Origin of the sequence: Rhodococcus pseudokoreensis (genome assembly GCF_017068395.1) — a bacterium.
In the GTDB taxonomy this organism is placed as follows: Bacteria; Actinomycetota; Actinomycetes; order Mycobacteriales; family Mycobacteriaceae; genus Rhodococcus_F; species Rhodococcus_F pseudokoreensis.
Genome location: NZ_CP070619.1, coordinates 3,211,736 through 3,268,397, shown reverse-complemented (window position 1 = coordinate 3,268,397; position 56,662 = coordinate 3,211,736). Strand labels below are relative to the sequence as shown.

The following is a 56,662-nucleotide window of genomic DNA, read 5'->3' as shown; positions in this document are numbered from 1 at the left end:
GACGCCGCAGAACGACGCGGGGATCCGCACACTGCCGCCGCCGTCGGTGCCGACGGAGCAGGGGCCGAGACCCGCCGCAACCGCCGCGGCACTGCCGCCCGAAGAACCACCGGCCGTCTTCGTCGGGTCGGCCGGGTTGCGGGTGATCCCGCACAGGGCGCTGTCGGTGACGGCCTTCCAGGCGATCTCGGGGGTCGTGGTCTTGCCGAGGAACACCATCCCGTCCTCGCGCAGGCGGGCGGCCACGGGACTGTCGACGTCCCACGGCTGGTCCTCGTCGACGGCCTGCGATCCGCGGAGCGTCGGCCAGCCGTCGGTGAGGAAGATGTCCTTGATGGAGATCGGGACGCCGTCGAGCAGCCCCTTGGAGTAGCCGGTGTTCCAGCGCTCCTCGGAATTCCGGGCCTGCGCGAGCGCCCGCTCCTCGTCGACGAGGCAATAGGAATTGATGGCACGGTCGCGCTCGGTGATGGCGTCGAGCATCGCCTGCGTGGCTTCCACCGGCGAAAGTTCTCCGGACGAGTAGGCCGTGACCAGTTCGACGGCGGTCATGTCGGTGGGATTCATGAGAACTCCTTCAGCCTGGACGTTCGGGCCCTGTCATCATCGGCTCGGTACGTACCCGAGATGCTTGTCAACTACGTTCTCGAGCGGGTACCCCGTCACCCAGCGTTCGAAATTGTCGGTGAACACGGTGACGAGGTCGTCGCGCCAGCCGGCGAAGTCGCCCGAATTGTGGGGTGTGATCGACACGTTCGGCATGTCCCAGAGCGGATGGTCCGCGGGGAGCGGTTCCGTGTCGAACACGTCGAGCGCGGCGCCCGCGATCGTTCCCGCCCGCAGCGCGGTGACGAGGTCGTCGGTGCGCACGAGCTCACCCCGTCCCACATTGATGAACCGGGCGCCCGGCTTCATCGCGGCGAACGTCGTATCGCGGAACAGGTGGCGGGTCTGCTCGGTGAGCGGGGCCACCGCGATCACGTAATCGGCGACGGCGAGTTGCTCCGGGAGATTTTCGGTGGCGGTGACCGTCCCGAAGTCGGGATCGGCGTCGCGGGCGGTGCGCCCCGATCCGCTGACCTTCATCCCCGCGGCGCGGAGAAGCCGGGCGATCGCGCGGCCGATGGGACCGGTGCCGACGATCAGGGCGGTGCGGCCCGCGATCCGCTCGGATTCGCGGTGCTGCCATGTGTGGGACTGCTGCAGTCGCAGCGAACCCGGCAGATCCTTCGCGAACGAGAGGATCTGGGCGAGCACGTACTCGGCGATCGCGCCGTCGAACACGCCCCGGGAGTTGGTGATCGTGACGTCGCTGTCGCGGGCCTCGGGGAACATGACGGGATCGACGCCGGCCGCGGCGATGTGCAGCCACTGCAGGGAACCGGCGGCGTGCCACGCTCCGGGCACCGCGTCGGTGAGGAAGTCGTAGAGAAACAGCACGTCCGCGCCGTCGAGGGCGTCGCTCAGCCCCGCCTTGCCGGTGTAGCGAACTTCGGCACGGGACGCGACCGGTGCCATGAGTTCGTCGCTCGGCAGAACGTGGGCATGTAGCACCGCGACGATCGGGTTCCGACTCACGTTGACACCGTAAGAGTAACTCGTATGATTGTCAACAATCTGATAATGCTCGGGCGCGGCCGAATCGAAGGTGAGGCCTGGTGTTGGAACTGAACATTCCCGAATTCGAAGGGCCGATCGCGCAACGGGGAATAGGCATCATCGCCCCGTTCGACCTGGCGCTCGAACGTGAACTGTGGCGTTGGGCTCCCCTCGAGGTGAGCCTGCATCTGGCGCGCACGCCGTACGAACCCGTGCCCGTCAGCCTGGAGATGGCCGAACTCGTGTCCGAGCGAAGACACCTCATGGCGGCGACGCGCGACGTCCTGCACGTCGAGCCGGAGGTCGTGGCGTATCTGTGCACGTCAGGAAGTTTCATCAAGGGCCTCGAATACGAGCGAACCCTGTGCGACGCGATCTGCGAGGCCGGCGCCCTGCACGCGGTCACCACGTCCGGGGCTTTGGTCGAGGCGATCGAACACCTCGAGCTGAGCAGGCTGTCGGTGATCACGCCGTACGACGCCCCGCTGACCGAACGGTTGCACGCGTTCCTGAACGAGGCCGGCACCGAGGTGGTGCGCTCCGATCATCTCGGGCTCGGCGGCGGCATCTGGAAGGTCAACTACCGCACGATCGCCGAACGGATCATCGCGGCGGACGACCCGCGGTCGGAGGCGATCTTCGTCAGCTGTACCAACCTGCCGACCTACGACATCATCGCCCCGATCGAGCAGGAACTCGGCAAACCGGTGCTCACCGCCAACCAGCTCACGATCTGGGCCTGTCTGGGCCGGATGAAACTCCCCATGACAGGGCCCGGCAAGTGGCTCCGCAACGTCTTCTGACACACCCCCTCACGACACGAAAAGAGGAGAACGCATGACGAGCACGCCGACCCCCACTGTGGGATTCATCTACCCGGACCACGCCGCCGAAGACGACTACCCCTTCGCCGCGGAGATGCTCGGAGTGGATCTGCCGGTCGTGCACATCTACGGCACCGACCTGCACGCCGTGCCCGAACTGCTCGACCTCGGCAGTCCCGAGAAGCTGGCCGGTGGGGCCGCGCTGCTCGCCGACGAGAAGCCGGACGCTGTCGTGTGGGCGTGCACGTCGGGCAGCTTCGTCTACGGCCCCGACGGCGCGAAGCAGCAGGCCGAGACGCTCTCCGCCGCCACCGGTGTGCCCACGTCCAGCACCAGTTTCGCCTTCGTCAACGCCCTGCACGCCCTGGGGATCACCCGGGTCGCGGTGGCCGCGAGCTACCCGGAGGACGTCGCGAAGCTGTTCGTCGAATTCCTCGCCGCCGCCGGCATCGAGGTGCTGTCGATGTCGAGCGCGGGGATCGACACCGCAGCCGAGGTCGGTCAGCTCAGCCCCGAATCCGTGGTGGAACTCGCGGTGGAAAACGACCACCCGGACGCCGAAGCCCTGCTCATCCCCGACACGGCCATGAGGACGCTGGGTGCGCTGAGTACTCTCGAGCAGCGCCTCGGCAAGCCGGTCCTCACGGCAAACCAGGTGACCATCTGGGAAGGCCTGCGTCTTGCGGGCCACACGGCGGTACAACCGTCGTTAGGAACCTTGTTCGAGAAAGGCCACAGTCATGGCTCTGACTGACCTGGAACCCGTCAGTCGTCAATCGACTGCCGAATTCATCGCGGACCGCCTGCGGGTCGCCATCATGAAGGGTGCCCTCGAACCGGGTGCACAGCTGGGCGAGGCGGAACTGGCCGCGCACTTCCAGGTCTCGCGCGGACCCCTGCGCGAAGCCATGCAGAGGCTCGTGTCCGAGGGCATACTGCACAGCATCCGTCACCGCGGGATCTTCGTGACGGAACTGACCCTCGACGACGTCGTCGACGTGTACCGCAGCCGGTCGGTCATCGAGCGCGGGGCCCTCGAGATGATTCTCGCCGACGGTCGCCGGGAAGCCACCTACCTGGCGCTCGAACCCACCGTCCTCGTGATGCAGGCCGCGGCCGAGCGTGGCGACGCCGCCGCCGTCTCGGACGCCGATCAGCAGTTCCACCAGATCCTGGTTGAGAGCGCGCAGAGCCCGCGGCTCATCCGCGCGGCGCGGACGCTGCTGATCGAGACCCGGATGTGCCTGGGTGCGTTGCAGACCACGTACGACGACATCCGCGAGCAGGCGCAGGAACACGCGACCCTGCGCGAGGCGATCCGGTCGGGTACGGCCGGCGAGGTGCAGAAACTGCTCGCCGAACACCTGGACGACGCCGTCCAGCGGCTCCGCGCCGATCAAAAGACTCTGTCGTCATAGCGACAGTGAAGTAGAGGTAACGGCCGAGGAGGGGCAATGACTCAGGTAGCTGAGGTTCAGGGATTCACCAACAGTCACGATCGCTACCCCACTCGGATCGCCTCCGGTCCGTCGATGCTCCAACGGAACGAACCCGCAGTCTGGGGAAAACCCGCGGACGGACCCTTCGACGCGGCCGCCCTCGCCGGACACGAGGCACGCGGCTTCACCATCGTCGACGACGTCCTGGGCGCCGGCGAAGTGACGTCGTGCCGGGAGGAGCTCGACCGGCTGGCCCGGGATCCGTCGATGCGCGACAGCGGGCGCGTCATCACCGAACGCGGCACCGACGAGGTCCGGTCCGTCTTCGACGTCCACCGGCGCAGCGACATGGTGGCCGCGCTGATCCGCGACGGCCGGATTCTCGACCGCGCACGGCAACTCCTCGGCTCCGACGTCTACATCCACCAGAGCCGGATCAACTCCATGCCCGGTTTCAAGGGCACCGGTTTCTACTGGCACTCGGACTTCGAGACCTGGCACGCGGAGGACGGTCTCCCCGTGCCGCGGGCCGTCAGCTGTTCGATCACCCTCACCGAGAACTACCCGTTCAACGGGTCGCTGATGGTGATGCCCGGTTCGCACAAGCGGTTCGTCCAATGTGTCGGCGCCACCCCCGAAAACAACTACACGTCCTCCCTCGTCGAGCAGGAGGTCGGGGTTCCGCGCCGGGAGGACGTGACCCGGATGGCCGCGGAATTCGGGATCGACCAGTTCACCGGTGCGGCCGGCACCGCGCTGTGGTTCGACTCCAACGTCATGCACGGGTCGGGCAACAACATCACGCCCTACCCGCGGTCGAATCTGTTTCTCGTGTTCAACAGTGTCGAGAACACGCTCGTCGCGCCGTTCGCCGCACCGCGGCCGCGGCCGGAGTACATCGCGTCGCGCGACTTCACGCCGTTGTCCTGACGTGAGTGGGAAAGTGTGCTGCCGCGCACTTTCCCACTCACCTACGCGGGGAGCTCGTGCAGGGCGCGGGCGAGGTGGGCGAGTTCGGGAACCTCGGCGGCCCGGTCCAGAGCCGACTCCAGGGTGGCGTCGTGGGTGGGACGCGCCTCGTCCAGCGCCGCCCGGCCCGCGGGCGTGAGTTCGGTGTAGATGCCGCGACGGTCGTCGTCGCACAGGATCCGCGTAAGCAGCCCGCGGTTCTCCAGCCGGTTCACCAGCCGGGTGGTGGCGCTGCTGCTCAGCGCGGCCGCGCGGGCGAGCTGAGCCATCCGCATGTGCCAGCCGTCCTGGCGGCTCAGTGCGTCGAGCACCGTGTACTCGACCACGGAGAGGTCGTGGCCCCGCTGCAGGGCGCGTTCGAGTTCCGCCTCGAGTAGGCCGTGCAGGGCCGCGAGCGTGCGCCAACCCTGCGACCGGATCTCGACGGCGTCGTCAGCGACTGCCATGGCCACCTCCTGTGGATACGAGTGCCCGGTCAGAATACCAGCTTGCGCACATATCAGGCGTGTGCAACTATTTATACCGCGCCTGCAACTAATGCAGACGCGGTATTCGAGCTAGCGCTCTTATCTCCCAGATCTGTATGAAAGGAGTGGCTGCGATGCCACTGGGTCTACTCGCTCTCGCAATGGGCGGCTTCGGGATCGGTCTCACCGAATTCGTCATCATGGGACTGCTGCCGGAGGTGTCGGCCGACTTCCAGGTGAGCGAATCGGTGGCCGGCTACCTCATCTCCGGCTACGCCCTTTCCGTCGCCATCGGAGCGATCGTCATCACCGCGGCGGTCACCCGATTCGACCGCAAGCGCGTCCTCCAGTCGCTGATGGTGCTGTTCATCGGCGGCAACCTCCTCTCGGCGATTGCCCCGACCTACGAGGTCATGATGGGTGGACGCGTCCTCGCGGCCCTGTGCCACGGCGCGTTCTTCGGCATCGGGTCGGTCCTCGCCGCCGACCTCGTGCCCGCGAGCAAGCGGGCCGGCGCCATCGCGACGATGTTCGCCGGACTGACCATCGCCAACGTTCTCGGCGTCCCGTTCGGCACGTTCCTCGGCCAGCAGTTCGGGTGGCGCTCCACGTTCTGGGCCATCACCGTCATCGGAGTCGTGGCGCTGATCGGCATCACCGCGCTGGTGCCGTCCGTGTCCCGTGCGGCGGACGCACCGGAACCTGCGGGTCTGCGCAGCGAACTGCGGGCCTTCCGGAACCCGCAGGTGTGGTTCTCGATCGCCGTCACCATCCTCGGTTTCGGCGGGATGTTCGGTGCGTTCACCTACATCGCATTCACCCTCACCGAGGTCGGCGGATTCGCGTCGACGAGCGTCCCGTGGCTCCTCATGCTCTTCGGTGGCGGCCTGTTCGTCGGCAACGTCCTCGGCGGCCGCGCCGCCGACAAGGCGCTCACCCGCACCCTGACCACCGTCCTCGCCGTGCTCGCCGTCGTCCTCGTCGTGTTCGCCCTCACCGCAGGCAGCAAGCCGATGACGATCGTCGCTCTCTTCCTCATGGGACTCTTCGGATTCGCGACCGTCCCCGGACTGCAGATGCGCATCATGAACTACGCGGCGCAGGCGCCGACCATGGCATCCGGCGCCAACATCGCCGCCTTCAACGTCGGCAACGCACTCGGAGCCTGGCTCGGCGGCATCACCATCGCCGCAGGGCTCGGCTTCACCTCGCCGATCTGGATGGGAGCGGCACTCACCGTGGCCGCGCTCGCCGTCCTCCTCGTCGCCACTGCAGTCGACCGTCGGTCGAAAGTTGATTCGGTGGAAGACGATTCGGCGGTCGTGCCGGTCTAGCGGTCGAGCCGTCCGGGGCGGATGCGGAGTACGCAGCCGGACCCCGCCCCTTAAGGCATTCACTTTTCGGTCGCAGTGTTCAATAATGAACACCGATCGGGGTTCGGGCTGAGTGTCTGTGGATGATGGGACGTGCGAGCCCTCGCGTGCGTAGTCGCAGCGCCCGCCGTCCATCCTCACGCGTCAGGAAGTCATGCTTCGCGAACGACCCTTGCAGCTGCCCCGGCCGTTGATCTCGGAATGGGACTGGCAACGGACCGCCCGCTGCCGGTCGGTTGATGTCGACGTGTTCTACGACGGCGAGACGCTGTCGGAGGTGGCCGCCAAAGCTATCTGCGCCGACTGCCCGGTGATCGAGGAATGTCGCGACTACGCGGTCGCCGCGAATGAGCCGCACGGTATCTGGGGTGGGCTTTCTCCGTCGGAACGCGTGCAGTACCGCTGGCGGCAGGGTGTGGTCCTCCGCGTCGGGCTGACTCGCCAGCGCACCCTCTGAGGGGTCACCTCCAGGAAGACGCTCGCGCGCCGATTGGGTCTCGTGTGCCCAGTCGGCGCGCCTTCGTGTGCGCGGCGAGTCCCCTCTCGACGACGATGCCGCCCTCGGCTCGGTGGGGGAGTCGACCCCTGCTGTCTGCCCACGGGATCGGAGGCGCCGGACCCGGCGTGCATCCCGGGCGGGAACCCGAAATGCGGTATTGACGCCCGCACATTCCACCTCTTACAGTGGTGTTCACCACATGAACTAAGTGTTCAAAAAGTGAACGGAGATAGACAATGGCGTCTCGACGCATGCGGCTGTTCGCCTTCGATTACCAGGGCCCGGCACACCTGTCGGCCGGTCTCTGGCGGCATCCGGACGATCAAGGCGCGAACTACAAGAACCTCGCCTACTGGACCGACTACGCGAAAATGCTCGAAGAGGCCCGGTTCGACGGCATCTTCTTCGCCGACAACGTCGGCTACCACGACATCTACGAGGGCAGCGCCGACGCCGCGCTTGCCGACGCCGCGCAGATCCCCGCGCAGGATCCGTTCATGGTCGTCTCCGCGATGGCCGCAGTGACGAAGAACCTCGGATTCGGGCTGACCGGGTCGACGTCCTACGAGCACCCGTACGCACTCGTGCGCAAGTTCAGCACCCTCGACCACCTCACCGACGGCCGCGTCGGCTGGAATCTGGTGACCTCCTACTCCGACAGCGCCGCCCGCAATCTCGGTACCGGACAGCAGGTTCCGCACGACGAGCGGTACGACATGGCCGCCGAGTACCTCGAGGTCTGCTACAAGCTGTGGGAGGGGTCCTGGCAGGACGACGCCGTCGTCCGCGACGCCGAGCGCGGCATGTACATCGACCCGAGCCGGGTGCACAACATCGAACACAAGGGCAAGTACTTCGACGTGCCCGGCTTCGCCCTGTGTGAGTCGTCCCCGCAGCGCACCCCGGTGATCTTCCAGGCCGGCGGATCCTCGAAGGGCCGCGCCCTCGCCGCCGCGAGCGCCGAAGCGGTGTTCGTCAACGCCGTGTCCATTCCAGCGCTGAAGAAGCAGGTCGACGCCCTGCGCACCCTCGCCGCCGAGGCCGGCCGCGACCCGCAGAACGTCAACGTCCTGCAGATGCTCAACGTCGTCGTCGCACCGACCGACGAAGAGGCCCACGCCAAGTACGAGTCCTACCGCAAGCTGGTCAGCTACACCGGCGCCATGGCCCGCTACAGCGGCTGGACCGGGCTGGACATGTCCCAGTTCGACCCCGACGTGCCGCTCAAGCACGTCAAGACCAACGCCGGGCAGACCATGGTCGACCTGTTCTCGAAGATGGACCCCGACAAGGAGTGGACCCCGCGCGACATCGCCGAATTCATCGGCATCGGCGGCACCGGCCCCACCATCGTCGGCTCACCCACCACCGTCGCCGACGAGCTGACCCGGTGGATGGACGAAACCGGTATCGCCGGCTACAACCTCGGACACGCCGTCAAGTACCAGGACATGGCGGACTTCATCGAACTCGTCGTCCCCGAACTGCAGCGCCGCGGCACCATGTGGACCGAATACGAAGGCTCGACGTTGCGCGAAAAGCTGTACGGCAAGGGAGCGGTCCGGCTCCGCGACGACCACCCCGGACACCGATTCGGTGCGCGCACACCGGTCGCGGCCGCTGTCTGACCCCTCCACGAAGCGTCGGGACGGGGCGTCGGTCAACTCGCGTCCCGTCCCGGCGACCGACAATGCAAGGAGCACCATGCTGACCACCGAACTCCACGATGTCGCGGCCACTCTGCGCACCGCCCGTGTGAACGGTGCACCGATCACCGCACCCACCAAGACCTGGCCCGGCCTCGACGCGGACTCCGCCTTCGCCGTGCAACGCATCAACGTCGAACACGCTGTCGCAGAGGGTGACCGCCTGGTCGGATACAAACTCGGCAACATCGCAAAGGTCATGCAGGAAGCCTTCGGCCTCGGCCAACCCGACTACGGATTCCTGCTCGCCGGCATCTTCGCCTACGAAGGCGCCACCCTCGATCGCAGCGACTACATCGAACCGTTCGTCGAACTCGAACCCGCCTTCGTGCTGAAAAGCAGTTTGCGCGGACCCAACGTCACCGTCGCCGACGTCATCAACGCCATCGACTACGCACTGCCCGCCATCGAGATCATCGATTCCCGTGTCCAGAACTGGGCCATCGACCTTCCGGATACGCTGGCCGACAACGGTTCCACCGGTGCGGTCATCCTCGGTGGCACTCCCCGCCGTGTCACCGACCTGACCCTCCGGGACATGCGCGGCACCCTGCACTTCAACGGCCACGAGGTCATCACCGGAAACACGCGCAACATCCTCGGCAATCCCCTCGCCGCGGTCGCCTGGCTCGTCAACCGCCTGGCCGCCTACGACGTCGAGTTCGAAGCCGGCCAGGTCATCCTCCCCGGTAGTTGCCTGCAGGCAGTCCCCATGAACCAGGCCGGACGCTGGGTCGGCGAGTTCGAAGGCTTCGGCTCCATCGAGTTCGACGTTTCCATCGCCACCAACTGACCGTCTGCCGGGTCACGAGAAAGCCTCGCGGGGTGAAGATTCCCCCGCGGCAGCACGTTTGTTCAGGAACCGAGAGCGCCTTTCTTGACTGAACGAACTACGCGGGTGCCTGACTTGCTGTGTCGGCGTCAGGCACCCGCCCTCCACGTGCACGCGAACCGCCGCTCCGGCCACACCTGATCGTCGGGCAGCGGTGGTTTCGTCGTATGAGCATCGATGCAGAGTTACGTCGACCACGAGAAACCGAATGACCATCACCGAGCAACCATCCGACCGTCCGCCAGGCTGGGACTGGCGACATGAGGGATCGTGCCGCGGCACCGAATTCCGTGACGGGTGCCCGATCAGTTCGGAAGCAAGTTCACTACTTTGAGATCCTCTTGAATTCATCTGTCAGCATGGATGCAACCCGTTGAAGGTGAGGAACGATCTCCTTGGCGGACTGAATTGTGACGCGCGCTGCTGGACCAGAGATTGAGATTGCCGTAGGTATGGGTGCGTCGATGACAGGGACGGAGAAGCATCGAACTCCCAGTTCCTGCTCACCATCATCTGTGGCATAGCCGCGCTGTCGGCTCATGTGTAATTCGCCGATAAGCATCTCCGCATCGGTCACGGAGTTTTCTGTATAGGGTTGCAAGCCGGATCGGTGGAGCATGGCTCGGATCGATGTGTCGGGAAGTTGAAGTAAGAGGGCCTTACCGACACCGGTGCAATGCGGAAAGACTCGACCGCCGACTTCAGTGAACATGCGCATCGAGTGGGGGGAGGGTACTTGCGCCACATAAACAGCCATGCTGTCGTCCAAAATTGCCATATTGGCGGTTTCTCCGGTGCATTCCACGAGTTCCAAAAGGTGAGGAAGTGACCAGGCTCCAAAGAGCTGAGTTGCGCTCTCCCCAAGCCTGATTAGCTGGGGACCCAGCGCGTAGTGCCGGGAAGGTAGTTGGCGAACGTATCCGCGACCAACCAAAGTACGAATCAAGCGGTGGATCGTCGGGATCGGTAGCTCAGTCTTGTCGGCGAGTGCAGTCACGCTGATGGAACCGCCCACGGTCGACATAACTTCGAGTATGTCGAATGCACGCCCGACGGACTGAACTCCACTGGTGCCTTGCCCTATTGGCATCTTTACCCCTAATTCATTCCTCACTCTGGGAAGCGTTACCTTCATGCGTGAGAGCCCATGGACCGGAAAGGCGTGAGCCGTTGATGACAGATCATTTGGAGCTGAGACAATTCCTGGTGTGAGATCTTGACACCGTGACTGCATCTAATCTCGAGGATTCGTAGAAGTCGGCAGAAGTATTCGTCAGGCATCAGCCCGAACTCAACGAAGATGTCAGCGTCCGCGCCGCCGCCCCAATGGCGCCACGTCAGAGCGAACTGCAGCATCTCCGTGTTGGTGTCGATCACGTCTCCTCCAGATGAGTCTCGCTCGCTCGTTGGTGCTTCGATCTGCGGTCTCGGGAATAGTCCACCGATAGGCTCGCGGCCGCAGTTGTATGGCCACTGCAGCGTTGGTGAGGGAGTGCGGGAGCCGGCCCCAGTGAGTGGCCGGCTCCCGTAGAGTGCTCGGACGTGCCCAGTCTGCTAGTCCAGCTGAGCGTATGCGGCCCGATCCTGGTCGGAGTTCGCGGCAAGAGCGTCAAACTCGTTCACATTGTCGATTTCAGTTCCCATGGCGATGTTCGTGATCCGTTCGAGGAAGATCTCGACGACAACGGGAACTTTGTGCTCGCCGGCCCAGGCTTTGGCTTGCTCGAGAGCGTCGGCAATCTCGTTTGGATCGGTGACTCGGATCGCTTTACATCCCAGACCTTCCGCAACCCGGAGGTGGTCGACTCCGTAGCCCTTCGGCACTGGGGTGGTTTCCGTGGAGCTGGACTCCTCGGAATTGATGTTGTCGAAACCGAGTGACACACAGTAGTTCATGTCGAACTGGCGCTGGGCCTGCCGGATCAGGCCGAGATAGGAGTTGTTCACGACGACGTGCACATACGGGAGGTTGAATTGTGCACCTACCGCCAATTCTTCGATCATGAATTGGAAGTCGTAGTCTCCGGAGAGGCCGACGACGGTAGCAGTAGGGTCAGCTGTGACCACTCCGAGTGCCGCTGGCAGCGTCCAGCCCAGTGGTCCTGCCTGTCCGCAGTTGATCCAGTTCCTCTCTTTGTATACGTGGAGAAACTGCCCGCCCGCGATCTGAGACAAGCCGATCGCGGTCACGTATCGAGTATCTCGTCCGAAGACGTTGTTCATCTCCTCATAGACTCGCTGGGGTTTGACTGGGATGTCATCGAAGTGGGACTTGCGGCGCATTGTGCGCTTCCGATCCAGGCACTCCTCGACCCAACTCGACCGGTCGGGCAACCGGTTGGTTTGTCTGCGCTCCTTGGCGATCGTGACAAGCTGCTCGAGAGCAGCCTTCGCGTCGGAGACGATTCCATAGTCGGGGGGGAAGACCCGCCCGATCTGAGTGGGCTCGATGTCGATGTGAATGAACGTTCGGCCCTTACGGTAGGTCTCGAGTCCGCCGGTATGTCGGTTGGCCCAGCGGTTTCCAATGCCGAGTACGAAGTCCGAGGCCAACATCGTGGCGTTTCCATATCGGTGTGCGGTCTGCAGGCCGGCCATGCCTGCGGCCAGTCGGTGATCGTCGGGAATCGTCCCCCATCCCATCAGGGTGGGAATCACTGGAACATCGAGCAGCTCGGCAAGTTCGACCAGCAGTTCGGCGGCGTCTGCATTGACGATTCCGCCTCCTGCGACAATGAGCGGGCGCTCCGATTCGGCGAGCATGTCGAGTGCCTTCTCGGCCTGCGCTCGGGTTGCAGCGGGTTTGTAGGTCGGCAGAGGATGGTAGGTGTCGGGGTCGAACTCGATTTCGGCGAGCTGAACGTCGATCGGCAGGTCGATCAACACCGGTCCCGGGCGCCCGGAGCGCATCAGATGGAAGGCTTGTGCGAATGCGCCAGGAACTTGGGCGGGCTCGAGCACCGTCATGGCCATCTTGGTGACTGGGGCTGCGATCGAGGCGATGTCGACAGCCTGGAAGTCTTCTTTGTGTAGCCGGGCGACGGGGGCCTGGCCGGTGATGGCGAGGATCGGGATCGAATCGGCCATGGCCGAGTACAGACCGGTGATCATGTCTGTGCCGGCCGGTCCGGATGTTCCGATGCAGATGCCGATGTTCCCTGCTCCGGCACGTGTGAAACCCTCGGCCATGTGGCTTGCGGCTTCGACGTGGCGGGCGAGGACGTGTTTGATTCCTCCGTGGTCGCGCATTGCTGCGTAGAAGGGGTTGATCGCGGCGCCCGGGAGACCAAATGCCTGTGTGGCACCTTCGAGCTCGAGGATCTTCACGGCGGCATCAACGGCGCGCATGCGTGGCATGTCATTTCTCCCTTGATGAATCGGTTATGTGGACGGGGCTATTTGGAGGTAGGGCTAGTACTGCCAGAGAGACGTTCGACGCCGCGGAGCAGACCGGAATGGTCGAGTCCGCCGTCGCCGTTCGCACGTGCGGAAGCCATGAGCTGGGCGACCACGGCGCCGAGAGGGACGACGACGCCCGCCTCGCGCGCGGCGGCGGTGAGGATCCCCATGTCTTTGTGGTGGAGATCGATGCGGAAGCCTGGTTCGAAATTGCGGTCGAGCATCTTCTGGGCCTTCTGGTTGAGTACGGCAGACCCCGCCAGTCCGCCGCCGAGCACCTCGACCGCGGCTGCCGTATCGACTCCGTAGGCTTCGAGGAAGATGATCGCTTCGGCGAGGAGTTGTATGTTGCCGGCTACGATGAGCTGGTTCGCGGCTTTGACCGTCTGACCTGCTCCGTTGGGGCCTACATGGGCAATGGTCTTGCCGACGACGTCCAGAATGGGCTTTGCGGCCGCGAAGTCTTCTGCGCTGGCGCCGACCATGATCGACAAGGCCGCGTTGATGGCGCCGGCTTCTCCTCCGGAGACGGGCGCGTCGATCAGCCGGAATCCGCGTGCCGAGGCCCGGGCGGCGAGCTCGGTGGTGACATCGGGGCGGATGCTCGAGAAGTCGATGATCAGTGTTCCGGGTTGGGCGTTCTCGAACACGCCGTTCTCGCCGGCTAGCACGTCCTCGACGTCGGGGGAGTCCGGAACCATGACTGCGACGACATCTGCCCCGGCAACGGCCTTGGCAATGGAGTCAGCGGCAGTGCCTCCGGCTTCGGTAAGTGGGCCGGTGCGGTTGGGGGTGAGGTTGTATCCGACGACCTGGTGGCCTGCCTTGGCGAGGTGAACCGCCATGGGGCTGCCCATGATGCCGAGCCCGATGAATGCGATGGTGCTCATGAGTTAGTCCTTGATTCGAGGTGTGTGGGTGGAGTGAACGTTGAGCGCCCGTGTCAGATGCCGACGCGACGGGACGGGCGAAGGTCTCGATCGAGCCATTCGAAGGTGTTCGGGTGAGTCGACTTGTATTCGAGTCCGACGAAGCCGGAGTACCCGTTGCCGTGAAGTTGGTCCAGGTAGCGCTGTAGGTCGAGCGTTCCGGTACCCGGTTCCCCGCGCCCGGGATCATCGGCGATCTGCACATGACCGATCAGGTCGGCGTAGGCGTCGAGCGCCGCCGCGATGTCGTCGCCGTTGGCCTGGAGGTGGTAGAGGTCGGCGAGGAGCCGCAGATTGTCGGTTCCGAAGGACTCTCGTACTCGATTAATCACCGCCACGGCATCGGCGGCATGTTTGAGTGGGTATCCGATGGCACCGCTGACCGGTTCGACAAGAACAACTGCGCCGATAGCGTGCGCGGCCTCGCCCGCAAAGGCGAGGTTTTCGGCTGCTACCGCATCCTGTTGTTCGGAGCTGAAGGCATCGGACCGGTTTCCGTACAGTGCGTTGAAAGCCTTGGTGCCCAGCGCTTGAGCGATTGAGGTGGCGACAGCGACGTTATCGCGGAACTCCGTCGTGCGAGTGGGGTTCGACAGGATTCCGCGGTCGCCTGCCGGCATATCACCAGCGGCGAAGTTCAACCCGGTGAGCTGTACGCCGGCATCGGTAATTGCGCGGATGAATGAAGTGACTTCACTGTCGGTAGGCACGGCGTGAGCGAATGGCCACCAGAATTCGACAGCATCGAATCCAGCCTGACGGGCCGCTTCTGGGCGTTCGAGGAGTGGCACATCGGTCAACAGGATTGAGCAGTTGACGGTGAAGGACGGAACGGGTGCCATCGGAATGGCTCCTTTCTGCGCGTCTCGGCAAGAGACGTTGCCGATGGTGGAGATACTGGACTGGTCGCGAACGGCATTGGCCGAAAGCAACGTGGAATTGGTGAAGCGGGAGCGGTCCAAAGGCCGGGCTCGAGGGGTTCGGATTTCGCGAACACGTGCGGGCTCATCTAGGGCGCCGGCGGGGTTCAAGCAATTTCCGTATTATGGAAGAATATTTCCGATTAGTGGTAGCCACAGTTAACTCCTCGCTTGCCTCGGGTGTCAAGTGCGGATACGCCGGTTGGTCGGCCGCGCGTGCGAACCATGGGTTTCGTTCGCATACGCGCCGCTCTTTTGCACCTCGGCTAGCGTGCGTTTTCGAATTCGATGCCTGCGGTTGACTGCTCCAGGCCAGCATCCAGATCACGCACCTCTGCACGCGCACGTTCTGCGTCCTGGTCATTGGTGGTGGACTCGCCGAGCAACCGGCAAGACCGTGCCTACCTCGCGTGCGGCTAGACGTCGCGGGATTGTCGGCGGGCCGTGCGATCGGTGTCTGAAATGGTCACACGGGACGCATCGGTATGTGTGCCGATCGGGGCGCAGAGAATGCGAGAGTCAGTTCATTTCGCCATCAACGTGTTCGGGCGATTGAACGATCCGCATCGCACTCACCGCAACGGACAGCGCGGTCCGATCGCGCGGATTGTCAAGGTCGTATTCGAGCAGGGAACTGAGTTGATTGAGTCTGTAGTACAGAGACTGCCGTCGTAGGTGGAGTCGTTGGGCAGCTAGCGCCTTCGATCCGCCGCACTCGAGAAGGACCGTCAGGGTGGGCATCAGCTTGGTCTGACGATCTTGGTCGTACGCGATCAGCTGACCGAGCATCTCTTCGACTGAAAGCCGCAACTCCGCTCTGTCGGCGTTCTTGTACAACAGTCGTTCGACAGCCATGTCCTTCGCTGCGACCACAGCCACGGATGCTGGGTTGACATCCTGGCAGATCGTCAAGGACAGGTGTGCTTCGGTCATGCTGCGCGGAAGATCGGTGAATCGAATAATGCATGGCCCCACAGCGGCGACCGCCTTGCCGCGGAAAGTGATGCGACTGGTCAGGTCGTCACGCAGAGTGGTGGAAAATCCTCTCGTGGTTTCGTCCGAATGTGCTGCGATCACTGCACAGGCAAGCCCCTCGTACACACCGACCAGTCCGTATCCGTGGGTCTCGATGAGCTGATTGAGGACATCGACTGAATTAGGGACCTGCAATCGGTCGATGACAACACACGCGTAGGGGCGGACGGACGTGGGCAGCCCGGCGGCGCGTAGCCGATCCTGCAATACGTGATCCTCGATATATCGCCCCTGTAAGAGCTGCTCGATCAGCATGTGCTTCAGCCGCAAAGATCTAGTGACATTGGGTTCATTGCGAATGAGCGCCAGTGCGATGACAGCGGGTGCGCGGTCGAGAAGCGCGTCGAGCAGGACGGACGGCACGTCGGTCGAGCCGACGGTGAGTTGACCCCAGACGATGCCGTCGACGAAGACCGCTGCTGTTGCGGCGGAAGTGTCCATCAGGCCAGGTGGTAGCGAGCCCGCATGGGCGATGATCTGTTTGCTGTCGTCCTGCAGGGACACCCATGTTCCGCAGATGTCACGTATTCCGTCAACGATTGCGGCGAGTGTCCCACCCCGGGCGAGTAGTTCCGATAGCGAGCGCGATATCTCGTCTGCGTGACGCAGCTTGGTGATCGATCTATCGATAATCATGCTGTTTATCGCCTCGGCAACCTCGGTGAATCGCAGTGCCGGCTGTAGAACGATCAACGGCAACCCGAGGGTTTCGGCTTCGTCAGCCATCTCCGGAGGGAGCGCATCAAAGGTGCGTCCGACCTCGATCATCAGACCGGCAATGCCCTTCTGGGCGAGCTGTCGGACGTAATTGCGAAGCGCCTCTTCGTCCACTCCGACCAAACCGACACCGTTGGTGAGCAACACTTCCTCCCCCCGCAGAAGCGGAGCGATGTCGTAGAGATCGGCGCAGTGAATCCACCGCACATCGGTACCGAGCCGGTCGGCGCCGCTAACCAGGACTGGGTGGCCGGCTGCGACCAATGGATGTTCCAGAACATCGTTGAGACGCATCGCCATGAGGCACAGTGTCGCATGTCACACCAAATTTGTTTGGCACTGTGACCGTTGTTCATTGTTCCCCGTGCACGGAGAGTTAAGGAGTCAAGAATTTCCCCGCGCACAGAGGGTGGCACATGACCACATCGACCAAGTCCAACTCGACCACACCGAACACGAGTTGGCGCGGCGACTCCGCCGCGATCGCATGCCTGACGTTTGCGGTAGATGCCGAGACCCCGGTCTTGGCGGCCGGCCGCCGGTACTCCTCTAACGCAATGGCGATGTCGCACCAGTCCTACGACATGCGTAGGGGCCTTCCGCGGCTGCTCGGCATCCTCGACGAATTCTCAATTCGTTCAACGTTTTTCGTTCCAGGATTCGTTGCTGAGATGCATCCTGACGCGGTCTCGTCCATTGCAGAAAAAGGCCACGAAATCGCCCACCACAGCTACAGCCACCGTCCTAGCACCGGCCTCACCCCCTCACAGGAGCGTGAGGAGTTCGAGCGCGGAATGGAGGCGCTGAGCGCACTCGATATACATCCGGTCGGCTATCGCGCGCCGATGTGGGCTGCTACGTGGGATACCGCTGAACTCGCCACCGAGTTCGGGCTGAAGTACGACACGAGCCTGATGGACGACGATAGGCCGTACGTGATCTCGACCGGGAACGGTCCGCTCGTCGAGCTGCCCCCGCATTGGTCACTGGACGACTGGGAGCAGTACGCCTACCTGCCGGAACCGCACCTCGGCAACGTCATCGAACCCCCGGAGAAGGCTCTGTCCGTGTGGACCGCGGAGTTGGACGGTATGCGTGAATGGGGTGGACTCTTCCAATTGACTGCACATTCATTTCTCAGCGGCCGCCCTGGCCGCGCGCAAAACCTGCGCAAGCTCATCGAAACGGTACTCGACCGCGGAGACGTCGAGTTCCGGACCGGCGAAGAGCTCTGCGCCGCAGCCCTGCGCGACCACAGCCTCGATTGGCGCAAGCAGGAACCACTCGAGGTTTCCGCATCCGCCTACCCCATCTGGTAACCGAACTTCAGGGAGCACAGAATGACTACATTAGTTACTGGCGGTAAAGGGTTCGTCGGACGGCATCTCGTCAATCGGCTCGTCGAGCACGGCGAGACCGTCGTGAGCTACAACCGAGATTTCGCCGTCGACACCCGACCCAGCGTCACCACTGTCCAAGGCGAGCTCTTCGACATTCCGGTTCTCGTCAAGGCCCTGACCGAAAACCACGTCGACAAGATCATCCATACGGCAGGGATGAGTCACCCCGGGGTGTCGGTCGATCTGCCCTTGACTACCATCGCCGCCAACATCGACGGCACCGCGGCGGTCTTCGAGGCCGCGCGGATGGCCGGCGTCCGACGGATCGTGAACTTCTCGTCGGAATGCGCGTACGGAAACCTCGATGACGCACTCGTGCACGAGGATCAAAAGCCGACTCCCACAACCCCATACGGTGTGACAAAGGTTGCCGGCGAACTGCTGGGGAACGTATACAACAACCTGTACGGCATGGAAATCGTCTCGCTCCGGGTCACCGAGGTCTACGGGCCAGGTCTGTGGATGCCCAGTCTGCTGGGCGACCTTCTGAACGCGGCGCTGTCCGGAACGCCCTATATCCTCGCTGTCGGCGGCGACCACAAGTTCCAGTTCGTCTACGTCGAGGATGTCGCCGCCGCCGCCTACCTGGCCTCCGTTGCGCCAGAGCTGCGTCAACCCGTTTACCACGTCTCCGGTGACACCCAGATCACCGTTGCCGAAGCCGCGAACACCGTCCGCGCAATATTCCCCGAGGCGAAGTTCGAGATTGGTCCCGGGTACATCGAGAAGTGGGACCGGCAAGGCAAGTTTGACCTCAGCGCATCCGAACGTGACCTCGGATATCGGCCCGGCTGGTCGCTGACCGACGGCTTAGCCGCATCTGTGCAGTGGATTCAGTCGCAGGGAAGCTGACCGAGACCATGTCAACCGGTAGCGCGAACGGCAGGTCCTGGCTTCGGGGCGCAGCCGCAGCGATGGTACTGACCTTCGATGTCGACGCCGAGTCGTGTGTCCTGGCCGAGGACGCCAAGTATGCGGATCACCCCGGCGTCATGAGTCATCAAGCGTACGGCCCGCAGGTCGGAGTACCTCGAATCCTCGCATTGCTAGCCGAATTCAACATCAAGGCAACGTTCTTCGTCCCCGGGAGAACCGCGGACACCTGGCCGCACGTGGTGGAAGCGATCGCCGCCGAAGGCCACGAGATCGCTCACCATTCGTACGCCCACAGGCGTCTTGTGGATATGTCCGCCGACGAGGAACGTCGCGACTTCGACGATGCAATGGCCGCCCTGGGACGGCTCGGCATCGTCCCGGTCGGGCATCGCAGTCCGCTGTCGTCACCAAGCGTCCGGACTGCAAACATGCTCGCTCAACACGGGTTTCGTTACCAGTCAACACTTATGGACGATGACCGCCCCTACTTGTTGGACACAACCGACGGAGTACTCGCTGAACTGCCACCCCATTGGATCCTCGATGATTTCCCGCAGTATGCATTTCTGCCCGATCCCGTGATCGGCAACGCCGTCGAGTCTCCACGTAAGGCTCTCGAGGTCTGGTCGTTGGAAATGGCCGCGATGCGTGACCTTGGATGCCTGTTCGTACTGTGCAACCATCCGTTCCTTTCGGGGCGGCCGTCCCGCGTGCAGGCTCTGCGTGAACTGATCGGAACGACGCTCGACTACGGGGACGTTCCGATCCTGACTGCCGCTGAAGTAGCCGAACGCGTGCACGCCGACCCCGAATCCAGGCACAAGCGTCTCCACACGACGGGCACGCCTGCCGATCAGCGGATCGGTTCCGAACACTCAACCTCAAACATCAGTTAGCAGACGCCAACCACCGCCCACGGGTGCAACGAATTTAGGAGCACGGAACAATGACCACCACAATCAGCTCAAATCAGCGAGTCGCTTTGATCACCGGAGCCGGCTCGGGCATCGGCCGAGCCACCGCAGAAGTACTCGCAAGTCAGGGTGTTGATCTTGCCCTGGTATCGCGCCCCGGACCCGATCTCGACTCCGCGGCAGCGGCTTGCCAGAGCCACGGCGTCCGTGTGTTGAAGATCGCCGCAGACATCTCCGATTCGGGCGAAGTTCGCGCGGCGTTCGCCAAGACCGAAGCCGAACTGGGACCGATCACCGATGTCCACAACAACGCGGGGATCTCGGTTGTTGCTCCGTTGGTCGATACCAGCGACGACGTCTGGTCCACTCAATTGGCGACCAATCTCTCCGGCAGCTTCTACGTTCTGCGCGAGGCCGCGCGAGTCATGGTGCCGCGCAAACGCGGCGCAATCGTCAACACCGCATCGGAACTCGCACTACAGGGCCAGGCTGGCTACGTTGCGTATACCGCCACCAAGGGCGGCATTCTGTCGATGACCCGTAGCGCCGCGGCGGAACTCGCATCGTGGGGAATTCGAGTCAATGCGGTGTGCCCTGGGACGACCCGCACCCCGATGTTCCTCGCCGAGTTCGATGGAGCGGCAGACCCCTCCGCAGAGTTCGCCGAGAACGAAGCCAGTGTGGCGCTCGGCAGGATCGCCACACCCACCGAAATCGCCAAGGCCGTGGCCTTCCTGCTCTCCGACGACGCCAGCTATGTCACGGGAACGCAGCTCATCGCTGACGGTGGGCGTAGCGGATGCTTCCCCGTCGGCAGCATCGGAGTCGACGCTACAACGTCGGTCTAACCGAGCCCGACGACCTCCCACTCGTCAATGGTCCCGAAGGAAATCGAAATGCAAGAAACAAGCACAGAGCCGACGAGCAAGCCTAAGTCGCGGCTCGAAGAACTCGGTTACGAGCAGCAACTCGACAGACGACTGAGTGTCTGGGAGGTCGTCGGACTCGCCATGGCGGACGTCTCCCCAACAATGGGCGTCCTCTTCCTCTCGGCGGGGATCTTCGCCGTTGGAGGAACATTCGCAATCGGAGCGAGCCTCATCCTCTCGGTTGTCGTCATCCTGATCGCGATCTGTCTCGCCGAGCTTGCCAGTATGTTTCCCATCGCCGGTGGAATGTACTCCCTCGTCAGGAGGGTGCTACCCGGTCCCATCTCATGGATCACCACCTTCAACTACCTGATCCAAGGTGTAGTCATCCCGGCGAGTATCTCACTCGGCATGGTTGCCTTCATCAAAGACCTGTTTCCAGGGATCTCCCTGCCCGATCAGGCCATTGCCTTGGTACTGCTGGGTCTCGCAATGGCGATCGCCCTGACGAAGGTCGAAGTCGGGGCATGGGCGACCGCAGTCATGGTCATCGTGGAGGTCATCGTTCTCTCGATCATCACCTTCGCAGCCTTGAAAGACCCGAGCCAATCACTGACCGACGTAACCATCCACCCGACAATGCTGACCAACGGGCAGCTCGGCGCGGTCGGATTCGTCGTAATGCTGGCAACGCTGGCGCCCGCCTTCAATGTGATCAACGGATATGACGCCGCATTGGGGTTCTCCGAAGAACTCAAGGGCGGAGAACGCGCGATCGGACGCGCCGTCATCATCTCCGCGATCATGGCGTGCGTGCTGATCGTCGTGCCACTGACCGCCGCCGTGATCGCCGCACCCGACCTGACCGAGTTCTTCAACGCGCCGGCACCGGTTGTGTACTCCGTCGAGCAGTCCCTGGGACCGTACGCACGGTACATCGTCGACGTGGGTGGAATCGTTGCACTCTTCAACGCCATGCTGTCGCTGCTCATGTACTTCGGGCGGGGCGTGTACACCACAGGTCGAGACAAGATCTGGCCGGATGCGGTGAACAACAAGCTTGGCAAGTTGAACAGGTTCCAGGCGCCGGCGGCTGGTGTTGTCGTCCTGGTTGTTCCGGCTGCAATCCTGATCTTCAGCTCAGCATTGAACTTCCTGATCATCTTCGCGGGAACTGTGATCGCAGCGGTATACCTTTGCGTCGGTCTTGCTGCGTTCTGGAGCCGATTCAATATGCGCGATGAAGAGCGCCCCTACAAGATGAAGTTGTGGCCGCTTCCGCCGATCGCAGTCATCGGATTCACTGCGCTTGCCTTGGCAAGTCAGGACCCCGAATACCTGATCGCCGAGGGTGTGCTCATCGTAGTGGCTCTGGCCTGTTGGGCAGGATCAAAGGTTTGGTCTCGGAAATCGAGCGAATCGGTCACGCGCTAGCAGCCAACACCAATCCCTGCCGACCCGTGACGACCATCTGATCTCACGGGTCGGCAGCTACCACTCTCGCGTGCTCGCCTATCGAACGTGTGCTTCGGGCTAGCAGTTCATGAGCACCTATTGCGAGAAGTGCTGATCCGGTGAGAACTTCACCAGCGACGATGCCCACCGGCGTATCGCCGATACTCCCGAACTAGAGGGTACTGATGACGACTGACCCACATGTTTTGGTGCATCGAGGGCTTGGATGTACCGCAGTCTTCGACCCGATCGAACGGACAGTCACCCTCTTTCACTTCGGGATCCTTACCCACCGTTGCAAGAAGCGCATATCGCCCCGCGTGATTCCCCTGGCCGACGTCACAGCGATCACCCATTCCAAAGAATCCTGCTTCAAACGGGGAAGCATACGATTAGAACGCCGCAGTGGAGCCGGCTACCACTCGAACATCCTCAAGGACGTCAACGGCTACTTCGACGTTGACGGGGATACCGAAGGGGAGATGTTCGCGCAGGCCATCTCGTTATTCATCGAACAGCAGTCTCCGCCGTGACGATCTGCAGTTCGCGCGGCACGTATCAGGGTGGTCACTGATGGTGCATGCAACCAGGGGACGGACATGGATGGTCTCCGGTACGCCTGCCAGGGGAGTAGGTATTCGCCAGGTTCTGATATCGCGACTTACCAGCATCGTCGGCGGCGATGGCTCGGGAGACCTGCGCGACACCCGGGGGATAGGCGATGGACAGATCCGTTGGGAATCGAGGGGAGCGGTCAGCTCGACGGACAGCTTGCCGCCGAGGTGCCCGGCGAAGACTCCCCGTCGATCAGTTCAGGCTGCCTGCGGTGTGGTGGGTTCGGAAGTCAATGTCACGATGGGTTACTCCTGCAGTTCGTCGGTGTGTCCGCGGATGTGGTGTGTGTTCTGCACTCAGGACGTTCTTCCTTGTCGTTGCGAAAGCTTTTCCCGCCGAGTCGTTCCCGCTGCCCGAGGTAGCGGGACCGACTCGGGGCTCTAGATGGCTGCGGCAGCTTTCAGGCCGTCGAGTACGGCCTCTTCCACGGTGCGTGGGGCCAGGCAGTCGCCGACTCCGGTGTACGAGATGCCGGTGGATTCGAGTTCGGCGAGTAGGGAGTCGTTCTGCTGGTGCCCGAGGGCGAGGACGAGGCCGTCGATGCCGTCGAGGATGATCGGTTCGCCGGTCAGGGTGTTGACCAGATACACGGTGTCGTCGTCCGCCCCGAACAGGCGTGCGTGCGGAACGATGCGGACCTTCGCCTCGGTGGCTGCCCGCAGCATGGAGACGCGGGTGAACTGCTGCAGGTTTTCGCCGGCCGCGTAGCCGTTGACGCACAGTGTCACCTTGCGCCCCTCGCGGGCAAGCATTTCCGCGACCCCGAGTCCGGTCCAGTCGCCACGCCAGTCGGCGACCACGATCTCACCCTTCGGCGTGTTCCCGCCGTTCGAGGTGATCACGTCCCAGGCGTCGAGGACGGGCATGTCCCCGTCCAGTTCGAGGTGCGGCCGGTACGGGGTGGCGCCGGTCGCGATGATGACGTGGTCCGGGCGTTCCCCGGTGATCATCGCCGCATCGACCTCGACGCGTGTCTTCACGATGACCCCGTAGCGGTCGAGTTCGGACTGCAGATTGGTTGCTGCGCCGCCGAACTCGGACCGGCCGGGCAGCCGCTCGGCGAGCAGTACCTGTCCGCCGACCCGGCCGCTCGCCTCGTACAGGGTGACCCGGTGACCGCGCTGGGCGGCGACCGAGGCGGCCTTCATCCCGGCGGGCCCGCCGCCGACGACCATGACGTCCTTCGGTTTCGGGGTGAGCACCAGGGTGCCGAACTCGCGTTCACGTCCGGTCTCCGGTCGCTGGATGCAGGAGATCGGGTAGCCGGCCTGGAAGTGACCGATGCACGCCTGGTTGCAGCCGATGCAGGCCCGGATGTCGTCCGGTCGCTCGGCCTGCGCCTTCGCCGGCATTTCCGGGTCGCAGATCAGGGCCCGGGTCATCGCGCAGGCGTCGGCCTGCCCCTTGGCGACGACGATCTCGGCTTCCTGCGGTTGGTTGATCCGCCCGGCCACGAGCACCGGAACCGACACCGCTGCCTTGACTTTCGCGGCGGCGGGTGCGGTGTAGGCGGCTTCCTCGCTCATCGGCGGGACGATGTGCAGGGACCCGGACCGGCTGGCGGACGTGCCCTCGGTGACGTTCAGGAAGTCCAGTAGACCGTCGGCGTCGAGCCTGCGGCACACCTCCACGATGTCGGTGGGCTCGTCCTCCACGGAGGCATGCTCGATGCCGGACACCCGGACGCCGACCGCGAACCCGGGTCCGACGGCCTCGCGGACGGCCGCGACGATCTCACGCAGGAACCGCATCCGGTTGTCGAGGTCGCCGCCGTACCGGTCGGTGCGCACGTTCAGTTCCGGGTTGAGGAACTGGGCGGGCAGGTAGCCGTGGCTGGCGACGATCTCGACACCGTCGAGTCCGGCCTGCTGGAGGCGTCGAGCTCCGGCCGCGTACCCGGCGACGACCTCGGCGATCATCGCCTGGGACATCGGCCGGGGCATCACCCGGAATCGTTCGTTCGGCACGGCCGACGGGGCGTACGCGACCGGGAGCGCACCGTCCTGGGATTCCATGATCTCCCGTCCCGGGTGGAACACCTGCCCGAACAGGGCGCACCCGTGCTCGTGCACGGCCTCGGCGACGCGCCGGTATCCCTCGATGCAGCTGTCGTCGGTGGCCATGAGCACGTGGTAGGTGTACCGCGCGGTCTCGTGGATACCGGCGACCTGCATGATGATCAGCCCGGCACCGCCGACTGCCCGGGCGCGGTGGTATTCGACGAGTTGGTCGGTGACCGCGCCGTCGTGCACCATCACGGTGTCGTGCCCGGAGGAGAAGATGCGGTTCTTCAGGGTGACGTCACCGACCTGGAGCGGGGAGAACAGGTTCGGAAAGAGGGTGGCAGACATGGAATCCCAGTTCTGTACTGGTGGTGGAAAGGGTCGGAGGCTCGGTGAGGAGCTAGCTGGCGTCGGTGTCGGCGAGGACTCGCTGGGCACCGGCGACGGCGACGGCGTCCGCTTCGAAGAGCATGCCCTCGACGAGGAACGAGTTCTGCACCGCGGTCACCGCGGGATACGGGGCGGAGAAGAACTCGGCGCGCACCTTCTTGAACGTGTCGAAGTCGTCGCGGTTGCCCAGGTAGGCGGTCAGCTTGACCACCGACGACATCGAGGCGCCGTGCTGGGTCAGGATCTTGTCGATGTTGCGGAACACCTGGCGTGCCTGGGCTTCGAAGCCGCCCTCGACGAGGTTGCCGGCGTCGTCGTAGCCGGCCTGACCGGAGGTGAACACCAGCTCGCCGGCCTTGGCGCCCTGGCTGTACTGCGCGGACTGTGCCCAGGTGAAGGGTGCCGGGCGGGTTTCGACGATGTTCTCGGTGGTCGTCATGGTGATCCTTTCGGGTCGGGCCCCGGTGGGGGCCGTCGGTGATGCCACGCGGATGACGCGGCAGGAGTGCCGTTCCCGGGTGCTCAGCCGAGTCGCTGCAGCGTGTGGCCGAGGCGGTCGCGCTTGGCCACCAGGTACGGCAGGTTGTGGCGGGTGGGAAGGGATTCGTGGGCGAGTTGTTCGGTCACGGTGATGCCGTGATCCCTGAGGGCCGCGACCTTGTCCGGGTTGTTGGTCATCAGCCGCACCCGGCGGACGCCGAGATCGTCGAGGATCTCGCAGGCGGCGCGGTAGTCGCGGCTGTCGACGGGCAGTCCGAGGCTGAGGTTGGCGTCGACGGTGTCGAGACCTTCGTGCTGCTGCAGCTCGTAGGCGCGGAGTTTGTGACCGAGTCCGATGCCGCGGCCCTCGTGTCCGCGCAGGTAGATCAGGACACCGGAGCCGGCGTCGGCGATCGCGCTGAGCGCGGACCGGAACTGGGTTCCGCAGTCGCAGCGCAGGGAACCGGCGAGGTCGCCGGTCAGGCACTCGCTGTGCAGGCGCACCAGCGGCGCCGCGTCGGCGGCGGGATCTCCCATCACCAGGGCCATGTGCTCGATGCCGTCGCCCGCCGATTCGAAGGCGAGGGCGTCGAACGTGCCGACCTCGGTGGGCAGTGTGCTCCGGCCGGTGCGGACCACGGTGCGGGCGGGCGGTGCGATGCGGTGTACGACCTGCTCGCTGCGGGCCGTGCGCCGGCGCCACGCCTGCAGGTCGGCGATGGACACCATCGGAATGCCGTGGGCGACAGCGAACTCCTCGAGGTCTTTGCCGCGCATCATCTCTCGCCGGTCGGGGGTGACGATTTCGCAGAGCAGCGCCTCCCCGCTCAGCCCGGCCATGCGGCACAAGTCGACTCCCGCCTCGGTGTGGCCGGGACGTTCGAGTACGCCACCGGGCTTGGCGAGCAGCGGCATCACGTGGCCGGGCCGGGCGAGGTCGGCGGGCGCGAGGCCCGGATCGGCGAGTGCCCGGACGGTCGCGGCCCGGTCGCCTGCGCTGATGCCGGTGGTCGTGCCGCGGGTGTAGTCGACGCTGACCAGGAATGCGGTGTGGTGGCGCTCGGTGTTGTCGGGCACCATCAGGTCGAGGCCGAGTGTGTCGGCGCGGGATTCGTCGATGGCGACGCACAGGAAGCCGGACGTGTGTTCGAGGAAGAAGGCCACCGTGTCGGTGGTGGCGTGTTCGGCGGCCATGATCAGGTCGCCCTCGTTCTCCCGGTCTTCGTCGTCGACGACGAGAACGATGCCTTTGTTCGCCAGTGCGGTGACGGCGTCGGTGATGGTCGACATGATCGCTGGTTCCTTTCGTTGCACGGCCGCACTGTGGTGGCGAGTCGCTCGGGTGGGGTGCGGAGCGCCCGGGGTGACCGCGTTGTCGTTCCGGGCGCTCCGCTGCTGGGGGTTACGAACGGGGAGCTGAGGTTTCGCTGAGGTTGCGGCCCATGGTCTCCGGCGCGAGGACCTGGGAGACCGCCGCGCCGACGACGCAGATTCCTGCGGCGATCAGCATGGTGACACCGGCGCCGAGGTTGTGCATCGACCAGGGCAGCAGGAAGGTGCCCAGGCCGGCCCCGATCCGGCTGAACGCGGTGGCGAATCCGGTTCCGAGACCGCGGATCTCGGTGGGGAAGATCTCGCCGGGGTAGACGCCGGTCAGGGCGGTGCACATGGCGTTGGCGAACGCGAAGACCAGGAAACAGATCAGTACCAACGCCGGTGGCGCCGAGGTCCACAAGCCGATGATGAGCAGGACCACCGCACACACCCACTGCTGTGGGATGGTCAGCTTGCGGCGGCCGATGCGTTCGATCAGCAGAACCGACACCACGACTCCGACCAGGGCGAGTCCGTTGACGCCGATGGCGCCGATGAGCCCGTCACCGAGACCATAGTCGGACAGAACGCTCGCGGCAAACGTGGCGATTGCGAAGTACGGTGCCACGCAGCAGAACCAGAAGACGGAGACGAAGATGGTGGCGCGCCGGTAGGCGGGGGAGAACAACATCGCGAACGTGCCCTTGCGGGTCTCCTCGTTCGTGATGTCGAGGACGTCGGTCGGGTCCTCGAGATAGGCGTGGGCGATCTCGGTCGCCTCCTCGGTACGTCCCTTGTTCATCAACCAGCGCGGCGACTCCGGCATCCCGAGTCGTGCGAGGAACAAGATAACCGCAGGGATAGTGCTGGTGCCGAGGATGATTCGCCAATCCACGGAGAGGGCGGTGGTCATGACGTAACCGACCACGAAGGCGAACATGAAGCCGACATACCAGGCGACCTCGCAGAAGGCCAGCAACTTGCCGCGCAGCCGCCGAGGGGAGAACTCGGAGAGCAGCGGCCAGCCGACGGAGTAGTCGGCGCCGATCGCGATGCCCATCAGCAGGCGGACGATGAACAGTTGCCACGCCGAGTCGACGAAGAACTGCAGTACCGAACCGAAGATGAAGATCGCCAGGTCGATCGCGAAGAGCGGCTTGCGACCGAGTCTGTCGGCGAGCCAGCCGCCGAGGGGGCCGCCGATGAAGATGCCGACGAGCGCGGATGCTCCGATCAGCCCTTCCCAGAACAACGACATGTCGAGATCGACGGTGATCGCTGCGATGACGGTGCCGACGACGCCGAGGATGTAGCCGTCGATGAACATGCCGCCGGCGATCACGCCGGTCAGTTTGGTGGTGAATCGCTGCTTGTCGATCGAACCCTGTTTGTTCCGACTGACGGATTCCTGATTGGTTGTCGTCACCAGGTCACTCCTTGCTGGCGGGCGCCGAGGTACCGGACGGCACGGTCGGCGGACGCGGGATGGCAGTAGTCGGTCGGGTGGGCGAATGAGCGAGAGGGGGATGTTCGCACAGATGTCACGACCTTCGTGGGAGCTGCGTAGTGACGAGTTCACTACTCGCCGGCAGCTTGGCAAACCGGAGGATGGGCGTTTACGGGATACGCGAACAGTCCGTGATGTGTTCATAAACTGAACGCTGCGATCAAAAGTGTGACATGGACCTCAGCGTGCGTCAAGGCTGGATTCGAACTCGGGGTGTGGACGCCGGTGACGGTAGGCATGGGCGGAGCGTGGAGATCGGGAAGCCCTGCCGCCCATGCGACCTCGAAGCATGTGGTGTGCGAGGGATTGAATCGTCGCCTCTCCTGCATTGGTCGTGCGGGTGAAATCGCGTCCTGACGCCCCGGTGACCCGCCTCGCGTCTTGACAGATTGTGACGTGGAACGCATGATCGGTGTCACCAAAAGTGAACGAGACGTTCACATAATGAACGTCAACCTATCGAACGGAGGGGCCATGGGGTCCGAAGTCAGCGAGACCGCCGACGTCGTGGTCGTCGGTGCCGGTATCTCCGGGCTCGTCGCCGCCCGGGAACTCTCCCGGGCAGGTCTGCGGGTGATCGTGCTGGAGGCACGTCCCCGACTCGGCGGCCGAGTATGGACGGACCGTCGGCTCGGCCGCGACCTGGAGATCGGCGGGACCTGGGTGCACTGGCTGCAGCCGCACGTGTGGGCCGAGATCACCCGATACGGACTGCCCATCACCCGCGGTCCCCGCCCCGAGCAGGTCTACTGGCTTGCCGGCGACCGGGTCCGCACCGGCAGCATCGACGACTATCTCCAGCTGATCGAACCGGGAATGCGCCGGCTGACCGCCGCGACGATGACCTGGCTTCCCCGGCCCGCCGAAAATCCGAACGACCGGACAGATCTTTCGGAGATCGACGGCTTCAGCATTCAGGACAAGCTCGACGAACTCCGCCTCGGTGACGACGAGTACCACGCCAACGAGGCCGCCTGGATCGGCCATTTCAACGGACCGCTCGCCGACGGTGCCTTCACCAGCGCCCTGCGATGGACCGCGGCCACGGCCGGATCGTGGCAGTTGATGCACGAGGCCTCGGCGGTGTTCCGGCTCAGCGGGGGAACGGAGGCACTGGTCGCGGCGCTCGCCGCGGACAGCCGCGCCGAGATCCGAACCCAGGCCGAGGTCTGCCGCATCGACCACCATCCCGAGGGCGCCGACGTGCAGACCAGCGACGGGCGCCGGATCTCGGCGCGACGTGTCGTGCTGACGCTGCCGCAGAACCTCCTCGGCGACCTCGACGTGCAACCACCGCTGAACGAGGACAAACGCGCCGCAGCCCGCGAGAAGGTCGCGTCGCGCGGTGTGAAGGTCTGGATCCGGGTGCGCGGGCCGATCGCCCCGTTCGCCGCGTATTCGTCGGCCGACCATCCGCTCGCGGTGGTGCGCACCGAGTACGTCGGTGACAGCGACGCCGTGCTGGTGGGCTTCGGCGCGGACGCCACCCGCCTCCACCCCGAAGACATCGACGCGGTCACCCGGGCACTCACCGTCTGGCGCGACGACCTCGAGGTACTGGAGGTCACCGGACACGACTGGATGGCCGATCCCCACTCTCGGGAAACCTGGCTCATGCACCGCCCGAACCAGCTCACTCGCTACCTGGACGGACAGCAGCGCACCGAGGGTGTACTGCACTTCGCCGGCAGCGACACCGCCAACCTGTGGCCCGGTTTCATCGACGGAGCCATCGAACGCGCCCTGCACACCTCCCGTGACATCACCGACACCCTGACCCCCCATCTCACCGGCAGCCCAGCCGGCGCATGACCCGACAAGGAGCCACCATGCTCAGCACCATCGACCAGACGCACTACCGCAGCGTGATGGGACACCTCCCGACCGGAGTAGTGGCCCTGTCTGGGATCACCCCCACCGCCGAATACCCCTGCGGCCTGGTGGTCGGCACCTTCCAGTCCCTGTCACTCGAGCCGCCGCTCGTCAGCTTCAGCGTGGCCCACACCTCCACCAGCTGGCCGAAGGTCCGCGCCGCCGGCCGACTGTGTGCGAGCGTCCTCGCCGACGGACAGGAGTCGGTCTGCCGCGCCCTCTCGGGCAAACAGCCCAACAAGTTCGCCGACATCGACTGGTCGCTGTCCGAGGCCGGATCACCCCGGATCGCCGGAGCGCACGCCTGGATCGACTGCGAGGTCACTCACGAACTCGACGGCGGCGACCACGTCATCGTGATCGCCAGGGTCCTGCAGATGGACGCCGCGGGCGACAGCGAACCGCTGGTCTTCCACAAGGGCCGCCTCGGCGGATACCGCGAACCCGCCGTCGCCTGACCGCACGCCCACCACCTCCGCGATCTCCGACAGAAGGACGTCATGACCGACACCACGCACCTTGCCGACACCACCGACGAACAACTCGAAACCGTCCTCGCCGCCGCCACGAGCGCGGCCACGTACTGGGCGGACCGCGCACCGCACGAGCGGGCCACCGTCCTCACCGCCGTCGCCGACGCCCTCGAAGGGCAGGCCTCGGCACTGGTCGGCGTGGCAATGGAGGAGACCGGACTGCCCGAGGGCCGGCTGACCGGCGAAGTGAACCGCACCTGCGTCCAACTGCGCATGTTCGCCGAGGAACTGATCGACGGCACCTTCCTGGACGTGATCATCGACCGCGCCGACCCGGACTTCGTCCTCGGCCCCCGCCCGGATCTGCGCCGGTACCAGATCCCCGTGGGTCCGGTTCTGGTCTTTTCCGCCAGCAACTTCCCGTTCGCGTTCTCCGTCGCGGGCACCGACACCGCCTCGGCACTGGCCGCCGGCTGCCCGGTAGTCCTGAAGGCACACCCCGGTCACCCCCGCACCTCCGCCGCCACCGCCGCGATCGTCCGCGACGCCCTGGCCACCGCCGGTGCCCCTGAGGGTGTCTTCGCGCTGATCAGTGGATTCGACGCCGGAGTCCGCGCACTGAAGGACCCGCGGATCACCGCGGCAGGGTTCACTGGATCCGTCGCCGGCGGCCGGGCCCTGTTCGACATCGCCGCCGCACGCCCCATCCCGATCCCCTTCTTCGGTGAGCTCGGCAGCGTGAACCCGGCCGTCGTCACCGCCGGCGCCCTCGACGAGCGAGCCGAAGACATCGCCACCGGCTTCGTCGGTTCGTTCACCCTCGGTGCGGGACAGTTCTGCACCAAGCCCGGCATCCTGCTGGTCCCCGCCGGCTCGCCGATCACCGACCGCATCACCGCCCTCACCCAGCAGGTTCCCGCGGCCCGGATGCTCACCGCCAAGATCGCCGAGGGCTACCACCACCGGATCGAGGAAACCGCTGCCGTCCCCGGTGTCGAGGTCCTGGTGAAGGGCACCGCGTCGACCGGCGAGAGCGGCGTCCCCGCGGTCAGCCCCACTCTGCTGCGCACCACCGCCGAACACCTGGGAGCCCACGCGGACACCCTTCTCGAAGAGAGCTTCGGACCCGCCGCGATCATCGCCGAATACGGCAGCGAGGACGAAGTCCACCGCGTCCTCGGCAGCGTCGACGGCACCCTCACCGTGACCGTCCACACCCGAACCGAGCCGACACCCGAGGAGCAGGACGAACTCCGCAGGCTCACCCGGATCGCCGCGACCCGCGCCGGCCGACTCGTCTTCAACGGCTGGCCCACCGGCGTCGCGGTCACCCCCGCCCAACATCACGGTGGCCCGTACCCCGCGACCACCGCGGTCGCGCATACCTCGGTGGGCACCACCGCTATTCGACGCTTCCTCCGTCCGGTCACGTATCAGGACGCCCCCGAAAGCCTGCTTCCGGCACCCGTCCAGGACCGGAATCCCCTCCAGGTTCCGCAGGCGGTCAACGCCGCCGGCGAATCGGTCGGCTGGGGGCGCTCGCACTCCTGATCTCCCGCCTCCGCCTCGACGTGATCGGGTCCACCGCACACCATGAGCGTTCACTTACTGAACACTTAGCATGTATGGTGGACGTGAGAACGCGTCACGTCGAGTCGGGGCGCACCGGAGAGCAAGGGGGTGCCATGACCGAGCCCGAGGCTACCGAGTACGGCGACGGAGAAGCCGCCGAGCCCGCGGAGATCGCCAACAAGTCGGTGACGAAAGCCGTCCGGCTGCTCCGCGAAATCGCGGCCCAGCCGAAAACCGGTGCGACGGTGACGACTTTGGCGAAAGCGGTCAAGATCTCCAGGCCCACCGCGTTCCGTCTGCTCTACAGCCTCGAGCGCACCGGCCTCGTGGACCGGGTCGACAACAACTACATCCTCGGATGGGAGATGGCCCGGCTCGGCCGGCACGCCGACCCGTACGCGGGTCTGGCTGCCCGCGCGCAGCCGCTGCTGCAGGAGCTGGCCGACAAGGTCAACGAATCGGTGACCATGTCGGTGCCCAATTCCAACGACGGTCTCGATCTGATCGCCGAGGCCTCCGGATCGCACGTCGTCGGCATCATGTCCCGGATGGCGAACGACATGGTCGGACGCCAATACCCGCTCCACGCCAGCTCCACCGGCAAGGTTCTGCTCGCGGAGTGGCCGCTGGAGAAGCTCGTCGCACTGCTGCCGGAGAAGCTCGAGGCCTTCACCGAACACACCATCACCGACCGGAAGGTTCTGCTGAGGGAACTCGACCAGGTCCGTGAACAAGGTTTCGGTGTCATCGACAACGAGCTCGAAGAAGAACTGCTGTCCCTCTCGCGCCCGATTCGCGACCCCGCCGGAAACCTGGTCGCGATCTTGACCCTCAACGGTCCGCGGTACCGGTTCGGCCGCGACCGGATCCCCGAAGCTCTGCAGCAGATGCAGCAGATCGTCGACCGCCTCATCGACGTCTTCTGGCGAGACGCCGCCGACTAGACCCACGAACACCCCGCACCGGATGTTCGGTGCGGGGTGTTCGGGTCAGGGCGGGGGGCTACCGGTGGGTGAACTCCGGCGACCGCTTTTCGACGAATGCGGCCATGCCTTCCTTCTGGTCCTCGGTGGCGAAGGTCGAGTGGAATACGCGTCGTTCGAAGCGAATTCCCTCGCTGAGGGTGGTCTCGAAGGACCGGTTGACTGCTTCCTTCGCCATCATCGCGACGGGCAGCGACATCTCGGCGACGGTGGTGGCCGTCTGCAGTGCCTCGTCGAACAGGTCGGCGGCCGGGACGATGCGGGCGACGAGTCCGGCGCGTTCGGCCTCCTCGGCGTCCATGTTCCGGCCGGTGAGACACAGTTCCATCGCCTTGGCCTTGCCGACGGCACGCGTGAGGCGTTGTGAGCCACCGATTCCGGGAATGACGCCGAGTTTGATCTCGGGCTGACCGAACTTGGCGGTGTCGGCGGCGAGCAGGATGTCGCACATCATCGCCAGTTCGCACCCGCCGCCGAGGGCGTATCCCGCGACCGCGGCAACGATGGGTTTACGGGCGGCGGCGATGCGGTCGCCGATGGAGAAGAAGTCGTCGAGGTACACGTCCATGTACGACTTGGTCTGCATCTCCTTGATGTCGGCGCCGGCGGCGAACGCCCGGTCCGACCCGGTGACGAGGATCGCGCCGATGTCGCTGTCGCTGTCGAGTTCCTCGACTGCCGTGACGAGTTCGCGCAGCAGTTGGGAGTTCAACGCGTTCAGCGCTTTCGGGCGGTTGAGGGTGATGATCCCGACCCGGCCCTTGCGGTCGAGGAGGATGGTGTCGTAGTCGGTCACTGCTGATCTCCGGTTGTCGTAGGGGCCGTGAGGCCGAGTTCGAGGTCGCCGAGGGGTGCGAAGAACGTGGCGACGGTGGCGTCGGTCACCTCGTCGATCGTCGCGGGTGACCAGTGCGGGTTGCGGTCCTTGTCGACGACCTGCGCCCGGATCCCCTCGACCAGATCGGCCGAACCCAAACAGGCGACGGACACCCGGAACTCCTCGTTCAGGACCTCCTCGAGGCTGCCCGCGACCCGGGCCCGGCGCAGCGACGCCAACGTGACCGCGCACGCGGTCGGTGACTTCGCCAGCACCTGCTCGGCCGCCTTCGCCGCTTCCGGCACCCCGCTGGCCTGCAGCCGGGCCACGATCTCGGCGACGCTGTCCGCGGAGTACGCGGCGTCGATCCAGTCCTGCTGCGCCAGCAGGTCCGATTCGGGGGCCGGTTCGGTGCACGCGGCCAACGCCTCCTCCACCGACGAAGTCGCCAGGGCCTCGACGAACGCGTCGATTTTCCCGGAGGGGATGTAGTGGTCGGCGAACCCGCACGCGATCGCATCCCCCGCACTGAGCCGTGCCGTGGTGAGCGCGATGTGGGTGCCCAGCTCCCCCGGGGTACGGGCCAGCAGGTAGGTGCCGCCGACGTCGGGGACGAACCCGATCCCGGTCTCGGGCATCCCGATCATCGACCGCTCGGTCACGACCCGCACACTGCCGTGTGCCGACACCCCGACCCCGCCGCCCATCACGATGCCGTCCATGATCGCCACATACGGCTTCGGGTAGTTCGCGATCGCGGCGTTGAGGAGGTACTCGTCGCGCCAGAACTCCCGCGACCCGGTACCCCCTTCCTTGGCGTCGTGGTAGATCGAGACGATGTCCCCGCCGGCGCACAGGCCGCGTTCCCCGGCGCCGGTGATCAGCACCGCCCGCACCTCGTCGTCCCCGGCCCACTCCGCCAGCGCCGGGGCGATCCGCGCCACCATGGTGTGGTTGAGGGCGTTGATCGCCTTCGGCCGGTTCAGCACGATCCGGCCCACACCACCGTGCTTGCCGATCAGAACTTCCGGCTCTGCTGTTGCCGCGTCTGTCATGCCGCTCCCTGCTTCCCGTGTCCCGCCACGATGCTGCGGGCGATGACCACCCGCATGATCTCGTTGCTGCCCTCGAGGATCTGATGCACCCGCAGGTCGCGGACGATCTTCTCGATCCCGTACTCGGCAAGATAGCCGTACCCGCCGTGCAACTGCAGCGCCTTGTTCGCGACCTCGAACCCGGTGTCGGTGGCGAACCGCTTCGCCATCGCACACAACTCCACCACGTCCGGGGCGCCCTCCTCCAGCGCGGCCGCGGCCCGCCACAGCAGGGTGCGGGCGGCCTCGAGTTCGGTGCGCATGTCCGCGAGCTGGAACTGCAACGCCTGCGACTCGAGCAACGAGGACCCGAACGCCTTGCGGTCCGCCAGATACGCGACGGCCTTGTCCAGGGCGGTCTGCGCGCCGCCGACCGAGCAGGCGGCGATGTTCAACCGGCCCCCGTTCAGGCCGGCCATCGCGATCCGGAACCCGCCGCCCTCCGCACCGAGGAGGTTGCCCGCCGGCACCCGCACGTCCTCGAAGATCACCTGCCGGGTCGGCTGGGCATTCCAGCCCATCTTCACCTCGTTCGGCCCGAACGACAGCCCCGCCGAATCCTTCGGCACGATGAACGCCGAAATGCCGCGCGGCCCGCTCTCGCCGGTGCGGGCCATCACCACATACACCTCCGACGTGCCGGCCCCGGAGATGAACTGCTTGACCCCGTTCAAAACGTAGTCGTCGCCGTCGCGGACCGCCCTGGTGCTCAACGCCGCCGCATCCGAGCCGGCACCGGGTTCGGTCAGGCAGTAGCTGCCCAGCTGATCCATCGCACACAAACCCGGCACCCAGGTGTGCCGCTGCTCGTCGGTGCCGAACTTGTCGATCATCCAGGTCACCATGTTGTGGATGGAAATGTAGGCGGCGATCGACGGGCAGCCCTTCGCCAACTGCTCGAAGATCCGGGCCGCATCCACCCGGGTCAGCTCGGAGCCGCCCACATCCTCGCGGATGTAGATCCCGCCCATCCCCAGCGAGGCCGCCTTCCGCAGCACATCCACCGGGAAATGCTTGGTCTGATCCCACTCCACAGCATGCGGCGCCAGATGTTCGGCCGCGAAATCACGGGCCGTGTCACTGATCGCCCGCTCGTCATCGGTCAAGGTGAACATACAAATCGACCCTTTCAGGTTCGGGTAGTTGGAAGTACTATAGTTGGATATCCATGTAAATTGCCAGTGGGATGTGACCCGAAAGTGGTCGTTCATTGGATGCCCGAGTACGAACCACGAGGAGGCTACCGGTGGCCACTACGCAACCACCCCACCCGGCGCCGGCCACGGCGCTGATCGCCGCCGTCCTGCAGACGCAGAAGCTGATCACCAACCACCTCAACTCCGCGTTGCGCCCACTCGGCCTGTCGTTCGCCCGGTACGAGGTTCTGGCCATGATGGTCGCCGAGAACGGCCCACTGCCCATGGTGCGGATCGTCCGTGCCCTGGACCGGCACCCGACCACCATCGGAACGCTCGTCGACGGCCTCGAAGACGCAGGGCTGTGTGTGCGGGCGATCAATCGCTCCGACCGTCGCTCGACCCTGGTCACGGTCACCGACAAGGGCCTCGAGGTCGGGGCGTCGGCGAGCCGAGCCCTCGACGGCGTCGCGCTCGCGGACCCGCAGGACATGCACCGCCTGCACGAGGGTCTGCAACTGTTACTCGCCGCAACCCGGCGGGCATCGACCGCGGCCGCCGAACTGTCGGAGGGCCGGCCGTGATCGACGTACGCAATATTCGCTCGGACGATCTGCGGTACCTGCTCGCCGTGGCGCGCACCGGTCGCCGCCAATCCGCGGCGTTGGACCTGGGTGTCGATCACACCACCGTCTCGAGGCGCGTGCGCGCGCTCGAGAAGGCCCTCGGTGTCCGCCTGCTGCAACGCAGTGCCGACGGTTGGGAGTTGACCGATGTCGGCCGATCGATCGCGGAAAAGGCGCAACGAATCGAGGAAGCCGTTCAGGAAGCGGCCGACGTGGTCCTCGGCATCAGCGAGAATCCGCTGCGGGGAACGGTCCGGATCACCGCCCCGGACGGGTTCGGCTCGTTGTTCGTTGCTCCGGCGCTGGCCAAGCTGAGAATGAATCATCCGCATCTCGTCGTCGAATTAGTCACCGATACACGGCAACTCAATCTCTATCAATCAGGGTTCGACCTGGCCGTCGCGGTGGGGACGCCGATCACCAGTCGGCTGGTCTCCGAACGCGTGTGCCAGTACTCGCTCGGGTTGTACGGCAGCGAACAGTACTTCCGCGACCACGGTGAACCCGGCAGCATCGAGGAGCTGACGACGCACCCGCTGGTCTTCTTCGTCGACTCCCTGCTGCAGGTCGGGGACCTCGACTTGAACCGTCATCTGCCCGGAGTCGCGGCAAAATTCATGTCCACCAACATCTTCGCTCACGTCGCGGCCACCCGGTGCGGCGGCGGCATCGGACTGCTGCCGGCGTTCATGGCCGACCAGCACGCCGATCTGCGCCGGATCCTGCCCGACACCGTCGACGTCCGACTCGCCTTCTCCCTGGCCGCTCGCCGCGAAAGCCTGACCAATCCTGCGGTACAGGCTGTGCGGCAAGCGATCCAGGAAGAGGCTCTCAGTCGTCGAGAAGAACTGGTCCCCACCAGGTAGTTCCGCCGGTCGGCGTCACGCCTGCGCGGGCACCCTGGTGTCGAGCGGATCGGCGGCGTCCACCGCGTCGAGCCAGTCGAGGATCTGTTCGGTGTGCTGTCCGAGCACCGGTGGTGCGGCATGCTCGGTGCGCACCAGCGAGTCGCCGCCTGCCGTTTCCATCCGCAGGGACGGGCCGGGCAACTGCACAGGTCCCACCACCGGGTGCTCGACCTCGAGCAGCAGTCCCTGGCTGCGGGTCTGCTCCCACTCGTAGACCTCGTCGATCGTCCGGATCGATCCCGCGGGAACACCCGCGGCCTCGAGCGCGGCGAGCACATCGACCCGAGTGCGGCCGGCGAAGTCGGCCTCGATGGCGGCGATCAGTGCGTCGCGGGCCGCGACCCGGTCACGGTTGACCGCGAACCGCGGATCGGTGGCCGACAACCCGGCCACCGGGGCGAACTTCGCCCAGATCGCCTCGCTGCCGACCGCGATCTGCACATAACCATCACCACAGCGAAAGCTGCCGTACGGGGCGATCTGCGGATGGTGGTTGCCGGACCGCTGCGCGACCTGACCGCCGACGGTCCACTTCGTGCCCTGAAAGGTGTGCGCACTGACGGCCGCGGCCAACAGCGACGTCCGGACCACCATGCCCTTGCCGGTCTTCTCCCGGGCCGCCAGCGCCGCTGACACCCCGGCAGTCCCGTGGACACCGGCGAGGACGTCCGCCACGGGGACTCCGATCCGCGTCGGTTCCCCGTCGGGGTCACCGGTCACCGACATGAGTCCGGCCTCGCCCTGGGCGATTTGGTCGTAGCCCGCACGCGATCCTTCCGGACCGTCGTGCCCGAACCCGGTGATCGACAACGTGATCAGCCGCGAGTTGAGTTCCTCGAGCACCTCCGGCGAAAACCCGAGGCGATCGAAGGCGCCCGGCCGGAGGTTCTCGATCAGCACGTCCGCCTGCCGGATGAGACGACGCAGCGCGTCCTTGCCGTGCTCGGATTTCAGATCCAGCACGATCGATTCCTTGTTCCGGTTCGCCGACATGAAGTACGACGACTGCGGGTCGTCCTGCGGCCCGACGAACGGCGGCCCCCAGGTGCGGGAGTCGTCGCCGGTGCCCGGCGCTTCGACCTTGATGACGCGGGCGCCGAGGTCGCCGAGCATCATCGCGGCGATCGGTCCGGCCAGTGCCCGCGAAACGTCGAGCACGAGAATGTCGTTGAGAGGTCCGACAGTCATGATGCGTTCCCTCCTCAGAGTGTGCGCAGGCGCACGTTGACCTGCTTGGTCTGGGTGAATCCGGCGATCATGCCCTCGAGGGACACCTCGCGGCCGAGGCCGCTCTGCTTGTATCCGCCGTACGACTGGCCGACCATCTGGCCGCCACCCTGGTTGACCTGCACCCACCCGGTTTCGAGCGCGTGGGCCGTGGACAGGGCCAGGTCGAGGTTGTGCGTCCACACGTACGCGGCCAGGCCGTAGTGCGAGTCGTTGGCCATCGAGATGACGTCGGCGTGGTCGTTCCACGGGATCGCGACCAGGGCGGGTCCGAAGATCTCTTCCCGCGACAGGCGCCAGGTGTTGTCGGCGCCGGAGAACACGGTCGGGCCCATGTAGTAGCCGTCGGTGTTGCCGATCGTGTCGGGGGAGCCGTCGAGGACGGTGGAGACCTTGGTCGAGCTCAGGCCGTCCTCGAGGAATCCGTTCACCGACGCGAACTGCTTGTCGTTGATGATGGCGCCCATGTCCGTCGCCTCGTCCAGCGGGTTACCGACTTTCAGGCCGGCGAGGGTGGTGACGAGTCGGTCGAGGACCTGGTCGTAGATGTCCTGGTGAAGGAACAGGCGGGAGCCGGCGGTGCAGCTCTGGCCCTGCCGGTGCACGCGGGTGGAGAGCAGCAGCTGGTTGATGAAGTCGTCGTCGACGTCGACGTCGGGGAACACGATGGAGGGGTTCTTGCCGCCGAGTTCGAGGGAGACGTGGGCCAGGCGGCCGCCGGCTTCGCGGGCCACGTGGCGGCCGACCTCGGTGGAACCGGTGAACGAGACCTTGTGAACGTCCGGGTGCTGCACGAGCGCCTCACCGGCCACCCGGCCGGAACCGGTGATGACGTTGAGGACACCGGCGGGCAGGTATTCGGCGCAGATCTCGGCGAGCAGCAGGACGCTGAGCGGTGCGGCTTCGGCGGCCTTGACAACGACGGTGTTGCCGGCGACGAGGGCCGCGGGGATCTTGAAGCCGGCGATCATCAGCGGGGAGTTCCAGGGCAGGATGGCGCCGATGACACCGAGCGGCTCCTGCCGGGAGTACTGCAGCTGGTCGTCGCCTGCAGGCAGCACGGTGCCCTTGATCTCACCCGCGACGCCGGCGAAGTAGCGGAACAGGTTCGCCAGGGTGGCGACCTCGGGGCGGGCCTGGGTGCGCAGCGCGTTGCCGGTGTCGAGGGCGGTGAGGCGTGCGAGTTCCTCGGAGCGGGCGTCGATGGCGTCGGCGATCTTCGCCAGGATCCGGGCGCGCGCGGTGAAGTGCTGGGAACGCCACTGCGGGAACGCCTTGTTCGCCGCGCGGACCGCCCGATCGACATCCTCCGTGCTCGACGACGGGACCCGGCCGATCACGTGCTCCCGCAGGACCGGGGTCGTCACGTCCGTCCATTCGCCGGAGCGGGCTTCGACCCAACCACCGTCGACGAACATGGGGTAGTCGCGCGCTTCGGGAATCGCGAGATCGGCGAGTGTGGGCTGAGTGGAGGTCATGTCGGAATCTCCTTGATATACGGATAGCTCGGCTGCGAGTGCAGCGAAGACGGAAGCAATAGGGGCAGTGCTAGGGAGTGGGCGCGACACGTCCGCGCTCGGACAGCGCGTCGATCGCGTGGGCGTAGACGTCGTCGACCTCCCCGTCCGCATCGACCGTCAGCAGCAGTGCCGAGTAGTAGTCGAGCAGCGGGCGGGTCTCGTCGTGATAGACCCGCAGACGTCGACGGATGACGTCCTCGGTGTCGTCGGCGCGTCCGCGGGCCAGCATCCGCCCGACGACCGCATCGTCCGCGATCGAAAAGTCGAGAACAGCGTTGATCTGGATCAGCTGCTCGGCCAGGACTTCGTCGAGGGCGATTGCCTGAGCCACGGTGCGGGGGAAGCCGTCCAGAATGAACCCGGCGGTCGTGTCGCCGTCAGTGAGTCGCTCCACCACCATGCCGATCGTGACGTCGTCCGGCACCAGTTCGCCTGCATCGAGGAACGACTTCGCTCGCAGGCCCAGTTCCGTGCCCTGCGCGATATTGCTGCGGAACAGATCGCCGGTCGAGATGTGGGGGATCTGCAGTTCCGACGAAAGCGACTGCGCCTGAGTTCCTTTACCCGCTCCGGGCGGTCCTGTCAGAATGATGCGCACAACGAATTCCTTTCGCGTCGAGCGGGGATGACGACGGTTATGCTTGCGCGTCGAAGGCGCCGGAACGGATCGCCGTCACGATCGCGGAGAAGTCGCGGCCCGGGCCGTCCTGCGCGACGAACTGTTCGTACAGTTCGGTTGCGCGCCGTCCGAGCGAGGTGTCCACCCCGTTGTCGGTGGCGGCGGCCTGCGCGAGGCGAAGATCCTTGAGCATCAACGCACTCCCGAATCCGCCGGCGTAGTCGCGGTTGGCGGGGCTGGTCGGAACCGGACCGGGGACCGGGCAGTTGGTCGTCAGCGCCCAGCACTGACCGGACGCGGTCGACGAGACGTCGAACAGTGCCTGGTCGGTCAGGCCCAGCTTGGCGCCCAGCGCGAAAGCCTCGCTGACGGCGATCATGGAGATTCCCAGGATCATGTTGTTGCAGATCTTCGCGGCCTGTCCGGCGCCGGCGTCGCCGCATCGGACGATGCGGGACCCCATGGCATCGAGGAACGTGGCAGCCTGGTCCACCGCGTCGGCCGGACCGCCGACCATGAATGTGAGGGTTCCGCCGTCCGCACCGACGGTGCCGCCGGAGACGGGGGCGTCCACTGCACGGTGCCCGGCGGTGACGGCGAGTTCGGCGGCCGCCCGCGCGTCGGCGACGTCGATCGTCGAGCAGTCGAGGAACAGGGTTCCCGCCCGCGCAGCCGGGACCAGGTCGGCGTAGACGTCGAGCACGTGCTTGCCGCTGGGCAGCATCGTGATGATCACGTCGGCCTCCTCGGAGGCGGCGACAGCACTGTCAGCGAAGGCGATTCCGTGTGCTTTCGCCTTCTCCGCGGCCGCCGGGGAGGGATCGAATCCGACGACCGTGTGGCCGGCTCGTGTCAGATTCGTGGCCATTCCCAGGCCCATGTTTCCGAGCCCGAGGAAAGCGATCTTGCTCATCTGTACTCCTTGTGGTTGCCGACGTTCCACGCACGCGCATCGATCCGAGCAACAGGTCGTGGGTGAATCCCGGGAAGCGGGCCGCTGTGCGTCGCTCTCCGCCGGGAACGGTTTCGAGTGTGCCCGCGCGGGGACGATCGCGGAATCACCGAACCTGCAAGGGGGATGTGCAAAATTGCATCGCCGCGGTTGTTCGGGCTTGACATACGTCACATCTTCGCGGAATATTGCCCTGCAACTTAGATCGTTCTAAGTCCGAGGTGCTGGGAACTTGGAACGATCTCAATCACTGGCCTTACGTGGTGGTCGCGTCTCGGATGCGACGGCCCGCGGGATCGGCCGCGCCCTGCGCTCGGATCCCGGCGATAGGAGACAGTTTCATGCGCTCAACAACTGACACCCCTGCCCCGACGTCTGCGCTACCGGCGGATCGTCCCGGACCGCACTCGCGGCGCCTCGGCCTCGTGGTCGTCGTCGCGACGTTCGGCGGCCTGCTCTTCGGATACGACACCGGCGTCATCAACGGTGCGCTCGCGCCGCTGAAGGAAGATCTCGGGTTGTCCTCGTTCACCGAGGGTTTCGTGGTGAGCATCCTGATCATCGGCGCTGCCTTCGGAGCCCTTGCCGGGGGGTACTTCTCGGACCGCTACGGACGCCGCCACAACATCCTGGTCCTCGCGATCGTCTTCGTCGTCGGCACCCTCGGGTGTGTGGTGGCCCCGTCGTGGCAGGTCCTCGCCGTGTTCCGGTTCATCCTCGGGTTGGCGGTCGGCGGGGCCTCCGCGACCGTCCCGGTCTACCTCGCCGAGGTCGCCCCGACCGAGCGTCGCGGCGGAATCGTCTGCCGCAACGAGGTGATGGTCGTCGTCGGCCAACTCGCGGCGTTCGTCGTCAACGCTGTCATCTTCAATGTCTGGGGCGAGAGCGTGGACGGCATCTGGCGGCTGATGCTCCTCGTGGCGGTGCTGCCCGCGATCGCGCTGTTCGTCGGCATGCTGCGGATGCCGGAAAGCCCTCGGTGGCTGGTCTCGCGCGGTCGCGAGAACGACGCCCTCGCGGTGCTGCGGCAGATCCGGTCTCCCGAGCGGGCCGAGGCCGAGATGGACGAAGTCCGCAGGCTCGCCGCCGAGGAGGAGCAGACGAAGACCGCGGGCACCATCGATCTGGGGGTGCGCTGGATCCGCCGGCTCGTCCTGATCGGTGCGGGTCTGGGTATCGCCCAGCAGTTCACCGGCATCAACTCGATCATGTACTACGGCACGCAGTTGCTCGCCGACGCCGGGTTCTCCGCCAGTTCGGCGATCATCGCCAACACGTTCAACGGGGTGTTCAGCGTGATCGGCATGACCATCGGCCTGCTGCTGATGAACAAGATCGACCGCCGGAAGATGCTGATCGCCGGTTTCGTCGCCACGACGACTTTCCATCTGCTGGTCGGCCTCTCGGCGCGATTGCTGCCCGACGGTGACGCCAAGTCGTACCTGATCCTCACGTTCGTCGTGCTGTTCGTGTTCTCGATGCAGGCCACGATCGGCCCGCTGGTGTGGGTCATCCTGTCCGAGATCTTCCCGCTGAAGATCAGGAGTCTGGCCATCGGTGTCAGCGTGTTCGCGCTGTGGATCGCCAATGCCGTGGTGGCGTGGGCATTTCCGCCGGTCGTGCAGGCGCTGGGCATCGCCAACACCTTCTTCGCATTCGCGGTCTTGGGGGTCGGCGCGATCTGGTTCGTGGCCCGCGCGGTTCCCGAAACCCGCGGCACGTCCCTCGAGGAACTCGAGGAACGGTTCAGCCGGCAGTACGCGTGAGACGGGCGGGGGCCGTGGATCCCCGGACCACCAGGTGCGGGGACAGCGAGAACACGCGGGGCTCGGGATCGAGTTCCCTTCCGCCGTCGAGACGTTCGACGACGCTGGTGACCGCGAGCCGGACGAGTTGCTCGGCGTCCTGGCGGACGGTGGTCAGATCGACGTGCGCGAGACGGGCGAGCCGGCTGTCGTCGTATCCGACGATCGAGACCTGCCCGGGGACGTCGACGCCGGATCGGCGCAGTTCGTCGAGGACGCCGACCGCGCACTGGTCGTTGCCCGCGACCACGGCGGTCGGCAGTTCACCGCTGTCGACGAGGGTGCGCGCGGCCGCGGACCCGGACTGTTCGGTGTAGTCGCCGGGCAGGACCCGCGCCTGCTGTTCGAGTCCGTGGGAGCGCATCGCTTCGAGGTAGCCGGCCCGCCGCTCGGCGGCACCGGGGCGGTCGCCGCCGTCGATGTGCACGATGTCGCGGTGACCGAGGGACACGAGGTGATCGACCGCCAGGCGCGCGCCCTCGTCGTCCGCGGTGTGCACGGCGTCGAACTGCGTTCCCTTCGGGGGGCGGCCGATCTCGACCACCGGCAGTTGACTGCCGAAGTCGGTGGCGCCGGCCTCGCTGGCACCGAGAAGGATCACCGCCGCGCATCGGGACGCGGTGAGCGCGTCGAACGCGCGATGCTCGTCCCGGCTGGGGACGACGGCACTGAGCACGACGTTGTAACCGGCGTCCTCGGTGGCGGCGTAGATGCTCTCGATCAGGTCGGCGTGGAACGGGTCGTGCGCGCTGAACATCACCCCGAGCAGGCGACTCTGCCTGCGCCGCAGGGCCTGCGCGGCGACGTCGGGGCGGTACCCGAGTTCCGCCGCGGCGGCGCGCACCCGCTCCCGCGATGCGGCGCTCGGGCCCGGTGCGTCCCGGATGACCAGCGACGCGGTGGCGCGTGAGACGCCCGCGCGCTTGGCGACATCGACCAGCGTCGGCCGTCGTTCGGCGCGGGCCTGCGCCGAACCGGGCTGCGTCTCGGGCGTCGGTACCGGCATGAAACCTCCCAGCGCTGTCCGCGGCAGGAATTTCCCGCCGCAGCGGTTCCCAGTATAGAACGATCTAAATTTCCTCTTGACGGGTGAGACCCAACCCACACATACTGTGAGAACCACGCCGTTTAGAACGATCTAAGTAGGAGAATTCCATGCACTTCGCCCTGATCGGATGCGGGCGCATCGGACGCGTCCACGCCGAGTCGATCGCGCTGCATCCGCGGGCCGAACTCACCCGGGTCTGTGACGCCGTGGAGGCGTCCGCCCGTGAGGTGGCCGACCGGTTCGGCGGTGTTCCCGGCTCCGACGTCGACGCCGTGCTCGCCGACCCGGCCATCGACGCGGTGGTCATCGCGTCGCCCACGCCGACCCACGTCGACCTGCTCGCCAGGGCGGTGGAGGCAGGCAAGGCCGTGCTGTGCGAGAAGCCGATCGACCTCGACCTGGCGCGGGTCGACGACTGCCGCGCGCGCATCGGGGCTGCCGAGTCGAGGGTGATGGTCGGATTCAATCGCCGTTTCGACCCCTCGTTCCGCGCGGTGCGCGAGCGGGTGGCCACCGGGGAGATCGGGCGGCTCGAGCAGCTGATCATCGTCAGCCGGGACCCGGCGCCGTCTCCCGCCGAATACCTCGCCGGCTCGGGAGGGTTGTTCCGCGACATGACGATCCACGACTTCGACATGGCACGATTCTTCCTCGGCGACGTCGTCGAGGTCTCGGCGATGGGCAGCAACCTGGTCGCCGACTACATCGCCGAACTCGGTGACATCGACGGGGCGGTGGTGACGCTGCGCGGCGCAGACGGGACGCTCTGTCACATCACCAACAGCCGCCGCTGCACGTTCGGCTACGACCAGCGCCTCGAGGCCTTCGGGTCGCTCGGGATGCTGTCCGTGGACAACCTGCGCCCGGACGGGGTGCGCGCGTTCACCGCGCAGAGCACCGAGAGCGCGGCGCCCTACCTGGACTTCTTCCTGGACCGCTACACCCCGGCCTACCGTGCCGAGCTCGACCACTTCGTCCAGTCGATTCTCGACGACTCGGCGCCCGAACCCGGCTTCGAGGACGGCCGCGCCGCACTGGTGCTGGCCGACGCGGCCGAGGAGAGCCTGCGGACCGGGCGCGCGGTCGCCGTCGACGCGGCCGCCGCGACCACGGCAGGGGGACGGCGATGACCGCGGTCCGCTGGGGAATGCTCTCGACCGCGGGGATCGGCCGGGTGGCCGCCGCCGCGATCGCGGCCTCGCCGCACGCGGAACTCGTCGCCGTCGGCGGCCGCGACGCCGGCAGGGCACGCCGCTACGCCGACGAGATCGGCGTTCCCACCAGCTTCGGCTCCTACGAGGAACTGCTCGCCTGCGACGACGTCGAGGCCGTGTACATCCCGGTGCCGATCTCGATGCACACCGAGTGGACCGTCAAGGCGCTCGAGGCCGGCAAACACGTGTTGTGCGAGAAGCCGTTCGCCGTCACCGCCGCCGACGCCGAGCGGTGCTTCGATGCCGCCGAGGCCGCCGACCGGTTGTGCATCGAGGGCCTGATGTACCGGCACCACCCGCAGACTCGGCTGGTGCAGCGCCTGATCGTCGACGGCGCGATCGGCCGGCTCGCGCACGTGCGCGCCGCGTTGACCGTGTCGGTCGAGCCCGGAGACATCCGGCGCACCACCGCCCTCGGCGGGGGAGCGTCCCTGGACCTGGGCTGCTACTGCGTCAGCGCGATCCGGCTGCTCGCCGGGCACCCCACCCGGGTGCACGCCGCCCGCGTCCTCGACACCGTCCCCGGCGCCGAAGGCGGCGATCTGCGTCTGGCCGCCACCCTGGAGATGCCTGACGACGTCCTCGCTCAACTCGATGTCGCACTGGACTTCCCGCGCCGCGACGAACTTGAGGTCATCGGCACGAAGGGCAAGATCACCGTCCCCGACCCCTGGCTGTGCCGGCCCGGCTACATCGAACTCGAGGTCGACGGCCACACCCGTCGCCTGGACGTCGACCCCGACGACAAGTACGCGCTCACCCACGCCGAGGACCCGGAGAACACCGACGCGTACCGCATCGAGTTCGACGCCGCCTCCCAGGCCATCCGTCACGGCGAAACCCCGCTCTTCGGCCGCGCCGACGCGATCGATCAGGCGGCCGTCGTGGACGCCGTCCGGCAGGCCGCCGAACTCGGCAGGCCCGTCACCCCCGCCCCGTCCGCCGCAGACCCCGCGCTGACGGCACACTCCTGAGGAGAGATCGAATGACCATGCGTGTCGGAATCGTCGGATGCGGCAACGTCGCCCTGAACTTCCACGTCCCCGCCTACCAGGCCGCCCCGGAACAGTTCACTATCACCGCGCTGGCCGACCCGACGCCCGAGCGGCTCGAACTCGGCCGTGCGAGTAGCGGACTCGCACCGCACCAGGTGCACGCCGACGCCCTCGAACTGCTCGCCCGTGACGACGTCGACGTCGTCGACGTGTGCACCCCGCAGCACCTGCACCGCGACCTGGTGGTCGCCGCAGCCGCCGCCGGCAAGCACATCCTGTGCGAAAAGCCCTTGGCCGCAACCCCTGCCGACGCCGCTGCCATGGTCGAGGCGGCCGACGCCGCCGGCGTCGTGCTCGGGGTGGTGCACAACTACCTGTTCTTCCCCGAGATCGTCGCGGCCCGCACACTCATCGACAGCGGGACGATCGGCGAGGTGCGCAACGTCGTCGTCGACATGCTCGGTGTCGTCGACTCGCCCGGCGCCGCCGGATACCGCCCGCAGTGGCGACACGACCCGGCCGCCGCCGGTGGCGGAGTGCTGATGGACATGCTGCACGGGGTCTACCTCGCCGAGCACCTCGTCGTCGAACCCGTCGAACGGGTCTCGGCGTACGTCGACGCGGCCACCTCCGGCGACGCCGTGGAGGGACTGGCCCTGTGCCGCCTCGAAACCGCGGACCGTGCGGCGCTGGTCAACATCGGCTGGGGTCACGGGCCCGGCGGGATCCGGATCACCGGCAGCAAGGGACGCCTCGTCCTGCGGTACCGCGACGAGGGCACCATGCCCTGGGCGCCGTTCGAATCGATGACCCTCACCACCGAGACCGGCACCGAAACCGTCGACGTCCCCGCCGGTCAGGAACTCGCCCCGCTGATCTCCGCGGCGCTGCACTCGACCGTCGTCGACTTCGCCGACGCCGTGAACTCCGGGCGGGCCCCGGCCGCACCCGGCCGGGACGCGCTGCGCACCCTCGAAGCCACCGTCGCCGCGTATACGTCCGCGGCGCTCGGCACCACCATCGGCCTCCCGCTGCCCGTCGACGGACCCACCCACCGGCGCGGCGTCATCGGGCTCGCCGACCTCGACGTCCCCGAATCGTCCCCAGTTCGTCGCCGGAGCCTGTTCGGCCTCACCCCCGAAGGAGTCTGACATGCAGATCGGTCTGCTCACCGACAGCCTGTCGACGCTGACACGCGCCGAAGCCCTCGACACCGCAGTCGAACTCGGCATCGAGACCGTCGAGATCGGTCTCGGCGGCCCCCACGGCGGATGGTCGCCCGCCCCGCACGCCGACCTCGCGGAACTGCTCGCCGACCCCGGGGCCCGGGCCGGGCTGCGCCGCGACATCGTCTCGCGCGGTCTACGACTCGAAGCCCTCAACGCCGCAGGCAATCCGCTGCACCCGGTGAACGGTGCCGCCGACGACCACATCGTGCGCAGCGCACTGCAATTGGCCGAGGAGTTCGAGGTCGACACCGTGGTGGCGATGTCCGGTCTGCCGGCGGCGCCCGGCGACCGTTTCCCGGCCTGGATCACGACAGTGTGGCCGCCGGAGAATCTGGAACTGCTCGACCACCAGTGGTCGGTCGCCGTCGACTACTGGGGCCGGATCGCCGACGAGGCCCGACGGCGCGGGGTCCGGTTGGCGATCGAGATGCACGCCAACCAACTCGTATACAGCGTGCCGGGACTGCTGCGCCTGCGTGATGCCGTCGGCGACACTCTCGGCGCGAATTTCGATCCGTCCCATCTGATGTGGATGGGAGCCGATCCGATCGCCGCGATCGGCGCGCTCACCGGTGCGATCCACCACGTGCACGCCAAGGACACCCGCATCGAAGACCGTGCCGCCGTCGCGTCACGGCTCGAGACCACCCCCAACGAGCGGACCGGGGAGCGGGCCTGGAACTACGTGGCGGTCGGCACCGGTCATTCCGGGGGAGTCGAATTCTGGGCCGCGTTCGTCGACGCGCTCCGGGACGCGGGCTACTCCGGACCGCTCTCGATCGAGAACGAGGACTACACCCTCGGCCAGCGCGAGTCCGTCGCTCTCGCCGTCGACACCCTCCAACGCGCGCGCAGCGCCGCGACGGTCACCGGGTGATGGCAGAGAAGGTCGGTGACGAGCTGATCGCGTTCGGCCGGACGTGGGCGCCGTTCGGCGGCCCCAGCGCCGAGGACGTGTTCGTCACGTTCGGAATGTCCCGGAACACGTACTACAACAAGCTCGCTCGTGTACTCCGGGCGCGGCCGGAAGCCGACCTGGGCGAGTTGCTCGCTCTGTGTTATCGGCGGGAACCCGCCTCAGCGGCGATCTGACGTTTCGACGTACGACGCCAGGTTGGCCAAAGAGGACGCGATGCCGGCCTCGTGGTCCGTCTGGTCGATGCCGGGTGGCACGTCGGTGGCGGTGACGGTCACCTCGGTTCCGTCACCGGTGGCGGTCAGTTGCCACGTCATCGTCATGGTGCCCGCGAACGACGGGTCGTCGGCCTCGAACACGGCCTGCTGCACCACCCGCTCCGCCGGCACCAGGTCGGCGAACCCGACGTCGACGACATCCGTCGCCGCCGAACTCTTGCCGGGACTGTCGGCGGCATCGAGGTAAGTGAGGACCATCCGGAACCCGCCACCGGGCCGAGGGTCCCACCGCTCGATCCGGCCCCGCATGCCCTCCGGCGGCAACCAGGCCTCGACGGATTCCCGATCGAGCAGGGCGTCAAACACGGTCGTCGGCGATGCCGCGATCACCCGGCTGGCGCGGTCGGTCCTTCCCATGGGCCGAGTCTAGGGCGGGGTACCCGCGAACTCGGCGGTATCGGGTGAGCTGTCCCAAAGGTGACCGACCGCGCGTCTCGAGGCAGACTGCCCGATCCTCGATGCGGCTACCGACGTCACCGGTGCGATCGGCGAGGACCGTCGCGGTTTCCATCAGAGGGTAGATTCACAGTGATGTTGTGACGACGATCTCACGTCGTCGCAGCAAACTCGCAAGACTGTGACTGGTGTGATGGTTGAGGATGGTCGGTTGAAGACACGGCAAGACGACACCATGAAACGTGATCTGAGTGCGGTCGGATTGACGGAGGCTCACGAGATCGGCAGTGGTGGATTCGGAGTGGTCTATCGGTGTCTGCAACCCTCCTTGGACCGAACGGTCGCGGTCAAAGTACTCACCGGTTCGATCGACGACGAGAATCGGGCCCGATTCTTCCGCGAGCAGCGTGCGATGGGTCGCCTGACCGGCCACCCGAACATCGTGAATGTCCTCCAGGTGGGTTCCACATCGAGCGGGCACCCCTTCATCGTCATGCCCTATCACCCGTTGGACTCGTTGGAAACATTGATCCGGGACGACGGTCCACTACGTCCCGATCAGGTGTTGAGAGTCGGGGTCCGAATCGCCGGTGCGGTGGAGACCGCTCATCGGCTCGGGATCCTGCACCGCGATATCAAGCCCAGTAATATCTTGCTTTCGAGCTACGGCGAGCCGGCGCTCACCGACTTCGGAATCGCGCACATCGTGGGCGGGTTCGAGACTGCGAAAGACACGATTACGGCTTCGCCTGCGTTTGCGGCTCCGGAGATCCTCAGAGGTGATCCACCGACCCCGGCGTCGGACATCTACAGCATCGGCGCGACCCTCTTCTGCGCGTTGACAGGCCACGCGGCGTTCGAACGCCGATCAGGAGAGAAGGTCGTGGCGCAATTCGTCCGGATCGCGCGGAATCCTCTTCCCGACCTGCGCGAACACGGAATTCCGGACGATATCGCCGGAGTGATCGAACACGCCATGGCACGCGATCCTCATGACCGTCCCGGCACCGCTGTCGACTTCGGTGACGAACTACGCGCCGTCCAAGCGCGGAACGGCATGGACGTCGATGAGATGGCGCTCCTGGGGGAGCAGCCAGTGGCGCCGCTCGGGCGACGCGATGCCGGTTCGACAGAGTCCGCCGAGGACACAGGCCGCCGAACCGCGCGTCAGAGTCGCGCCGGAAATCTGCCCCTGGAGTTGACCAGCTTCGTCGGCCGCCAGGTCGAGCTGTCCGACGCGAAATCTATGTTCGACACCGCGCGGCTCGTGACGTTGACGGGGATCGGAGGAGTCGGGAAAACACGGCTCGCGCTGCGGCTCGCCGCTGATATGCGGAAGACGTTTCCGCACGGTGTCTGGCTGGCGGAGTTCGGCGAAGTCTTGGATGAGTCCGTCCTCATCGACGTAATCGCCAGAGCCCTCGGTTTGCGAACTGGTCACACGGATCCGATGGACGAGATCGTCCAGTTTCTGATCGATCGGAAGTTGCTGATCGTGCTGGACAACTGCGAGCACGTGATAGCGCCGGTAGCGCGATTTGCAGAGACGATTCTTCGAACCTGCCCCGAGGTCTCGATCCTGACGACGACTCGCGAGCCTCTGAACATTGCCGGTGAGTCCGTCTTGCGGGTGCCATCCCTGAGTACTCCCGCCGTGGACCATGAGCCCGCATTGATGGCATCACCGAACTACGACGCAGTCGCTTTGTTCGAGGAACGTGCCGCCGACGCGGTGCCGGGATTCGAGCTATCCGATGACAACATCGACACCGTTGTGCAAATCTGCCGTCAACTCGACGGCCTGCCCCTACCCCTCGAATTGGCGGCTGCGCAGTTGCGGGCGATGTCCCTCGCGCAGATTGCTCAGCGGCTGACCGACCGATACAAGCTGCTCACCCATGGAAACCGTGCGGCACCGGCTCGTCAGCGCACCCTTCTCCTCTGCGTCGAGTGGAGTTACGACCTGTGTTCGGTGCTGGAACGGCAGATATGGATCAAGCTGTCGGTGTTCGTCGGCATCATCGAACTCGACGCGGCAGAGGGCATCTGCGAGGAGATCGATCGAGACGAGCTGCTCGACGGCATCTTCTCGCTCGTCGACAAGTCGATTCTCATCCGGGAGGAGCACGGAAACGCGGTCGGATTCCGAATGTTGGAGACGATCCGTGAATTCGGGCGAGTGAAAGCCCGCGAATCCGGCGATCACGCGAAACTTCGGCGTCGGCATCATGATTGGTATCGCCAGTTGGTACTCGATGCCGAGAGCGATTGGATCAGCGCCAGGCAACTCGAATGGATCGCCCGACTCGGCCGGGAACAGTCGAATCTTCGTGAGGCGATCGAGTTCGCGGTACTCGAGTCCGACGAACGAATGAACGGGTCCGCGCTCGAGATTACGGCGGCACTGTTTCCGTTCTGGCTTTCCCGCAACCTGCTCAGTGAGGGGAGATTCTGGCTCGATCGCGCCCTGGAAACACGACCTGTGTGCGCGTCGGCAGATCGAGTCAAAGCCCTGTACGCCAACAGTGTGCTCGCTGAACTGCAGGGCGATCTTTCAGCCGGTTCGAACCTTGTCTCCCAGGGGGAGTTGCTGGTCGCCGAGATGTCAGATCCCGTCAGTGATGCCCGAATTGCCCACGCCAGGGGAATTCTCGAGCTCTACAGCGGCAATATGCTGCAGGCGTCCGAGCGGCTCGAAGAAGCTCTCCAGACCTTCGGCGAACATGCGGAGGTCGGGGTGCGTGTATGGATTCTGATGATGCTGGGGCTGGCTTACGAATTGGGTGGCAACAACGAGCGGGCGATCGCGTGCCACAACGAGGTACTCCGCATCACCGAGGCACGCGGCGAATCGGTTTACCGCTCGTACTCGCTGTGGGGTATCGGTATCGCGGTGCTCAGGCAAGGAGATGCCGTTCGCGCAGAGCAATACATGCGCGAGTGCCTGGAGTTCTGCCGTCTGATCGACGAGCCGCTCGTCACAGCGTTGTGTCTGGAAGTTCTGGCGTGGACTTCTGGTCGGAACAGCGACTTCGACCGAGCCGCCTTGCTGTTGGGCGCGGCGGAGTCGCTTGGATCTGCAGTGGGAAGCTCGCCTCTACTGTTCGAGGAACTTCGCAGTCACCACACCGAGTGCGAGGCATCGACTCGCAGCAGCCTGGGTGAACGAGGTTTTCGATCGCGGCACCGCAAAGGCTCGCGGTTGGGTGCGAAGGAAGCCATCAAGCTGGCTCTCATCGAGTCCTAGACGATCTCGCCCGGGCCGATTACTGGCCGTACATCTCCCAGGTCAAGGCCTGGTTCATCACCTGAGGGTGCTTTCGCTCGAAGAAGGCGCGAGTGTCGCGCATGTGCTCGCTCATGGCATCCCGTGCGCGGTCACCGTCTCCGTCTTCGATTGCTTCGCAAATCTCATCGTGAATCACCGCAACCTGCTTGCGTGAGGCCTTGCTGTACACAACACCCAGGCGTGCGCCGTCGATGATCCAGTCGAGCGAATTGAGGAAGTAGGAGATCAGCGGATTCCGTGCTCCCTCGGCGATCAACTCGTGGAACCTGTGGTTCTCGTAGAGAAACGAATCTTCGTCGGAGAGGTTCGCGCGCATGGCGTCGACCGATTGGCGGAGTCCGTCGATGACCCGATCATCACCGTTCTGCGCGCAGAGGGAAGCAGCGATGGGCTCGATGTATTCACGGGTCTCCAACACGGATCGAAAAGGAGTGTCCGAGAACTGCATCAAGAGGGCAAGCGTGCTCGCCAGGTGCCGTGAGTCCGGCAGCCCTACGGTGGGCCCGCCTCCTCGGCCCGGGCGGATCACAATCACGCCCTGCTGCTCCAGCACACGTAGTGCCTCACGAAGAGTGCTTCTCGCGACGCCGAAAGTTTCGTACATGTCCGATTCGACCGGCAGGGGGTCGCCTGGCTTCAGGCCTTGTTCCTGAATCATGTGCACGATGCGCTGAGCGACCATCTCGGCGCGTTTGAGGGGCATCGCGGGAAGGCGTGTCAGTGGGGTGACGTCCCGGAACATTGGCAGGATCTGGGTGACGGTCTCGCCTGTTGTAGGCGGGCGAGCGGAGCGTGTGCGACTACTGGCCGTAGCCGACCCCGTCACCTTTTTACCTGGCATATGTTCATCATACATTCGGGACCCCTCTCTCATGGGTGCTGCCCCGGCGTCGAGTCCGCCGCCGCCGAGGGTGCCGGCTGAACGTTGATCCCGACCGGGAGTTGACGGAGTGCCTTTTTGGCAGTAAACATAATTATGTTATGCATCTAATGCTGTGTTCCGGCTAGTTGGTACCCGAGACCGGCATCTGCCGAGGCGTGATCAGAACCGACACGGAATCGCTGTCGAGATCGAAGGGAGTTGGCATGCGAACTTATCGGCCGCATCCGCAACAATCGGGGCGGGCCTGGGAGGTCGCCGATGTGAAGGTGCTGCAACCGCTGCTCCTCGCAGGCACTCATGCTGTGGTGACAGGCGCCGGAAGCGGTATCGGGCAGGAAATTTGCGTTCGTCTGGTCGAGCTCGGGGCGACGGTGACGGGGATCGGTCGTAACGAGTCCGCGCTGCAGCGGACGGCGGAGCTTGTGGGAAGTGAACAGGGCAGCTTCCGGTGGTTCTCGGCCGATGTTCGAGACTGCGCGCAGGTTCGATCCATCATCTCCGAGGCGTCGGCCGAGTTGGGCATCGATCTTCTCGTCAACAACGCGGGCGGACAGTTCTACGCTGAGGCAGACCAGATCTCCGACAACGGATTCCGCGCCGTGGTCGACCTGAACCTCAATGCGGTATTCACCGTCATCTCCGAAGCCAAGCAGTTCCTGGCCCGGCGAGGCGGCAGCATCGTGAACATCTCCCTGTCGGGTGTCGAGCGGGGGAGCGTGGGCCTCGCGCACTCGCTGGCGGCCCGCGCGGGCGTGCTGGCGATGACGAAGACACTGGCACTGGAGTGGGCTCATCTCGGCATTCGTGTCAATTGCCTAGCGCCGGGGGTAGTGATTTCCGACTCGCTGCCCGACGATATTGCGTCATCCCTACGGGATCACGTCGTTCCCGAGTCGGTGCCGGCAGGCAGGCCCACCCCGACCGCGGACGTCGCCGAATTCGTCGCGTTCATCGCGTCGCCGGCGGGTCGGATGATCACTGGGCAACTGTTGCAGATCGACGGCGCCGCGCATCTCGGACGCGGTTTGCACATGGTCGACGAATGGCCGCCGGCGGAGGAGAGTTGCGACGAATCGCGACGATGACATCCTCGCATTCGCCGTCAGGTGGTGTTGCCCCCGCTGAGTCAAAAGAACCGGTTGTGCCGAAAGCGATTCGGCACAACCGGTTTTCGACGGTCGTCTACCCGATGATGTCTGATACTCCCGGCACCGGACGTCCCTCGGTGATCAAACTCCATGCCTGATCCCGTCCTGCGTCGACCGCGGTTCGGGTGAGCAACTGATCCCACTGCGAAACGGATCCGAACTCCGAGCGCCATGCGAGCACAGGCAGGGTGTACCGGTGGAGTTCGTGCTCATGTGTCGTGCCAATGGCGCCGTGGACCTGATGGGCACTGCGGACCACTGTCGAGGCGGCATGACCGGCGCAGGACTTGGCAACCGCGACGCCGAAGGCAGCGCCGGATGTGTTCCAACCCTCTCGCTCGACTCGGGCGACCGCCGAGTCTGCGGCGGCGCGAGCGAGCGCGGTCTCGGAGGCGATTTCGGTGACCAGGCGTTGTACTGCCTGGAATTTGGCCAGCGGCCGACCGAACTGGACGCGGCTGGACGCGTGCTCTATCGACAACTCGACGATCCGTTCCATCGCCGCGCACGTTTGCAAGACGCGGGCGAGGGCCCCTCGCAGGATATAGGTCTCGGCGACGTGGTGCGGGACTGTGGTCCAGTGCGCATTGTCGACGTCGATTGTGACGCGGTCCCGCGGCTCGCCGGCAACATTCTGCGCCGTGGTGATGGTCGCCCGTTCTCTGGCGATGTCGGAGACCATCCACGATGATTCGGTGCGGCGAAGAGCCACCAGAAATTCGGCGTCGCGTGCCCACGGCACCACACTCGCCTCCCGTGGGTCGGTGAGCAGGAGGGCTGTTCGCAAGCGACCGTCCATGGGAAGGCCCGCCGTCTCGAGAAGCCATCCGGCCAACAGGTCATGTTCGGCAATGGGGACGTGGACGGCCGCTGCGGCGGCGGCGGCGAGCAGCACCGCGGAGGCGTGCCAGTCAGCACCGCTGCCACCATGGGATTCGCCCCCGGTCAGCCGCGCGAGACCGAGATCGCCGAGTACCGCCCACAGCTTGGGATCGAATGCTGCGGCGTCTCCCGGGTGCGGAAGGGCAGTGCGATGGGTCGCGAAGACCGATTCCATCATCTCGACGAGATCCGGATCGACCGTCGTATGTGTGTTCATCAGCGCAGTCCTAGTTCTCGTGCGACAACACC

52 protein-coding genes and 1 pseudogene (2 of these 53 cut by a window edge) are annotated in these 56,662 nt (G+C 65.5%); 28 read left to right on the top strand and 25 right to left on the bottom strand.

The window, feature by feature from the left end; translation table 11 throughout:
• Positions 1–567 carry the 5' portion of an amidase gene (locus tag JWS13_RS20040; protein ID WP_206007174.1) on the bottom strand. Its footprint begins 804 nt before the window's first position, so only the first 567 of its 1,371 coding nucleotides appear in the window; the start codon lies at positions 565–567; its stop codon lies beyond the left edge, outside the window.
• 36 nt (positions 568–603) lie between these two features.
• Entirely contained in the window at positions 604–1,578 is a 975-nt protein-coding gene (locus JWS13_RS20035; protein ID WP_206007173.1) for a D-2-hydroxyacid dehydrogenase, read from the bottom strand.
• Between the two features lie 83 nt (positions 1,579–1,661).
• Here JWS13_RS20035 and JWS13_RS20030 point away from each other — a divergent pair, with 83 nt between their 5' ends.
• From JWS13_RS20030 to thpD, 4 genes are read left to right on the top strand one after another with little or no spacing between them, the layout of a single operon-like run.
• Positions 1,662–2,402: a maleate cis-trans isomerase family protein gene (locus tag JWS13_RS20030; RefSeq protein ID WP_206011668.1), complete on the top strand. Its 741-nt coding sequence runs from the start codon at positions 1,662–1,664 to the stop codon at positions 2,400–2,402.
• A gap of 34 nt (positions 2,403–2,436) precedes the next feature.
• On the top strand, positions 2,437–3,177 hold the full coding sequence (locus JWS13_RS20025) for a maleate cis-trans isomerase family protein (protein ID WP_206007172.1): 741 nt from the start codon (positions 2,437–2,439) through the stop codon (positions 3,175–3,177).
• On the top strand, positions 3,164–3,841 hold the full coding sequence (locus tag JWS13_RS20020; protein WP_206007171.1) for a GntR family transcriptional regulator: 678 nt from the start codon (positions 3,164–3,166) through the stop codon (positions 3,839–3,841). Before JWS13_RS20025 ends, JWS13_RS20020 begins: the two co-directional genes overlap by 14 nt.
• A gap of 36 nt (positions 3,842–3,877) precedes the next feature.
• Complete coding sequence (gene thpD, locus JWS13_RS20015) at positions 3,878–4,792, top strand: ectoine hydroxylase (protein ID WP_206007170.1); 915 nt, start codon at positions 3,878–3,880, stop codon at positions 4,790–4,792.
• Positions 4,793–4,833: 41 nt separating this feature from the next.
• Here the strand turns inward: thpD and JWS13_RS20010 are convergent, their stop codons facing one another.
• Positions 4,834–5,277, bottom strand: a complete 444-nt coding sequence (locus tag JWS13_RS20010) for a MarR family winged helix-turn-helix transcriptional regulator (RefSeq protein ID WP_012691665.1) — start codon at positions 5,275–5,277, stop codon at positions 4,834–4,836.
• A 155-nt stretch (positions 5,278–5,432) separates the two neighbouring features.
• On the opposite strand from JWS13_RS20010, the gene JWS13_RS20005 reads away from it, so the two are divergent.
• The 4 genes from JWS13_RS20005 (at position 5,433) to JWS13_RS19990 (ending at position 9,669) form a co-directional block, all read left to right on the top strand.
• A complete protein-coding gene (locus tag JWS13_RS20005) occupies positions 5,433–6,632 on the top strand; it encodes an MFS transporter (RefSeq protein ID WP_206007169.1) in 1,200 nt (399 codons plus the stop codon).
• Between the two features lie 193 nt (positions 6,633–6,825).
• On the top strand, positions 6,826–7,128 hold the full coding sequence (locus JWS13_RS20000; RefSeq protein ID WP_206007168.1) for a WhiB family transcriptional regulator: 303 nt from the start codon (positions 6,826–6,828) through the stop codon (positions 7,126–7,128).
• A gap of 278 nt (positions 7,129–7,406) precedes the next feature.
• Entirely contained in the window at positions 7,407–8,798 is a 1,392-nt protein-coding gene (locus JWS13_RS19995; RefSeq protein ID WP_206007167.1) for an LLM class flavin-dependent oxidoreductase, read from the top strand.
• Positions 8,799–8,874: 76 nt separating this feature from the next.
• On the top strand, positions 8,875–9,669 hold the full coding sequence (locus JWS13_RS19990; RefSeq protein WP_206007166.1) for a 2-keto-4-pentenoate hydratase: 795 nt from the start codon (positions 8,875–8,877) through the stop codon (positions 9,667–9,669).
• A 364-nt stretch (positions 9,670–10,033) separates the two neighbouring features.
• On the opposite strand, the gene JWS13_RS19985 is transcribed toward JWS13_RS19990, so the two are convergent.
• The 5 genes from JWS13_RS19985 to JWS13_RS19965 form a co-directional block, all read right to left on the bottom strand.
• Positions 10,034–10,798: an IclR family transcriptional regulator gene (locus JWS13_RS19985; RefSeq protein ID WP_206011667.1), complete on the bottom strand. Its 765-nt coding sequence runs from the start codon at positions 10,796–10,798 to the stop codon at positions 10,034–10,036.
• A 464-nt stretch (positions 10,799–11,262) separates the two neighbouring features.
• Positions 11,263–13,065: a glyoxylate carboligase gene (gene gcl / locus JWS13_RS19980; protein WP_206007165.1), complete on the bottom strand. Its 1,803-nt coding sequence runs from the start codon at positions 13,063–13,065 to the stop codon at positions 11,263–11,265.
• A 38-nt stretch (positions 13,066–13,103) separates the two neighbouring features.
• A complete protein-coding gene (locus JWS13_RS19975) occupies positions 13,104–13,997 on the bottom strand; it encodes a 2-hydroxy-3-oxopropionate reductase (protein WP_206007164.1) in 894 nt (297 codons plus the stop codon).
• Between the two features lie 53 nt (positions 13,998–14,050).
• Positions 14,051–14,878: a hydroxypyruvate isomerase family protein gene (locus JWS13_RS19970; RefSeq protein WP_206011666.1), complete on the bottom strand. Its 828-nt coding sequence runs from the start codon at positions 14,876–14,878 to the stop codon at positions 14,051–14,053.
• A gap of 597 nt (positions 14,879–15,475) precedes the next feature.
• Complete coding sequence (locus JWS13_RS19965; protein ID WP_206007163.1) at positions 15,476–17,008, bottom strand: PucR family transcriptional regulator; 1,533 nt, start codon at positions 17,006–17,008, stop codon at positions 15,476–15,478.
• A 116-nt stretch (positions 17,009–17,124) separates the two neighbouring features.
• Here JWS13_RS19965 and JWS13_RS19960 point away from each other — a divergent pair, with 116 nt between their 5' ends.
• The 6 genes from JWS13_RS19960 (at position 17,125) to JWS13_RS19935 (ending at position 22,755) form a co-directional block, all read left to right on the top strand.
• The gene (locus JWS13_RS19960; RefSeq protein ID WP_206007162.1) at positions 17,125–18,027 is read left to right on the top strand and encodes a polysaccharide deacetylase family protein; all 903 of its coding nucleotides are present in this window, start codon (positions 17,125–17,127) and stop codon (positions 18,025–18,027) included.
• Between the two features lie 21 nt (positions 18,028–18,048).
• Positions 18,049–18,960: an NAD-dependent epimerase/dehydratase family protein gene (locus tag JWS13_RS19955; RefSeq protein WP_206007161.1), complete on the top strand. Its 912-nt coding sequence runs from the start codon at positions 18,049–18,051 to the stop codon at positions 18,958–18,960.
• Positions 18,936–19,880 carry a polysaccharide deacetylase family protein gene (locus JWS13_RS19950; RefSeq protein WP_241032251.1) on the top strand — a complete coding sequence of 315 codons (945 nt, stop codon included), beginning with the start codon at positions 18,936–18,938 and terminating at the stop codon, positions 19,878–19,880. The genes JWS13_RS19955 and JWS13_RS19950 overlap by 25 nt, the downstream gene beginning before the upstream one ends.
• Before the next feature lie 50 nt (positions 19,881–19,930).
• Entirely contained in the window at positions 19,931–20,746 is an 816-nt protein-coding gene (locus tag JWS13_RS19945) for an SDR family NAD(P)-dependent oxidoreductase (RefSeq protein ID WP_206007160.1), read from the top strand.
• 48 nt (positions 20,747–20,794) lie between these two features.
• Entirely contained in the window at positions 20,795–22,201 is a 1,407-nt protein-coding gene (locus JWS13_RS19940; RefSeq protein WP_206007159.1) for an APC family permease, read from the top strand.
• A 206-nt stretch (positions 22,202–22,407) separates the two neighbouring features.
• A complete protein-coding gene (locus JWS13_RS19935; protein ID WP_206007158.1) occupies positions 22,408–22,755 on the top strand; it encodes a hypothetical protein in 348 nt (115 codons plus the stop codon).
• Between the two features lie 118 nt (positions 22,756–22,873).
• Here JWS13_RS19935 and JWS13_RS46460 read toward each other — a convergent pair.
• The 5 genes and pseudogenes from JWS13_RS46460 to JWS13_RS19915 all read right to left on the bottom strand — a co-directional run.
• Positions 22,874–22,992: pseudogene (locus JWS13_RS46460) on the bottom strand (NAD-dependent malic enzyme); the annotation flags it as partial.
• Between the two features lie 225 nt (positions 22,993–23,217).
• On the bottom strand, positions 23,218–25,188 hold the full coding sequence (locus tag JWS13_RS19930; protein ID WP_206007157.1) for an oxidoreductase: 1,971 nt from the start codon (positions 25,186–25,188) through the stop codon (positions 23,218–23,220).
• Positions 25,189–25,240: 52 nt separating this feature from the next.
• Entirely contained in the window at positions 25,241–25,669 is a 429-nt protein-coding gene (locus JWS13_RS19925; RefSeq protein ID WP_206007156.1) for a RidA family protein, read from the bottom strand.
• An 83-nt stretch (positions 25,670–25,752) separates the two neighbouring features.
• Entirely contained in the window at positions 25,753–27,000 is a 1,248-nt protein-coding gene (gene ribA, locus JWS13_RS19920; protein WP_206007155.1) for a GTP cyclohydrolase II, read from the bottom strand.
• Positions 27,001–27,112: 112 nt separating this feature from the next.
• The gene (locus tag JWS13_RS19915; protein ID WP_206007154.1) at positions 27,113–28,450 is read right to left on the bottom strand and encodes an MFS transporter; all 1,338 of its coding nucleotides are present in this window, start codon (positions 28,448–28,450) and stop codon (positions 27,113–27,115) included.
• Between the two features lie 555 nt (positions 28,451–29,005).
• Between JWS13_RS19915 and JWS13_RS19910 the strand changes: the two genes are divergently transcribed.
• The 4 genes from JWS13_RS19910 to JWS13_RS19895 all read left to right on the top strand — a co-directional run bounded on the left by JWS13_RS19910 (position 29,006) and on the right by JWS13_RS19895 (position 33,392).
• Positions 29,006–30,343 (top strand): flavin monoamine oxidase family protein, encoded by a 1,338-nt coding sequence (locus JWS13_RS19910; protein ID WP_225929366.1) that lies wholly within the window; start codon positions 29,006–29,008, stop codon positions 30,341–30,343.
• 17 nt (positions 30,344–30,360) lie between these two features.
• A complete protein-coding gene (locus JWS13_RS19905) occupies positions 30,361–30,861 on the top strand; it encodes a flavin reductase family protein (RefSeq protein ID WP_206007153.1) in 501 nt (166 codons plus the stop codon).
• 42 nt (positions 30,862–30,903) lie between these two features.
• Positions 30,904–32,427: an aldehyde dehydrogenase (NADP(+)) gene (locus JWS13_RS19900; protein WP_206007152.1), complete on the top strand. Its 1,524-nt coding sequence runs from the start codon at positions 30,904–30,906 to the stop codon at positions 32,425–32,427.
• Between the two features lie 134 nt (positions 32,428–32,561).
• The gene (locus tag JWS13_RS19895) at positions 32,562–33,392 is read left to right on the top strand and encodes an IclR family transcriptional regulator (protein ID WP_206007151.1); all 831 of its coding nucleotides are present in this window, start codon (positions 32,562–32,564) and stop codon (positions 33,390–33,392) included.
• A 58-nt stretch (positions 33,393–33,450) separates the two neighbouring features.
• On the opposite strand, the gene JWS13_RS19890 is transcribed toward JWS13_RS19895, so the two are convergent.
• Genes JWS13_RS19890 through JWS13_RS19880 form a run of 3 tightly spaced genes read right to left on the bottom strand, consistent with a single transcriptional unit; the run spans position 33,451 to position 36,457 of the window.
• Positions 33,451–34,227, bottom strand: a complete 777-nt coding sequence (locus tag JWS13_RS19890) for an enoyl-CoA hydratase (protein WP_206007150.1) — start codon at positions 34,225–34,227, stop codon at positions 33,451–33,453.
• Entirely contained in the window at positions 34,224–35,303 is a 1,080-nt protein-coding gene (locus JWS13_RS19885; protein WP_206007149.1) for an enoyl-CoA hydratase/isomerase family protein, read from the bottom strand. Before JWS13_RS19885 ends, JWS13_RS19890 begins: the two co-directional genes overlap by 4 nt.
• Positions 35,300–36,457 (bottom strand): isobutyryl-CoA dehydrogenase, encoded by a 1,158-nt coding sequence (locus tag JWS13_RS19880; protein WP_206007148.1) that lies wholly within the window; start codon positions 36,455–36,457, stop codon positions 35,300–35,302. The genes JWS13_RS19885 and JWS13_RS19880 overlap by 4 nt, the downstream gene beginning before the upstream one ends.
• Before the next feature lie 131 nt (positions 36,458–36,588).
• Here JWS13_RS19880 and JWS13_RS19875 point away from each other — a divergent pair, with 131 nt between their 5' ends.
• Entirely contained in the window at positions 36,589–37,062 is a 474-nt protein-coding gene (locus JWS13_RS19875) for a MarR family winged helix-turn-helix transcriptional regulator (RefSeq protein WP_206007147.1), read from the top strand.
• The gene (locus tag JWS13_RS19870; RefSeq protein WP_206007146.1) at positions 37,059–37,970 is read left to right on the top strand and encodes a LysR family transcriptional regulator; all 912 of its coding nucleotides are present in this window, start codon (positions 37,059–37,061) and stop codon (positions 37,968–37,970) included. Before JWS13_RS19875 ends, JWS13_RS19870 begins: the two co-directional genes overlap by 4 nt.
• Positions 37,971–37,985: 15 nt before the next feature.
• On the opposite strand, the gene JWS13_RS19865 is transcribed toward JWS13_RS19870, so the two are convergent.
• The 4 genes from JWS13_RS19865 to mmsB all read right to left on the bottom strand — a co-directional run bounded on the left by JWS13_RS19865 (position 37,986) and on the right by mmsB (position 42,321).
• Positions 37,986–39,200, bottom strand: a complete 1,215-nt coding sequence (locus JWS13_RS19865) for a CaiB/BaiF CoA transferase family protein (protein WP_206007145.1) — start codon at positions 39,198–39,200, stop codon at positions 37,986–37,988.
• A gap of 14 nt (positions 39,201–39,214) precedes the next feature.
• On the bottom strand, positions 39,215–40,717 hold the full coding sequence (locus tag JWS13_RS19860) for an aldehyde dehydrogenase family protein (RefSeq protein ID WP_206007144.1): 1,503 nt from the start codon (positions 40,715–40,717) through the stop codon (positions 39,215–39,217).
• Between the two features lie 70 nt (positions 40,718–40,787).
• The gene (locus JWS13_RS19855; protein WP_206007143.1) at positions 40,788–41,357 is read right to left on the bottom strand and encodes an adenylate kinase; all 570 of its coding nucleotides are present in this window, start codon (positions 41,355–41,357) and stop codon (positions 40,788–40,790) included.
• Between the two features lie 37 nt (positions 41,358–41,394).
• The gene (gene mmsB, locus JWS13_RS19850) at positions 41,395–42,321 is read right to left on the bottom strand and encodes a 3-hydroxyisobutyrate dehydrogenase (RefSeq protein ID WP_338050667.1); all 927 of its coding nucleotides are present in this window, start codon (positions 42,319–42,321) and stop codon (positions 41,395–41,397) included.
• 350 nt (positions 42,322–42,671) lie between these two features.
• Here mmsB and JWS13_RS19845 point away from each other — a divergent pair, with 350 nt between their 5' ends.
• Complete coding sequence (locus tag JWS13_RS19845; protein WP_206007141.1) at positions 42,672–44,096, top strand: sugar porter family MFS transporter; 1,425 nt, start codon at positions 42,672–42,674, stop codon at positions 44,094–44,096.
• On the opposite strand, the gene JWS13_RS19840 is transcribed toward JWS13_RS19845, so the two are convergent.
• Positions 44,077–45,141 (bottom strand): LacI family DNA-binding transcriptional regulator, encoded by a 1,065-nt coding sequence (locus JWS13_RS19840; RefSeq protein ID WP_241032250.1) that lies wholly within the window; start codon positions 45,139–45,141, stop codon positions 44,077–44,079. The two genes, JWS13_RS19845 and JWS13_RS19840, sit on opposite strands and share 20 nt — an antisense overlap.
• A gap of 149 nt (positions 45,142–45,290) precedes the next feature.
• Between JWS13_RS19840 and iolG the strand changes: the two genes are divergently transcribed.
• Genes iolG through JWS13_RS19815 form a run of 5 tightly spaced genes read left to right on the top strand, consistent with a single transcriptional unit; the run spans position 45,291 to position 49,713 of the window.
• Positions 45,291–46,313: an inositol 2-dehydrogenase gene (gene iolG / locus JWS13_RS19835; protein ID WP_206007140.1), complete on the top strand. Its 1,023-nt coding sequence runs from the start codon at positions 45,291–45,293 to the stop codon at positions 46,311–46,313.
• Positions 46,310–47,371 carry a Gfo/Idh/MocA family protein gene (locus JWS13_RS19830; protein ID WP_206007139.1) on the top strand — a complete coding sequence of 354 codons (1,062 nt, stop codon included), beginning with the start codon at positions 46,310–46,312 and terminating at the stop codon, positions 47,369–47,371. The genes iolG and JWS13_RS19830 overlap by 4 nt, the downstream gene beginning before the upstream one ends.
• Before the next feature lie 11 nt (positions 47,372–47,382).
• Complete coding sequence (locus JWS13_RS19825) at positions 47,383–48,543, top strand: Gfo/Idh/MocA family protein (RefSeq protein ID WP_206007138.1); 1,161 nt, start codon at positions 47,383–47,385, stop codon at positions 48,541–48,543.
• A 1-nt stretch (position 48,544) separates the two neighbouring features.
• Positions 48,545–49,498: a sugar phosphate isomerase/epimerase family protein gene (locus tag JWS13_RS19820; RefSeq protein ID WP_206007137.1), complete on the top strand. Its 954-nt coding sequence runs from the start codon at positions 48,545–48,547 to the stop codon at positions 49,496–49,498.
• Positions 49,498–49,713 carry a hypothetical protein gene (locus JWS13_RS19815; protein WP_206007136.1) on the top strand — a complete coding sequence of 72 codons (216 nt, stop codon included), beginning with the start codon at positions 49,498–49,500 and terminating at the stop codon, positions 49,711–49,713. The genes JWS13_RS19820 and JWS13_RS19815 overlap by 1 nt, the downstream gene beginning before the upstream one ends.
• Here JWS13_RS19815 and JWS13_RS19810 read toward each other — a convergent pair.
• Entirely contained in the window at positions 49,699–50,172 is a 474-nt protein-coding gene (locus tag JWS13_RS19810) for an SRPBCC family protein (protein WP_206007135.1), read from the bottom strand. The genes JWS13_RS19815 and JWS13_RS19810 overlap by 15 nt on opposite strands.
• A 220-nt stretch (positions 50,173–50,392) precedes the next feature.
• Here JWS13_RS19810 and JWS13_RS46090 point away from each other — a divergent pair, with 220 nt between their 5' ends.
• Entirely contained in the window at positions 50,393–53,458 is a 3,066-nt protein-coding gene (locus tag JWS13_RS46090) for a protein kinase domain-containing protein (protein WP_206007134.1), read from the top strand.
• 19 nt (positions 53,459–53,477) lie between these two features.
• On the opposite strand, the gene JWS13_RS19800 is transcribed toward JWS13_RS46090, so the two are convergent.
• Positions 53,478–54,341, bottom strand: coding sequence for a FadR/GntR family transcriptional regulator (locus tag JWS13_RS19800; protein WP_206007133.1), 864 nt, complete (start codon positions 54,339–54,341; stop codon positions 53,478–53,480).
• 245 nt (positions 54,342–54,586) lie between these two features.
• Between JWS13_RS19800 and JWS13_RS19795 the strand changes: the two genes are divergently transcribed.
• Positions 54,587–55,468 (top strand): SDR family NAD(P)-dependent oxidoreductase, encoded by an 882-nt coding sequence (locus JWS13_RS19795; protein WP_206007132.1) that lies wholly within the window; start codon positions 54,587–54,589, stop codon positions 55,466–55,468.
• 97 nt (positions 55,469–55,565) lie between these two features.
• Here JWS13_RS19795 and JWS13_RS19790 read toward each other — a convergent pair whose 3' ends face one another.
• Together JWS13_RS19790 and JWS13_RS19785 are read right to left on the bottom strand one after the other, a co-directional pair.
• Complete coding sequence (locus JWS13_RS19790) at positions 55,566–56,630, bottom strand: acyl-CoA dehydrogenase family protein (protein WP_206007131.1); 1,065 nt, start codon at positions 56,628–56,630, stop codon at positions 55,566–55,568.
• Positions 56,630–56,662, bottom strand: the end of a protein-coding gene (locus JWS13_RS19785; protein ID WP_206007130.1) for an acyl-CoA dehydrogenase family protein. 1,125 nt of this gene lie beyond the right edge of the window; 33 of the gene's 1,158 nt are visible here — the last part of the coding sequence; the start codon falls outside the window, past its right edge; the stop codon is at positions 56,630–56,632. The genes JWS13_RS19790 and JWS13_RS19785 overlap by 1 nt, the downstream gene beginning before the upstream one ends.

What these genes read in the sequence shown, in the direction of transcription:
- JWS13_RS20025 (WP_206007172.1), top strand. Translation starts at nt 2,437, where the DNA reads ATGACGAGCACGCCGACCCCCACTGTGGGATTCATCTACCCGGACCAC.
- JWS13_RS20020 (WP_206007171.1), top strand. Translation starts at nt 3,164, where the DNA reads ATGGCTCTGACTGACCTGGAACCCGTCAGTCGTCAATCGACTGCCGAA.
- thpD (WP_206007170.1), top strand. Translation starts at nt 3,878, where the DNA reads ATGACTCAGGTAGCTGAGGTTCAGGGATTCACCAACAGTCACGATCGC.
- JWS13_RS20010 (WP_012691665.1), bottom strand. Translation starts at nt 5,277, where the DNA reads ATGGCAGTCGCTGACGACGCCGTCGAGATCCGGTCGCAGGGTTGGCGC.
- JWS13_RS20005 (WP_206007169.1), top strand. Translation starts at nt 5,433, where the DNA reads ATGCCACTGGGTCTACTCGCTCTCGCAATGGGCGGCTTCGGGATCGGT.
- JWS13_RS20000 (WP_206007168.1), top strand. Translation starts at nt 6,826, where the DNA reads ATGCTTCGCGAACGACCCTTGCAGCTGCCCCGGCCGTTGATCTCGGAA.
- JWS13_RS19995 (WP_206007167.1), top strand. Translation starts at nt 7,407, where the DNA reads ATGGCGTCTCGACGCATGCGGCTGTTCGCCTTCGATTACCAGGGCCCG.
- JWS13_RS19990 (WP_206007166.1), top strand. Translation starts at nt 8,875, where the DNA reads ATGCTGACCACCGAACTCCACGATGTCGCGGCCACTCTGCGCACCGCC.
- JWS13_RS19985 (WP_206011667.1), bottom strand. Translation starts at nt 10,798, where the DNA reads ATGCCAATAGGGCAAGGCACCAGTGGAGTTCAGTCCGTCGGGCGTGCA.
- gcl (WP_206007165.1), bottom strand. Translation starts at nt 13,065, where the DNA reads ATGCCACGCATGCGCGCCGTTGATGCCGCCGTGAAGATCCTCGAGCTC.
- JWS13_RS19975 (WP_206007164.1), bottom strand. Translation starts at nt 13,997, where the DNA reads ATGAGCACCATCGCATTCATCGGGCTCGGCATCATGGGCAGCCCCATG.
- JWS13_RS19970 (WP_206011666.1), bottom strand. Translation starts at nt 14,878, where the DNA reads ATGGCACCCGTTCCGTCCTTCACCGTCAACTGCTCAATCCTGTTGACC.
- JWS13_RS19965 (WP_206007163.1), bottom strand. Translation starts at nt 17,008, where the DNA reads ATGGCGATGCGTCTCAACGATGTTCTGGAACATCCATTGGTCGCAGCC.
- JWS13_RS19960 (WP_206007162.1), top strand. Translation starts at nt 17,125, where the DNA reads ATGACCACATCGACCAAGTCCAACTCGACCACACCGAACACGAGTTGG.
- JWS13_RS19955 (WP_206007161.1), top strand. Translation starts at nt 18,049, where the DNA reads ATGACTACATTAGTTACTGGCGGTAAAGGGTTCGTCGGACGGCATCTC.
- JWS13_RS19945 (WP_206007160.1), top strand. Translation starts at nt 19,931, where the DNA reads ATGACCACCACAATCAGCTCAAATCAGCGAGTCGCTTTGATCACCGGA.
- JWS13_RS19940 (WP_206007159.1), top strand. Translation starts at nt 20,795, where the DNA reads ATGCAAGAAACAAGCACAGAGCCGACGAGCAAGCCTAAGTCGCGGCTC.
- JWS13_RS19935 (WP_206007158.1), top strand. Translation starts at nt 22,408, where the DNA reads ATGACGACTGACCCACATGTTTTGGTGCATCGAGGGCTTGGATGTACC.
- JWS13_RS19930 (WP_206007157.1), bottom strand. Translation starts at nt 25,188, where the DNA reads ATGTCTGCCACCCTCTTTCCGAACCTGTTCTCCCCGCTCCAGGTCGGT.
- JWS13_RS19925 (WP_206007156.1), bottom strand. Translation starts at nt 25,669, where the DNA reads ATGACGACCACCGAGAACATCGTCGAAACCCGCCCGGCACCCTTCACC.
- ribA (WP_206007155.1), bottom strand. Translation starts at nt 27,000, where the DNA reads ATGTCGACCATCACCGACGCCGTCACCGCACTGGCGAACAAAGGCATC.
- JWS13_RS19910 (WP_225929366.1), top strand. Translation starts at nt 29,006, where the DNA reads ATGGGGTCCGAAGTCAGCGAGACCGCCGACGTCGTGGTCGTCGGTGCC.
- JWS13_RS19905 (WP_206007153.1), top strand. Translation starts at nt 30,361, where the DNA reads ATGCTCAGCACCATCGACCAGACGCACTACCGCAGCGTGATGGGACAC.
- JWS13_RS19900 (WP_206007152.1), top strand. Translation starts at nt 30,904, where the DNA reads ATGACCGACACCACGCACCTTGCCGACACCACCGACGAACAACTCGAA.
- JWS13_RS19895 (WP_206007151.1), top strand. Translation starts at nt 32,562, where the DNA reads ATGACCGAGCCCGAGGCTACCGAGTACGGCGACGGAGAAGCCGCCGAG.
- JWS13_RS19885 (WP_206007149.1), bottom strand. Translation starts at nt 35,303, where the DNA reads ATGACAGACGCGGCAACAGCAGAGCCGGAAGTTCTGATCGGCAAGCAC.
- JWS13_RS19880 (WP_206007148.1), bottom strand. Translation starts at nt 36,457, where the DNA reads ATGTTCACCTTGACCGATGACGAGCGGGCGATCAGTGACACGGCCCGT.
- JWS13_RS19865 (WP_206007145.1), bottom strand. Translation starts at nt 39,200, where the DNA reads ATGACTGTCGGACCTCTCAACGACATTCTCGTGCTCGACGTTTCGCGG.
- JWS13_RS19860 (WP_206007144.1), bottom strand. Translation starts at nt 40,717, where the DNA reads ATGACCTCCACTCAGCCCACACTCGCCGATCTCGCGATTCCCGAAGCG.
- JWS13_RS19845 (WP_206007141.1), top strand. Translation starts at nt 42,672, where the DNA reads ATGCGCTCAACAACTGACACCCCTGCCCCGACGTCTGCGCTACCGGCG.
- JWS13_RS19840 (WP_241032250.1), bottom strand. Translation starts at nt 45,141, where the DNA reads ATGCCGGTACCGACGCCCGAGACGCAGCCCGGTTCGGCGCAGGCCCGC.
- iolG (WP_206007140.1), top strand. Translation starts at nt 45,291, where the DNA reads ATGCACTTCGCCCTGATCGGATGCGGGCGCATCGGACGCGTCCACGCC.
- JWS13_RS19830 (WP_206007139.1), top strand. Translation starts at nt 46,310, where the DNA reads ATGACCGCGGTCCGCTGGGGAATGCTCTCGACCGCGGGGATCGGCCGG.
- JWS13_RS19825 (WP_206007138.1), top strand. Translation starts at nt 47,383, where the DNA reads ATGACCATGCGTGTCGGAATCGTCGGATGCGGCAACGTCGCCCTGAAC.
- JWS13_RS19820 (WP_206007137.1), top strand. Translation starts at nt 48,545, where the DNA reads ATGCAGATCGGTCTGCTCACCGACAGCCTGTCGACGCTGACACGCGCC.
- JWS13_RS19815 (WP_206007136.1), top strand. Translation starts at nt 49,498, where the DNA reads ATGGCAGAGAAGGTCGGTGACGAGCTGATCGCGTTCGGCCGGACGTGG.
- JWS13_RS19810 (WP_206007135.1), bottom strand. Translation starts at nt 50,172, where the DNA reads ATGGGAAGGACCGACCGCGCCAGCCGGGTGATCGCGGCATCGCCGACG.
- JWS13_RS19800 (WP_206007133.1), bottom strand. Translation starts at nt 54,341, where the DNA reads ATGCCAGGTAAAAAGGTGACGGGGTCGGCTACGGCCAGTAGTCGCACA.
- JWS13_RS19795 (WP_206007132.1), top strand. Translation starts at nt 54,587, where the DNA reads ATGCGAACTTATCGGCCGCATCCGCAACAATCGGGGCGGGCCTGGGAG.
- JWS13_RS19790 (WP_206007131.1), bottom strand. Translation starts at nt 56,630, where the DNA reads ATGAACACACATACGACGGTCGATCCGGATCTCGTCGAGATGATGGAA.